Here is a 57,671-nt window from a genome sequence, read left to right as displayed (position 1 = left end):
TAATTTCTAACAAAATTGAAATAACTATTCTAGACTAACTCTACCATCCACGTCCATAGTAATACCACGACCATCATCCAATGTAATTTCAAGTGGATAGGTTTCACTTAATCTTTGAGAAAAGTACCATCTTCTATCCGGTGATACTAAGACAATAAATGATTCATCTTTTCCAAGAAAATTAACTGATTCTATATTAACATCGGTTCCATAATGCAGTGGGATGCCGAAATCTTGTAATCGATCCCCCGCGTCTGCGATAAATGGTGTTACCATACCGACTTCACTTACATTTAAAAACGAAGCATTAGTTAAGTCTCCAAATAAATCCTGTTTCCTACGTCCGATTAATTCAACGATATTTCCTGCCGGATCTTCAAAATACATTGAATCTGCATCAAACCCTGGAAAGTATACTTCATCACGGGTTTCGTCCCGGTTTAAATTCAATCTATCCTTCATCCAAAACTTCAACATAGAAAACTGATTACCCGGTATATTTATAGCATAATGATAAAAAGCAGCCTGCTCTGTACTTTTAAAAGTAATGGCAGACTCTCCTACTTTCATTGTAAATTGTTCATCACTTGATTCTGTAATATCTAGTTCCATAACGCCTCCATAAAAGCGTTTTAATGATTTTAATTTATTTGTGTAAAGTATAACTGATTTGAACACGATTCCACCCCACATAATTTAGAGTTATAATATCTTTTGTATTTTATTATAACATTCAAAGCATACTTTTTCTTTTAATGAACATTTTAATGATTTTGGATTTATTCCACTTCTAGATGTTATCACCTACCTAATCATTATCTTCGATTATTAAGCTTATAATATACCTCTGGAACATTAACAAATATCAAGTATTAAAAAAGGTTTCAAAACAATTTATTGTTGTTTTGAAACCTTTTTTAGCCTATTAAACTTTAGTTATTCGAATATTACTGACCATTAAGTACGTCAAGATAATCATTAGCAACAAAAAGAATCCTGGTGTCACAAATGGATAGATAAAGTAACTTAAGGTCAGCACTACTCCCGCAACCGTGATTGGAACACCATAAAATTCACCATCAAACTCTTGCACATTATAACGTGCTAGTCGAACAGCACCTGCTAAAATATACAAAACAGTGAACAAAGCACCAAATAAATGAACCTCTGTAAATGCTGCGCTATAAATTAACAATGCGGGCGCAATACCAAACGAAACGAGGTCACATAATGAGTCTAGTTCTTTACCAAAATCAGACTCAGTATGAAGATATCTAGCTACCATCCCATCAAAACGATCAAATAAAGCTGCTAAAAAGATAAAAACCATAGCTGAATGCGTAAAACCTTTTGTAACAAGAATAATTGAAATAATACCGAAACTAAGATTTGTTAATGTAATCATATTCGCCAATTGCGCCTTCAACCTAGTATAATAAACATCTCTAGATAAAAACATTCTATCACTCCTAATTAAATCTATTCGAAATATATAAATGAGGAAATGGAGCTTACTTAAATGAAGAAAAAACTATTTCGCTATTTTGTTGAACTAACTGGTAATCCTATATCGTCAGCGCTATTAAAGTCATTTTCAAGTTCCAGATTAAGCTACCCACTGATTCGTTCCTTCTCAAAATTATATCACATTAATGAGGAAGAAATGGCTTATCCAATTGAACAGTATAAAAGTTTACAAGCTTTCTTCACAAGATCTCTAAAGGAAAGTACTCGTTTTATTAATCCATCCCTAAATATACTTGTCTCACCAGTAGATGGTATTGTAAGCGGGGTAGGTATTGTTGATAGCAAGCAAACTATAAAAATTAAAAATCGCTTTTATAGTATAGATAAGATCTTCGGTGATGAAAAGAAATCAGCACCTTATAAAGATGGATATTATTTTCTATTATACCTCTCGCCTAGTCATTATCACCACTTCCATTATCCAATTAATGGAACTTTGTTTTCTAGATATGCATTAGGTGGTGTTTCTTATCCAGTAAATGATTTAGGATTGAGCCTGGGCAATAGCCCCTTTACTACAAATCACCGGTTAATTTCCGAACTTGAAACGTCTTTTGGTAAAGTAGCTATAGTTAAAGTCGGTGCACTTAATGTGAACAGTATTCAGATCAGTAACACATCTAAAAGCTGTGTAAAAGGTGAAGATTTTGGTTATTTTTCATTCGGCTCAACAGTAGTCCTTTTTATTGAAAAAAATTCAAGCTTTATGCCAACAGTTCCTAATAATTGCGAAGTGAAAATGGGTCAATCTATTGGGGAATGGTTATGAATCTAACTTTTTCATCATTCAATCAATTTCATAATAGTGTTTTATTGCTGCACCACCACAACATATAGTCGAGTTAGAACGTTCTCGAACAATATGTTGTTCGTTGTAGCAAGTTAAGGTCATTATGAAATTGATTCCATTGCATAATTAAATTTAAAAGAGGGATTTTAATGTTACAGTTCGAAGATTTTATACTCCATTATGGATACATAGCCGTCTTTACATGTTTAGCACTTGGTATTTTCGGTTTGCCTATGCCGGACGAAATTGTTGTTGCCTTCATTGGCTATTTTGCATCCATTGGTCTTCTGAACTTCCTAACTGCTATTATTATCACTATTTTAGGAGTAATGGCTGGTACAATATTCACATTTACTATTGGAAGAAAGTTTGGAAAACCACTTATAGATAAATACGGTAAATGGATTAGCTTGACACCTAAACGATTATTACGAGTGGAAAAGTGGTTTAATCTCTATGGTTCGTGGGCTGTAATACTTGGCTATTTCATACCAGGTATGCGTCACCTAGTCTGCTACTTTTCTGGTATGAGTGGAATGGACGTTAGAAAGTATTTAACTTTCGCTACAATAGGTACTTGTGCTTCATCAATTATTTTTATAACTATTGGTTATTTCTTAAAGTTTCCTTTATGAATAAATATTTAGTTTTCTATCTTTTTCCAAGCGTAAAGAACATTATAGACTTGTTTTTTAATATATAAAAGAAAGGATTGAGTATTTAACTATGATTAACGAAACAAATAATATCTCTTCAGTATTTCTTTTATTACTTGAAAACTTTTATGTCTCCATTATAGATCGTGAAGGAAAAATCACCTACGTAAATCAGAAATTTTGTGACATCACAAAATACAGCGCTGAAGAATTAATCGGAAATACATATGGTTTACTTAATCCTTCTTATGAAGAAGAAATTACACTACTCCAAGTAGAGAAAGATGTTAACTTAAATAATATTTCACAGCATAGAATAAATAGTTTTGCAAAAGATGGTACGTCCTTTTGGATAATGGCTACTATCATGCCCATTCAGGATACAGATGGTAAAATTAGTAGTTTTATTTCATTCGACATAGATATTACTAATGAAGAAATTACTAATGAGAAATACCGTAAAGTGATGGATGATTTAGAGAATATACAAAACGCTCTTGACCAATCTAATGTTGTTGTCGTCACAGACCGTAATGGTGTTATTACTAATGCGAATGACAAGTTCATCCAGTCTTCAAAGTATTCATTAAATGAACTTATAGGACAACCAAACCAAATATTCCATTCTAGTTTTCATCCCAAATCCTTTTTTGAGGATATGCGGAAAACACTAAGAGCTGAACAAATATGGCATGGCGACATACAAAACATTGCAAAAGATGGTACTATTTATTGGCTTGCGACTACTATAGTGCCGATTCTCGATGGAACCAATACACTATGCCAATATATTGCTATTGGAATGGATATCACTGAAAAAAAAGAAACCGAACAAGCTCTCGAAATTGCTCAAAAAAACGACTTCCAACAAACTGTAAAAAACCTTCAAAATGCGATTTTTAAATACAAAAGTGATGAAGACGGGAAATTAGTATTCACATTAATGGAAGGAAAAATGGCTGAAAAACTAGGGATTACAGTAGAGAAAATTAATGAAGGTACAATAGAACATACATATTTGCCTAAAGAGGTTTACTATTTTATACAAATTTTTAATAAAGCATTAAAAGGAAATACTTCACAATTCGAACTTTCCATATTCGATTATACATTCCTTATTTATTTATCCCCCATCTTTGAAAATAAAAAAGTAATAGAAGTAGTCGGGACTGCAATGGATATTACAAAAAGAATCGAAACCGAAAAGCTCATTGAACATATGGCGTATTATGATTATTTAACCGATTTACCAAATAGAAGACTTTTTCAAAAGAAAGTAATGAATGAAATTATATCATCAAAACTAATAAACTATAGGTTTGCTGTTTTATTTATCGATTTAAATCGATTTAAAAATGTAAATGATTTGATGGGCCATTCTGTTGGTGATGAGTTGTTAATCAAAGTTGGGAAGCGTCTTAGTAAATATGTTAATGATGGGGACGTCTTGGCGCGACATGGTGGAGACGAATTTGTAATTATGCTTTCCGGTGTAACTCCATCAGAAACAGAGGTAATCGCCAGACAAATAATAAAAGATTTAATGGAGCCAATTAATTTACAAAATGTCGATATCAATATTCATTTAAGCATTGGTATTAGTATATTCCCCGATGACGGAATTGATTATGAGACTTTAATTAGAAATGCGGACGCAGCCATGTATCTGGCAAAACAAAATAAAAGTAATGATTTTCAGTTTTATACAGAAGAACTACAAAGCCAAGTTATCAAAAAAGTTAAAATTGAAAATGAGCTCCGCAAAGCACTTGATGACAAACAATTCTCTATACATTATCAACCCCAAATAGACTTGAAAACAGAAAATTTAATAGGCTTAGAAGCGCTTATTAGATGGCATCATCCAACAGAAGGGTTAGTGCCTCCTAGCGATTTTATCCCGATTGCCGAAGAAAACGGCTTAATCATTCCAATTGGTGACTGGGTACTTAAAACAGCATGTGCACAGTGTAAAAAGTGGCAAAACCAAGGATTTCCTCTTTTCAAAATTAGCGTTAATGTATCTTTTCATCAATTTATACAACATCAGTTTGTCGATCAAGTGATTGAAACACTAGTCGATACAGGGTTAGAACCTAAATACCTTAACCTTGAAATAACTGAGAGTATGACTTCAGATGTTGATAATTGCCAGAAGACACTTATTAAACTTAGAGAAGTTGGCATTAATGTTAGTATCGATGATTTCGGGACGGGCTATTCCTCACTTAGTTATTTAAGTAAGTTTCCAATTACCCACTTGAAAATAGATCAAATATTTATACAAGATCTAAGTCCAAGTAATCGGGCGATAGTGAAAATAATCATTAGTTTAGCTAAAAATTTAAATCTAGCCGTTATTGCTGAAGGCGTGGAAACGGAAGAGCAACTTACATTTTTAAAAGATCTAGATTGTGATGCTGTCCAAGGTTATTACTACTCTAAACCACTTCCCTCTGAACAAATCGAATTAAAATTAAAATCCTCATATTTTAAGTCTGATATATATGGATGATTAAACCAAAAAGGGTAACCACCAAAAATATTGGTAGTTACCCTTTTTATCACCCTATAAGACATGAACTTAAAGTTCGGAAGCTCCTGAAATTTCAATTAAGGTATCAAATAAAACTTTAGTTCCTTTCGCACAATCCTCTTCTGAACTCCATTCAGCAGGATTATGACTAACCCCATTTTTTGAACGAATGAAAATCATACCAAATGGACATAATTTATCAAACTGCATACCGTCGTGTCCAGCTCCACTCGGAAGTGTAAATGGATTTAAATTATTTTTACTGCAAGCTTCTTTAATAATCTGTTGAATATTTTCAGAACAAATAGCTGGTTTAATCCGTTGTGTTGTTTCAATTTCAAGTTTAACACCGCGCTCATTACAAATACGCTCTGCATTCGCTCTAATATTTTTTTCAACAATATCACGAGTCGACTCGTCAACATCGCGCAAATCAAGTGTGAATACAGCTTGTGAAGGAATAACATTTACACCGCCAGGTTCAACAGAAAACTGGCCTACAGTTGCAACCGTATCAGGGTATTTCATTGCTTCTTCTTCTATATTACTCAAGATAAGTGCCGCAGCAGTTAAAGGATCTTTCCGGATTCCCATAGGCGTAGCACCTGCATGTCCTGATTCCCCAGTTATAATCCACTTTGTCCAAAAAGGACCGGCTATACCAGTGACAATTCCAACTGAAAGATCATTATTTTCCAAGACTCGTCCTTGTTCAATATGAAGTTCTAAATAAGCCAACACATCTTCAGGATTTTTTTTAGCCTCTGAAATATTCTTCGGATTAAGTCCAGCTTCTTTCATCGCTGTAGCAATTGAAATACCTTTACTATCACTACTTAGAAGCTCCTCCTCTTTAAGTTCTCCCGCAATTGCACGACTACCAGTCATACCAAAATGAAAACGACTACCTTCTTCATCCGTAAAGGCAATCACCTCAATTGGATGGATGTGCTTCATGTTTTGTTCATTCATTGCTTGTACTGCTTCAATCCCTGCTAATACTCCAAGTGCACCGTCAAATTTTCCGCCATGTGGAACTGTATCAATATGTGAACCGATCATTACAATAGGAGCGTTAGAATCCTCTCCCTCTTTTCTACCGATTAAATTCCCAACCGCATCTTCTCTGACATTCATACCCGCTTCTTTCATATATGAAGACACTAAGTCTTTCGCAAGGCGTTCTTCTGTCGTAAATGAAAAGCGTGTAACCCCACCACTTTGTTGTTTACCAATTTCGCCTAGTTCCATTAACCTCGTCCACAACCGCTCTTTATTAATCAAATAAATTCCTCCTTTATAAAATCTAACTTGTCCCTACCAATTATACTGTACATATGTAAACTGTTTTACAACTTTTTTCAACTATTAGTTCTATAAATTCAAGTATTATTAATAGTTAACTTTTATATCGAGAACTTAAATTTAACGCTACAATATGGTAGTATGTATATTATAAAACGATTTACAAAGGATGAGTAAACTTTGGATTATGACGTATTATTATTTGATTTAGATGACACATTAATGGATTTTGCTAAAACAGAGAAGCAGGCACTTATTAATTCATTTCAAACGGTTGGTTTACCAAATGGGCTAAACGATTATAGTGAAAATTACAGAGCCATAAGTAAAGTTTTATGGGATGACTTGGAGCACGGGCGTACAACATTATCGGAGCTAAAAGTAGAAAGATTTAAACGCCTATTTGTCGAGTATGAGCTTGATATCGATGCTGAAACTTTTGGCAACGCCTATATAGAAAACCTTGGGAGAGAAATACATATGATTGACGGCGTTGAAGAGATGATTGCGCGCGTTTCTAATTATAGACTCGCTGTATTAACGAATGGGTTTAGTGTAACTCAACATGCTAGAATTGCAGGTTCTACTCTTCGGAATTCCTTTGAAGAAATAATTACTTCTGAGGAGACAGGATCTCAAAAGCCACAGCCAGAAATTTTTAATTATACTTTTAAAAAACTACGAATTACAGATAAATCTCGTGTCCTAATGATTGGCGATTCGCTTTCCTCTGATATTCTGGGGGGAAACCATTTCGGGATTGATACTTGTTGGTTTAATCCACACAAAAAACCAAACACAACACCTAGTATTCCGACATACGAAATTCATTCGTGGGCTGAGTTTTGCAAACAGCCTACAGTTTTGTCCAAATAAGAAGGTACTGGGATTTGTAGTGTCATTATACTAATCCCAGTACCTTTATCGTTTTATTTATATTCCAATATGCTCATAATAAATGAATTATTACTATAATTCTTATCATAATAGTCCAAAAAGGCATTTTAGATGTTATTTCCATAGCGTTTGTTTGATAACTAATTCCGTTCCTAAATCGACAAAATTTCTCTGATATCTGATTCTGATAACGAAGAAAGCATTGTTTCACCTGTTTGAATAACTTGATCGATTAATTCCTTTTTACTTTGCTGCAATTCATTAATCTTTTCTTCAATCGTTCCTTCTGCAATCAATTTAATAACTTGTACAACATTTTTCTGTCCCATTCTGTGCGCACGACCGATTGCTTGTTCTTCAATTGCAGGATTCCACCACAAATCATAGAGTATCACAGTGTCTGCGCCGGTTAAGTTCAATCCAGTTCCCCCTGCTTTTAATGAAATTAAAAAGATAGACTCTGATCCATTATTAAACTCATCCACAAGTTTAACTCTTTCTTTAGAAGGCGTTTGACCATCTAGATAGAAACAACTTTGGTCTGATTCCACAATTTTTTGTTGTATGATTTTCAGCATACTGGAAAACTGTGAAAATATTAACATTTTCCGTCCATTTTCCTGCCCATTTTTTATTATTTCCAGAAGTTCCTCCAGTTTCCCGGATTTCCCTTCATAGTTTTCAATAAATAAAGATGGATGGCAGCATAATTGTCTTAATCTTGTTAGACCCGCTAAAATCTTAATTCTACCTTTTCCTAATCCTTCTGATTCAAGCGATTCTTTCGTTTCTGAACGTATCCTTTCTAAATAAGCAAGGTACAACTCTTTCTGATCTTTATTTAATTCGGAATAATGCACTGTCTCAATTTTATCTGGTAATTCTTTTAATACATCTTTCTTTAGCCTTCTCAATATAAATGGCTTAACAAGTCGAGCAATTGTTTCAGTTTTCATATTACGGAAAGTTTTCTGATCTTGTAAAAACCCGGGCATTATTGCTTGAAAAATTGCCCAAAGTTCGTCTAATGAATTCTCAATCGGCGTTCCAGATAGTGCAAAACGTTTAGTTGCATTTATCGATCTAGCTGCCTGCGAAATCTTAGATGCATAGTTTTTAATTGCTTGAGCCTCATCCAATATCATCGTATGGAATTCTTGCTCACCATACCACTCCAGATCCTGTCTTAACGTATGGTAGGAAGTGATATAGACATCGGGGGTATTTGTTTGTTCATGAACAAACTTTCTTTCTTGGATTGTCCCCGTTGCAATTTCGGCATGGATAGTTGGTGCAAATTTAGTAAATTCATTTTTCCAATTGTAGACAAGTGATGCTGGGCATACGATGAGAAATGGCGTATCCGGTCCACTTTCCATCTCGGACTGGATATAAGCAATACATTGTACCGTTTTTCCAAGCCCCATATCATCCGCTAGAATACCACCAAGTCGATAATTAGCCAAAGATTTTAACCAGTTAAATCCAGTCAATTGGTAATCTCTTAAATTTGCTTGAAGCGTTGTAGGGACTTGAAATTCTTCTTCCTCAGGTGACTTTATTGCATCAATAAATTGACGAAAATTTTTACCAAACTTTCTAGTATCCTTACTCAATTCAGTTAAGCGTTCTTCAATTTGTATACCACGATAAAGAGGCATTTTCATTTTTCCATCTATCATTTCTACTGATTTACTATTTAATTCATCATAAAGACCCGCCACGTCTTGAAGTTGGTCGTCCATCAAGGATAAGAAAGCACCATCTGGTAAGCGCACATATCTTTTCTTTTCCAATACAGATTGTAGAATATGAGAAATCTTATTTTGGTCAATTCCATCCACTGAAAAATCGACATCAAGTAGGTTTCCGTTTGATTCAATATTAACCGTAACTTTAGCAGTTGAAGCAGTCGGAAGAATAAGAGATTTAATTGACGGCGTTAAAAATATATCCGCTTGCCCTTCTAATTGCTGTAACGTTCTATAAAGGAATTCAAATATCTCCTCTTCAACATCTAAATAAAATTGGTCGCCATCAACTCTTAAATTAGAGCTTTCGAAAGCATTCATAACTTCTAGTTCTTTTTGAGTATCTCTAATAAGGATTGTTTGTTCCTTATCATCATTTTCTAGTTGCTGTCCTACTGGATTAATAACAATTGAATCATAATGATACTCTAATTTTACATCAATACGTTCTCCGTTACCTTCTACAAACACTTTTATATCTAATGAAGGTTGAATAATAATTTTAGAAACTTTTTCTGAAACCTCAACTTTTCCAATTCGCTTAATTTTCGGCATAGCTTGTGAAACAAAGCTACCGACTTGTTCAGCGGAGATTGGAATAACAGCACTTTTAAATACGCCGATAAAATGCGAGAAAGGTTCGAAAGTTTGTTGCTGCTCTGGCGTTAATTTATAAAGGATTCCGTCCAGTGCATACCAACCGTAAGTTTTATAATAAACGCCTTCTGTATGTCCTTTTAACTGTAGTTGGTACTCATCGGACTTTCCTTTCTCTAATATGAAGGAAAAAGGTAAATCTTCTTGGGATATTTCAAGTTGCTTATAAGTTGAATATTCTTGCTCAAAAACACAATTTCGTGCTTGTAATTTATTAAGTAAATCATCAGCTGCATATAAAGGAATTAGGATTCCTTTACCTTTTTTCACATCGTTATAATAGTTAGATTGAGAATTATAGACAGATTCCGTTCGATAAATCTCTATTAACTTTTTAATAATTTCTAAATCCTCATCCATAAATACTTGTTCATTATGTGTGTATGTAAAATTCTTTCCAAACTCTAATGAAACGCGATTTATGACACAATCCAAAAAGTTTCTTATATCCTTTACAATATATAATCGTTTAGTACCAATTTTCATTTGAAGTTCAAAGATATCATTTATACTATAATAACTTGTATTTCTTTGCGTTTTAAAAAGATACTCTACATTCAATACAATCTTTTCCCTTATCGATACACTCGTGTTCTGGGTTGCATTATTGCCCAATAAAGCGATGATATCTTCTGCTTGCCGATACCTAGCATTTTTAGTTCCTTCATCGTTAGTAACAGATTTTGATATCTCAGGATCATTTGCAATTGCCAAAAGAACGGCACATACATGTTTACAGTTTCCGCTGTTATCAAATGCAATGCAAGTACAACTAGCCACGATTCGTTTCCCTGTCACTTCCATTTCTACATCATAAATATCATTTCCAATAACAGTTGCATGAACACTATTTTCGATTAAATCATAGGTTAAATCATTAACATGACCTCTTTTATAATAATTTTCACCTCTTTTAAAAACAGCTTCAGAATACAAATCTTTAATTATTTTTTTATTCAAATTATGCATTGATTATTCCCCCATACTTTAAAACTTAATCTTTATAAGGATCATATTCATTAGCGCCTGCCATACAAACACCAATTGGTTTTAATGTATGCAAAACATCTATTGTATCTTCATGCGCCTCTAATACGGTTTGTAATTTACGGTAAACAAACGGACTCTCATCTGTACCTGCCCCGCGTAATTCTACGCCGTACTTCTTCACAGCATCATCCATTGCATCTTGTGAAATTTCTCCACCCAAACGTTTTTTCGTTTTCCAATTCATTTTCCCAGCAGCCTGAGTTCTACTCATAATTCGTCCTGCTCCGTGTACGGTACTGTGAAAGGCTTCTTCATTTGCTCGTCCATCTCTACCTTGAACAATGACTGAAATGTCTCCCATACTTCCGCCAATAAAACCAAGTTGACCTGGTGCAGAAGGTGTTGCCCCCTTACGAACAACAATCGTATCTTTACCATTATGATTTTCTTTCCATGCATAATTATGATGATTATGCACATCAAATAATGATTCTGCACCGAGAATTTTTAACACTTCATCAATGACGTAATCTCTACCTGCATATGCATATCTTCCTGCTAATTTCATCGCTCTATAATACATATCACCAAGTTCTGAATGTATGTCAATCAACGTTGGCGGCTGTTCCATACTTTCTCCTGGTGCACGATCTGAAAATCCTCGGTTATTTGCTAAGTTTAGAAAGCCGCTTGCCGTCTTATGTCCAAATCCACGACTACCAAAGTGATTCGCAATCCATACATCATCCGTATTTTCTTCCACGAAGATGTCGACATAATGATTTCCTCCTCCGACTGTTCCAAGCTGATCAAGTGCCAACTTTTTCAATCGATCATTTTCTTGCTTACCTATATAACTAAAAACGTCCCAATCCGAATCATCAAAAAGTTCATGATCAACACGCACTTTATTTTTTCTTCCAACACCAAATGAAATCTGTTCAGCGATTTCATTCATAATCCTAGGTAAATCATGCTTAATGTCTTTGTATTTGAGATTTGTTCGAGCGGCTTTATTGCCACAAGCAATATCATAACCTACACCGGATGGTGAAATTTGACCATCATACACAACGACCCCACCAACAGGCTGACTATATCCGTAATGACCATCGGCACACAGTACACCACCAACGACATTCCCCTTTTTCAAGCAATTATGAAACTGATTAATCGTATTTTCTTCATGCTCACCGTAAATTTTAATAAACATGCTTATTTCTCCTCTCGACTTAAACCTTTATTAAAAAACCATTTACTTTCTGGTCTATCACGGGGTGTGATATTCATTATAAAATATCCAATAATGAGAACTAAGATGACAAGTGAGTAAAGTAATGTATTTAGTGGTTGGTTATGATCAACTATAATGAGTCTAATCATCGCCGTAATCCCAATATAAATAAAATACCTAAGCGGAAAATGATAATCTTCTTTAAAGTATTTAACTATCATTGTAATAAATTCAAAATATAAAAAGAAGATGAGGATATTTGCGAAGAAAAGTTCATAATCACTTGTCCCTTTTACAAATAAAATCTGGATAAAAATGATTAGTTCTTTAATGAGTAAGAAGGATAAAATAGCTGCTAGTAATACGAGTGAAAGGTTCAAAAAACCTTGGAGAACCTTTGGAAAGAAAAGTAACATTTGTGCATAATACTTTTTAGCTCTAATATCGAATCGCTCCCCTAGTTTATAATTTTTCTAACACTTTTAAATCAATTTCATAATCGGGTAATCAACCTAGAATCTAAAAAATGTTAATTTATGCTTTAGGCGGACACTATCCTTAGGTAATTTTGATAAACCTACCGATGTCACCGCCTTCCGCTTCAAATCAACGAAAATAACACTATTATTTAACACTTCCCTTAAGAAGTATTTTTAATCAACATAAGTAATCAGTTTTGATTAATTGATTTATCCTTATACTTGTATTTTCTTTTTAGGTTTTCGAATTGGGTAAGATTTACTAACAAATTCTATTTCTTCAACACCATGCTCTTGATTAACAAAAACAGCCATAACGAACATAACATTTGCAAGTAAATGAGCATAGTGAAATAAAATTTCAGGAACTTCCCGCTCAAGGCTTACTTTATGAAGCGCACGGACGGATTTCTTTGCTTCACTTCTACAAACATGAAGCACACATGCTGCAGTTGTCCCTTGGGGCAATACAAACGTTTCAATTTTTTCACCTAATTGATCCACATAAAAATCATAAAAATCACTCAATCTACTCAAATCATCTTCTGTAATCGCCAATTTCCCACGGACAGACCCATTCAAATGGTAAACAAGTGGTTGCAACTCAGTTAAGTGCTCATGCACAACTCGGACATCTTTCGTTAGGGAAAGTGCCTCCCCAATTCTAGTGGTTAATGAATCTGTACGTATTTCAAAATCAACAGTACAAGCTGATTCCCGCATAAATGGATAACATATATAACGCATATCTTTTTTCATATTCTTCCTCCTGATATTAACTAAAAGTTACTTTTACCAATATTATTAACTTAGGTTAAGTTTATCACACAGACTCTAAAATGTTAGCAATTTATATTTCTCGGCAGTGAATAACTGAATATAATTCGCTAAACTTTTATGTTCTACTCCTGTTATTATCTTAGTTTAAATTTTAGATTCTAATCAAACAAGCCCATATTTCTTTTACCGATTCGGAATTATACATTGTTATCTAGTTCAACCCAAATATGATAAGATTATTATCATAATAATCAAACAAGTTTTCTTTTACACAATCTTCATCAAAAATAACATTTGGGTCTTGAATATAAAGCAAAGATTAAATACTATTAGAATACGACAAGAGAATTTGCTCCTGAATGATGGTTTTGGTCGACTTTTATTCTACAGGGAATTTCACTTGTTTTCTCTATATATATAAAGGGAATTTATCTTACCCAGACCCTACAGCTGCTTGAAGTGGAAAGCGTCCGCTTGGAACGGAAACCAGCGGGTAGTGGGATTACCTTATCCAATATATTTATAAAAAATGACGTTAGTGAAAATCCTCCTCATCTCCCTTTAAAGGGATGGGGATTTTCTTTCACCAACGTCATTTATTGTACAACCAAAACTTTCAATATTTTTTTGGTGAAACCAATAAATTATTCTGAAATAGAAGACACCCACTTTACGGAATATGTAAAGTGGATGTCTCATTAAAATGGGATATAAATTTATTTCCCGGTTATTTCCCTTCATTATATAAAGGTAATACATCAAATTCATTTACTTACCGTCTAATCCCTTCCCCATCCCTTTCATGAAATGAAGTCCGAATTTAATTGCACGGTTAATATCTGGGTCACTAAGTGATTTCATTAAAGTAAGCGGGCCAATCTTCTCATTATTTCCATCATGTAAATCTGCCTCATCAAGCCCTCTTTTAACACTTTCAATAAGTTTAGTTGTCATTTCAGGATCTATAGAGGACAGAACACCAGCAGCACCCATCGCATGGTTAATTAAATTTGTTACAGGTTCACGAGATACTTGGTCGACTGCAATCTTCGCAATACCCTCTTTTGCTTTCACCATTGCTTTTATTGCATCAAAAACGCCAATATCGTCTAAATCACCTGTAACTTCTAAAATTTTACTAAAAGCCTGCTCTTGCTCGACTAATAATTTCTGTAGCTCAGCCATCTTATTTTGATGGATTTCTTCAGCTGTTAATTCTATCTTTTTAATTGAAGTAATTGGTATCGCCATCTTACATCACCTTTCTTTATTTGTCGTTAAGTGAACATAGCCTGGTCGTGCCCATTTCCGTTCAACTTCAACGCCGTTTTGAGGATGACGTTTTTTATTTCGGTGGTTTGTTTTCGGCAATGGATTTTCGCCATCTTTTTCGAGTACCTCCATGCGAACTTTTGCCTGTTTATAAGCAGGTGTATTTGTACGCTGGTCAACGGCAGGTCCTGTTAAAAAGTTTATTGCTGATTCTTTATCGGTTGAATTCATCGGTAGAAATAATTCATTTCCTTTTACACGATCCGTTACAAGTGCCGGTAACCTTAATCTACCATACGGAGAAACTAGTCTTACAAGCGAACCTGATAATACGCCACGTTCTTTAGCTAATTCTGGTGAGACCTCAACAAAAACCTCTGGAACTTTGGATTGAATACCCGCTGATTTATTTGTCATATTTCCTTCATGGAAATGCTCCAACATACGCCCATTATTAATATGGAGATCGTATTCATCAGGGAATTTAACTGGTTCTACCCAATCTGATAATGCAAATCGTGCTTTTTTATCCGGGAAATTAAACCCGTCTACATATAATAATGGTGTACTTGAACCGTCAAAGTTACCCCATAAGAAACTACCCCAGTCTTTCAGCACAGTGTAATTCGCTTGGCTAAATAATGGTGATAGGCTAGCCATTTCGTCGAAAATATCACTTGGATGACTATAATTCCAATTTTGTCCTAGTCGGTTAGCAACTTCCTGAATGATCCACCAATCCGGTTTTGAATTCCCCTTTTCAGGTAGTGCTTGATATAAGCGCTGGACGCGTCTTTCTGTATTCGTGAATGTACCGTCTTTTTCAAGAGAAGGTACAGCAGGTAAAATTACATCCGCATATTGAGCCGTTCTAGAGAAGAAAATATCTTGAACAACTAGAAAATCCAACTTAGATAACACGTCGTGAACATAATTCGCGTTTGAATCAACAAGCGCCATATCTTCACCGACAATATACATTCCTTTCATTACTCCATCATCAATTGAATGGAGCATTTGGATATTATCAAGCCCTGGTTTTCCATCAATACTAACACCATATGCTTTTTCAAATTTCTTACGTGCAGCATCATCCGTTACATGCTGATATCCCGGTAACCATCCCGGAAGTGAGCCCATATCACAGGCACCTTGCACATTATTATGCCCACGAAGCGGATAAGCACCTGCACCTGGTCGACGATAATTTCCTGTTGCCAGTAACAAGTTAGAAATCGCTGCAGATGTATCTGAACCACCTGTATTTTGCGTAACACCCATTCCCCAAAGAATACAAGTGCCGTCTGCATCACGGATCATTTCTGCTGTTCCAATTAACATCTCTTTAGTAATACCAGTTATTTTCGAAGCATAGTCAAGTGTATACTTTTCTAATACTTCTTTAAATTCATCAAATGAATGTACGTTTTCTTTGATAAACGCCTCATCATGCCATCCTTGATCAATCATATATTTCGTAACAGCCATAAGCCATACTTGGTCTGTACCTTGTTGTGGACGCATAAATATGTCAGAACGCTCTGCCATTTCATGTTTTCTTAAGTCTGCAACAATCAGCTTTTGGCCATGCAATTTATTTGCACGTTTCACGCGTGTAGCAAGTACTGGATGCCCTTCAGCTGGATTTGCACCGACAATAATGACAAGTCCTGCTTCTGCAATATCTTTAATTGTTCCAGCATCCCCACCCATTCCAACTGTACGGAACAAACCATCAGTCGCTGGTGATTGGCAGTAACGTGAACAGTTATCCACGTTATTCGTTTCAAACACTTGGCGTGCCATCTTCTGAATAACATAGTTTTCCTCATTCGTTATTTTCGATGATGATATAACTCCCACGCCATCTTTACCATGATCTTTTTTAATTTGACCTAGCTTAGCTGCTACTAAATCAAGCGCCTCTTCCCAAGTTGCTTCGACAAAAGAATCTCCTTTTCGAATAAGGGGTGACGTAATCCGTTCTTCACTATTTACGAAATCCCAACCAAACTTTCCTTTCACACATGTGGATATTGCATTTACAGGTGCTTCAGATACAGGTTGAACTTTTAAAATCTTACGATCCTTCGTCCATACTTCAAATGAACAGCCTACGCCACAAAACGTACAAACTGCCTTTGTTTTCTTTGTCCGTGTATCACGCATTTCGGCTTCTACATCTGAAACGGCCATAATACCGCTGTATCCAGGCTCTACGTCTTTAATTAATTCAATCATTGGTGATAGAATTTCTTCTTTTAATCCAGTCATGAAGCCAGCTTCACCAAGCATCGATTTTTCCATCAATGCATTACATGGGCAAACTGTAATACAATGACCACAGCCTACACAAGATGAGTCATTAATTTTCGCTCCGCCATCCCAAAGAACAATTGGACGATCCCTCTCCCAATCTATCGAAAGCGTTTCGTTCACTTGAAGGTTTTGACATACTTCAACGCATTGTCCACATGCAATACACTGATCTGGATCGTATCGATAAAACGGATGTGTGAAATCGATACCACTTGTCTCGGTTTTCGGCTTATACGGGTATTTCTGGTGCTCAATTTCCATCATGTCGACCGTGTTATGAATCTTACAATTGCCATTATTGTTATCACATACTGTACAGTAGAGTAAGTGATTTTCTAATATCCGGTCCATTGCCTCCGTCTGCGCTTCTTTTGCTTTGGGTGATGCCAAAGAGATGTTCATTCCAGAAACAGCCTTTGTTGAACAAGAACGCAATAATTTTCCATCCACTTCAACAATACATGTATCGCATGTTTCAATTGGATCTACTTCTGGCATATAACATATCTGTGGATGCTCTAATTCATTTTGATTGATGACCTGAAGAATCGTTGCGCCTTCTTTAAAGTCATAAATCGTTTCATTAATTTTAATAGACATATAAGCGCCTCCTTTTTTAATATAAAAAAACCACCATGAAAAAACAAACCATCCCATTGGGCTTAGTCGTTTCATGGTGGAATAGTTTTTTAACAGAGCTTGCTAAATTACCAATCCAATTTTAATATAAGTAATAATAGTATAATTGCATCTCAATACAATCAAACCATCCTATTCTATTATTATAGTCTACAACCTTAGAATTAACAATAAATTTCAAAACTATTTAAATATTCTGCTCTCACCCTTAGGAGGAATAACAATGTCAAAAAAGATTCATGATTTTAATGACATCATTAGGAAATTACGAAAAGATTTATTTGGTAAAGGACCTGAACGAATTCATACAGTTTTTGTGGAAAATATGGCTATTACTACGCTTTATGGCAATCTAACACCAACTGAAAAGTTCATAGCTAGCACGCAAGAAGGTAAAGAAATCATACATTCAGCAAGAACATGTATGATACAAGATGTCTATAGCAAAGAATTACCTGTCGGACTAGAAGAACTCGTTGGCGCTAAATTTCTACATTTGTTTTCAGATATAAAAATAGATGAAGATATTGCTGTGTCCGTCTTTCTATTTGATCAACATATAAAATTATAAAGGAGGATAAACCGATGGAACTTATTAAGCGACGAAAAGTTATCAAGTATTCAGCTAATGGTTTCAAACAGACAGAAGATATAGTCGTTGTAGAACACCCAGTTACAATTAAAATAAATGGCGAAGAATTTATGACTATCGTTTGTTCGCCTGAATATATCGAGGATATGGCTGTTGGGTTTTTAGCATCTGAAAGGGTCATTCTAAAATATGAGGACATTAAAGATATTTGGGTGCAAGAAGAATTGGGTTTCGTCAATATAAAAACGACTAAACTAAATTCTTTTTATGAAAAATTACAAAGTAAACGTTATATCACTTCCTGCTGCGGCATGAGTCGCCAAGGATTTGTTTTCGCTAACGACGCATTAACAGCAAAGAGAATGACAGAAATGAATGTGCAACTAACGCCAGATGAATGCTTTAGTTTGATGAGAAAAATGGAGAATGCAGCAGAAATATTTCGTGTTACTGGTGGCGTTCATAATGCAGCTTTATGTGATAACAACGGTATAATACTGTCAAGAACAGATATTGGACGCCATAATGCACTTGATAAAATATACGGATATTGTTTAAAGCATGATATTTCAGTGAGGGATAAAGTAATTGTTTTTAGCGGTCGACTTTCATCAGAAATCCTATTGAAAGTTGCAAAAATTGGTTGCGAAATCATACTTACAAAGTCTGCGCCTACTGAACTTGCACTAGAACTTGCGGAAGAACTAGGAATTACAACAGTCGGTTTTATACGTGGCGAGACCTTTAATTTGTATACTCATCCAGAAAGAATTATTCCTGTATAACGAATTAACCTTTCAGAACATTTTAAATTATGTTCGTGACAAATATAACTTTTGATGATAGCATAACTCAAAAGTGGAAAGGGTTATCTTGCTTATTGATTTTATATATTTTAATAACTAAATAAGTGACGCCTTTTCTATTAAAAAAAGGAGGAGATGACAATTAAAAAAACTAAAAACAGATGGCTAATTGCAGCATCTGCAGTCGGTATTCACATTTCAATCGGTTCAGTTTATGCTTGGAGTAATTTTACCAACCCTTTAATAGAACAATTTGGGTGGTCTACAAGTCAGGTGCAGCTTACTTTTAGTATCGCAATCTTATTTTTGGGCCTATCCGCTGCATTTTTAGGGCATTTTGTAGAAAAGCACGGTCCTAGAAAGTCAGGACTTCTTGCCGCCATCTTTTTCGGAACAGGTGTCATAGGTTCTGGATTTGCTGTAGGAGTTTCCTCATTACCTTTACTTTATTTATTTTACGGGGCTATCGGTGGTATCGGCCTTGGGTTAGGTTACATTACACCCGTTTCCACACTTGTAAAATGGTTCCCTGATAGACGTGGACTTGCAACTGGACTTGCAATTATGGGATTCGGTTTTGCTGCAGCTATTAGTAGCCCGATCATGGAAATACTCATTACATCAGTTGGACTTCAAAAGACCTTTTTCATTCTCGGCGCTTCCTATTTAACTATAATGATTTTATCCTCACTTTATCTTGAAAAACCAGAAGAAGGTTGGGCTCCAGCTGGTTTTAAAGAGAAGATTAAATCAGGTAAAGTGGAAGAAAAAATTGATTTAGCACAACTGACCGCAAATGAATCTGTAAAAACAAAACGTTTTTATTATTTATGGCTTATGTTGTTTATAAATGTTACCTGTGGTATTGCTATATTATCCGCCGCAAAACCGCTTGCAATTGATAGTATTGGTATGACAACTGTCCAAGCAGCCGCACTAGTCGGTGTTTTAGGCATTTTTAATGGTGCAGGTAGACTTGGTTGGGCTGCTATATCAGACTATATTGGCAGGCCAAATACCTATACCACCTTTTTTGTAATCCAACTTGCATTATTCGCACTATTGCCATTCACTACTAATGCAATTATTTTCCAAGTAGCATTAGCAATTATTTACACCTGCTATGGTGGTGGATTTGCTGCAATACCTGCCTATATCGCGGATATCTTTGGAACAAAACAACTCGGTGCTATACACGGCTATATATTAACAGCGTGGTCAGCAGCAGGTGTAGCCGGACCTATGTTTGCCGCTTGGATGAAGGATACTACTGGAAGTTACGAGAGTAGTTTACTATTCTTCGCTGGCCTTTTTGTTATAGCGTTTATCATTTCTATCTTAATAAGAGTTGATATTAAACAAGTTAAAAAGAGAAATGAAGAACTCTTACAATCATCTAATTCAGCATTACAACCATTAAACAAGATTGCCAATTAAACAGTAGATTGTTTTACAAAGATAGTAATTAAACACGAAGAAGCTCATTTATTTAAATAAGCTTCTTCGTCGTTTTAAGAAAAATAGTTACCAGGTTTTTAGAAACCGCTCAGTGTAATTTCGTCCTATTGCTATAAGTTTATCTTTCTTTTCATCATCAATATCAAACTGTGTTGCACTATAATTATCTACTGGAATAAAAACAATATTTTTTTCATGCTTCCGAGATATATACTGTTTGTCATGGGCATCTTTCATTGTCGAAAATAATGCTTCAAATAAATTTAACGCATTTGTAATTTTATGTGCTGGTATTTCATCTAGCTCCCTACTCAGTTTTAATCCGAGTACAGGCCGCTCTTTTTCGCCATTACTGTTTTCAAATATCCATATCGGAAAATTACTTAATACGCCACCGTCTACAACAATATTATCCCCTCCACCAATCTTTAGTCGGACTGGTTCAAAGAAATAAGGTATCCCACAACTCATACGTAATGCGCGCGCAACCGAAAAGTTTTCTGGAATTAACCCGTAACTTTCTAAGTCGTCAGGCAATACAATCATTTTTCCATTCGTTAAATCTGAAGCAACAAGTTTTAAACTGCCTTGTGGTAAATCTCCAAAAGTATAGACGTTTTTAGCAGCTAATTTTTCCATAAACCAGTTTTCTAAAGTCGTTCCTTGATATAGGCCAAGCCGCCAATAAAGACGTGCCCACTTCATAAATGGAAACGGAATAATCATTGTGCGTGGATCAAGAAGCTCCTTGAAGTCCAGCTCAGCTAGCATAACTTCAATTTCTTTCCCTGTGTAACCTGCCGCAATAAAGCAAGCAAGAACTGCTCCTGCACTTGTTCCAGCTAAACGTTTAAACTTATATCCATTCTCCTCTAAAACTTGATAGGCACCGACCAATGCAAAACCCTTTATACCCCCTCCAGAAAAAACACCGTCTATTAACACATTTCCCCTCCCCTTTTATACTCTAAGCTGTAAGTTGAAAGTTTAGAACTTACAAAATTAAAATGAACCCTGGGAAAACTTTCCCGGGGCTCATTCGATTTCGTCCTACTTTTTAATCTGTAGATTAATCACACTTATAATTAATTATTTTTCAATGATAATTCTAATTCTTTTTCCTTTTTACTTTTCCAATTTACTAGGAATATACCTAAGAAGATTAATAAACCACCGAGCATTGTGTACCATTTTAATCTTTCATCTAATATAAACCAGCCGGAAAGCACGCCAAAGAATGGCGCTAAAAAGAGAAATGCACTTGTTCGTTCTGGATTTCCTTGTTGTAAAAGAAAAAACCAAATTGAAAATTGTATAATAGAGGCCGGAATAGCAAGCCACAACAAAATTAGAATTGAACTAGTGTTTACAATAAAAAAAGTTTCTTCCATAAGAAAACTCCAAATAAAAAGGATTATCCCACCAAAAAGCATTTGATAAGCAGTCATCACCCATGTATCAAATTTATAGCCATGCGTCTTGATTAACAAAGTTGCTGTAGCCCATGAAATTGCTGATAAAAACCCTATTAATGTACCTAGTCTAAAATCAATAGTACCGCCCATTGTAATAAAAACACCAATGAATCCTATAATCACACCAAACCATTGTTGTGCATGATAGCAAAGCTTTAAAAAAAATGTGCCAAAAATAACAACAAGTAATGGATTCATAAAAGTTAAAATAGACGTTTCTCCTGCAGTAATAGTCCGCAAGGCAATAAAAATAAAGCCCATCACCAAAGCCGTTTGAAATAACCCAATTAATACTAACCATAACCATTCAATCGCTTTAGTAGGATGTTTTCTCTTAAGCATTTTTACAATTATAGCCATAATTATCCCGGCAATTGAAAACCGTAATGCAACCAATAAAAGAGGTGAAGAATAAGCTAAACCAACCTTACCAATTGCGAAAGCAGAACCCATCAATCCAGTCGTTATAACAACTAATAAAAAGAATAGTAGCTTATTCATCAATTCCCCACCTAACGAGTTTCATATTTTTCAAAACTCTTTTTTCCACACTGGTGAAAAAAACTTTACCCCACGTCTATTCATTGGTAATAGCTTCATATCGGCTAATAAATGACTTGTGTAACCAATTATTCCAATTATAAATAGTCCTTCAATATTCAAAGCAGCTTCTGCATAATACATAATCACTGCATAAAAACCAATCCCCAATAAAGAGTGTGTATACGATCGATGCGGTAAAAATGATGCCAATAGTATGTAAAAACCTAACAGTATAACCCATATTGTTGTATCCATTGCAAATCCACCAATAATTACACCAACTCCTGTTAATGAGAGCATCCTTCGTTGCGTAACAATTATTGAAAAGCCCAACATTCCAAAACCAATCAACATACGTTGAAGAAGCCGGGTATCAAAATTACCGTTCATATAAGATTGATAAATTGTATACATAATAACAATGAGTCCCATTAAAAACATAGGTGTTTTAATCATTTTTTTAGAAAGTGTTATCTTATTGCTAGCTAAACCGTTTGTGTCTAAATCGGGTATCAATCCTGAAATACCGCCAACCACTGCAAACAAAGCAATTGTAAGTGGCTCAGCCTCCGTGATCACGCCATACCCTGCTCCGACTGCTACCCCAATCGTTAAATGTGCAGTCCCTTTCATTTATACCATTTCCTGTCTGTTATTTAATATTGGTGACTAGAACTGAAATAACTAAATCTCAGATTTTAGAATTCGAAAAATAATGATACTAAAAAAAGTGTACCATAAGTTAAAATGGATAAGTAAAGTTATTATTAATTATTAAATTGACTCACCCTAATAGTCAATAAAAAAAAAGTAACAACTGTCTATTTAAATTAACAGTTGTTACTTTATATATGACTTATTTAAAGCTTCTATTTAAAAAAGCTTTCGTTCTATCAAATTGAGGATTTAAAAACAATTGTTCAGGATGCCCTGATTCTACAACTTCTCCGCCATCCATAAAAATGACTCGATTAGCTACTTCTTTAGCAAATTCCATTTCATGCGTTACGACAATCATCGTCATATGCTCTTCTGCCAAGTTTTTCATTACCTCTAATACTTCACCAGTTAATTCAGGATCCAAGGCAGATGTAGGTTCATCGAACAATAATATATCGGGATTCATCATCAAGGCACGAGCAATCGCTACTCGCTGTTTTTGCCCACCGGACAATGTTGAAGGATATACATTTGCTTTATCGGAAATACCAACTTTAGCTAGTAACTCTGCACTTCTTTTTTTGATTGCATCGGCTGGCTCTCTCTTTGTCAATCTTGGAGCAAGTTCTAAATTATCTTGCACTGTTAGATGAGGAAATAAATCAAATTGTTGAAAGACCATCCCCATCTTGGCAGTAATTCTTTTGATTTCTTTTGGTTTTGAATAAACGCCATTTTCAACTAAATAATCCCCTGCTACGCGAATACTACCACCATTTATTTCCTCTAAGTAAACTAAACTACGGAGCATAGTACTTTTACCAGAGCCTGAAGGACCAATCACCGCAACTACGTCATTTTTTTCTACATCAAATGTAATTTGTTTAAGTACTTCTAATGGTCCAAATGATTTTTTCAACTTGTCAATTTCAATGATCGCCATATTCTTCACCTCTTTTTATTCAAATTTAAACCGTCTTTCAAGCCATTTAAAGAATAATGTTAACGACAATGTAATCATCAAGTAGATAACACCCGCAACAACGAAAGGAAATACTGTAAAGTCTCTGTTTACTGCTGTTTGTGCAAAGTGAAGTAACTCTGGAACCGCCACTGCGTAAAGAAGCGCAGTATCCTTAACAAGCGTAACTGACTCATTCGCAACGGCCGGTAAAGCGTTACGAAACATTTGTGGTAAAATAACGCGGGTCGTTGTCTGCCATTTATTTATACCGAGCACCTGAGAAGCTTCATATTGTCCTTTATCGATTGATAAAAGCCCTCCACGAAAGATTTCCGCAAAATAAGCCGCATAGTTAAAAATAAAACCTAAACAAGCAGCCGTAAATCGGTCTAATACTAAGTATTCGCCAACTACCGGAAGTAACGGAAGTCCAAATACTATAAATAACAACTGAAGCAATAACGGCGTACCACGTAGTAAATAAATATAGCTATGCGCAAACAAAGATATGGGTTTAAATCGACTTCTTACCGCTAATGTTAATAAAAAACCAAGTGGAATGGATGCTAAGATGGCGATAATAAAAAGGAAAACTGTTATTTGAGCCCCTTCCAACATCGGCTTCAGTATGGACATAAAATAATCTAATGACATGAAAGGATCCTCCCAAAAACAAAACAGGATTTCTCAAGGATATCCTGTTTCGCCTTCTATTTATTCTTACTTATTTTAATACTTTATTTACCCCAAACCATTTTACAGAAATTTCTTCAGCTGTACCATCTTCATTCATTTTATCGAGAGCTGCTTGTAATTTCTCAAGTAATTCTTCATTACCTTTTTTCACACCAATACCATATTCCTCTGGTGCAAGTTCGTCACCTATAACTTTAAATGTATTTTCTTCTTGTGACATATAATAATCAATGACAACTTCATCAATGACAACTGCATCTACACGACCAATTTTCAGGTCAGTTAACGCTAAAACGTTATCAGCATACTCTGAAATTGATTTAATTTTAGATTCAATCGGGTTTGCAGCAAGTGCATCAGATGCCGATGAAAGTGCTTGTAGGCCCACAATTTTACCGTCTAGGTCATCAAGTTTTTCAATTGTAGAATCAGCTTTCGTCGCAACAACTTGCGCATTAGCTAAATAAGGTTTTGTGAAAAGTACTTTTTCTTTACGTTCATCAGTAATAGTATAACCATTCCATATAAGATCAATTCTTCCACTACTTAGTTCTGTTTCTTTTGCTTTCCAATCAATTGGTTGGAATTTAGCAGTCATGCCCATATGTTCTGCAGCAGCTTTAGCATATTCAATGTCAAATCCAGTCAATTCATTCTTATCATCACGGAATCCCATAGGTGCAAATTTATCATCTACCCCAATAATAAGTTCCTTCTTATCTGTAGAACCATTATCTTTTTCCTCAGATTTAGAGTTTGAGCATCCTGCAAGTAATAAGAATACAGCGACAGAAGCTAAAAACAGCATTGTTAATCGTTTCATTCGTAATAAACCCCTCTCAATTTATCTTTTATGCACTTCATCACTTTAGCACGCTAACATATTATAAGATACCATATTTCTAAATAAAATAAAACTATTAAATAGGTTCATGACTAAAAACTTTAAATTAATATCATAATTGAGTCAATTTCATAATTACCTTAACTTGCTACAACGAACAACATATTGTTCGAGAACGTTCTAACTCGACTATATGTTGTGGTGGTGTAGCAATAAAACACTATTATGAAATTGGTTGAATTTAGAAACAATTACAGTCTCTTTAATTAAATACACTTTTAAATGGATGGCAGCATTAACATAATGAAGGTATAGTCGGGGTACATGCGGAGATTATTAATACTAGACATATTCTATTTAGCGACAAATTCCCCATACATTAAATAATTCTAAATGGTTGATTCAACTTTTTTAATGCAGATAAAACGCTTAATGCGGCTAAGAAGCTAGTCTTCGGATTCATAGGTAGTGGTTCATTGTTTACGTTAAAATAAAAACTACCAAATGAGCCACTAACTTTGAGTTCATGATTATTTTCGGTTGCATGAGGATCTGCAATAACCTTTACCATCGTTTTCTTAGAGCCAATTCCGGCAAGCGCTAAAACAATAGAAACGTTCATATTACTTGGGAACTTTTCAATTGCCCCCTTAGCATTACCACTATAAAGGATTTTCGGTGCGCGAAGATCAAATTCTCCAAGTGATTGGGCTGGTTTTGTCGTTTTTATCTCAACTGACTCGATTGTATCTAATGATGCTGCAGCTTGAATGCCGTCTAATCCAGCTATTGCCCCAGACGGGATAACTATTTCAGTATTATGCTCTTTTGCTAGTTGGCATATACGTTGAAAAAATTCTTCACTTGCAAATGCACCTACAGATATTGGCAAAAACTTTTTATTCCTTCTTAATATATCTTCTGCATACTGATTGACAACTTTAATATTTGCCGTTTCAACTACAACATCGATATCAGAATCTATAAACTCACCGAAATTTGAATATACATCTATTTCGTATTTTTCCTTATATAGTTGAAAACTTGGATTATACTTTTTTCGTTCATCAAGTACCGAAACGATTCTCAATTCTGAATCGAATTGTTCTATATTAATATTCTTAATTAAAAATTCACCAATCGTCCCACAACCTATTAAACCAATATTAACTTTAATTACCTCCATTAGAAAAAATCCAAGTCCCAACACAAGTCTCCCCTGCGTCAAAACTTGGATTTCTTTTTAATTATTCGCTAAGTTCAGCTTTCCACTCATCTTTAATTTCAATACCAGTCTTAGCTGCCATATCAGCATTTACTACAAATTTTAACTCTTTTGGAACTTGTACAGGTAGATCTTCAGGCTTGCTTTCACCTTTCAAGATTTTAGCCGCCATTATACCAGATTGATAACCGATATCAAAATAATTAAAGCCATATGCTGCTAATCCCCCACGTTTTACTGAGTCTAGCTCTCCTACCATCATTGGTAGTTTATTATCTACTGCCACAGAAATCACTGATTCAAGTGCCGATACAACTGTATTGTCTTTAATGATATAAAGAGAATCGACCTTACCAATTAATGATTCCGTTGCTTGCTTAACATCTGCGGAAGTTGCTACTGATGCTTCCTCAATTGTTATACCCATCTCTTTCGCTATTTCATTTACTTTATCTACTTGTACACGTGCATTTTGTTCACCTGAGTTAAAGACAACACCAATACTTTTAGCTCCTAATTGTTCTTTTAAGAATGTCATTGTTTGTGGAATTACATCGGGATGTAAATCAATTGTACCTGTTACATTCCCACCTGGACTTTCAAGTGATTGCACTAATTCAGCACTAATAGGTTCAGTTACTGATGTAAAGATTATTGGAATCTCCTGTGTTGCACTTGCTACAGCTTGTGCACTTGGTGTTGAGTTTGCAAAAATTAAATCAACACCTGAACTCACAAGGTTAGTTGCGATTGTCGTGTTTGCACTATTATCATTTTGAGCATTTTGAATGTCATATTCTACATCAAGACCTTCGTCTTCTAATGCTTTTTGAAACCCTTCAAATGCTGCATTTAATGATGGATGTTCAACAATTTGCGTAACTCCAACTTTAAATGTCTTTGCATCTTCTTTTTCAACTTCCTTTGTACCCTCAGCTGCATTCTCTTTCTCGGTTGGCTCTGTTGAAGCATCTTCTTTTTCTTTTGCTCCACACGCTGCAAGAAGTAGCATAATACTTAATAGCGCTACGGCATATTTCAACCACTTCATTCTCATCTCTTCTCCCCCTCTTAATAAAATCGCCAACTATCTATTTAGATTGTTCTGGCAATAAATCATTTTTAATCATACATTGTCAGACAAATTTAGTCAATAATATTTAGGTATCTCCATAATGTAACAAATCAACTTACAAATATTACAATATATGTAAGTTATGTTGAATTTATTTAACTATAGACTATAACGGAAGATAGGAAGAAGTTAGTTGCGAGAAGAGTTAAACACCATTTTATCAAATAAATTCTGATGAAGTATAAAAAAAATTAATAATGACATTACATAATGGTGGAAAATGATGAATAAGAAGTTTCAATTTAACAGTATGAAGAAACTGAGTTTATTATCGAAGAACAAGTACAATTATTTATTTCAAACACGCAAATCGCTAATTCTATGGCGAATGGTCTTCGAGTTGCTAATAGTTATTTATTAACCAGGAATGCTGACTATAAAGAGGCATTCAATGAATTTGCAGTACATGGAGAATATTATTCAAATCATATGCAAGAAGATCTATTCTATACAGAAATCGATACATCAAGTGTGGATGCTGCAGCGGAATGGCGTCAAGGCATAATAAATGATGTTTTTAACGAGTTTGTTAAAGGGAATAAAGAGCTCGCCTTGGCCAATATAACTAAATTAGATGCAATTGGAGAAGTTGCTGCTAGTTCAAACAATCTTACAAGACTAGCTGACGAACTAAATATGTTAGTCCGTGAGTTTACAATATAATTAAATTAAAATAAAATAACTGCCAAATTCAATCGCAATTTATAATTGCTAATGAATTTGGCAGCTTTTTATTGTAATTCGTATAACATTTTTTCAAATTCGGTTAAGGTATCTACCCCTAAATAACTAACCCCAGATTCCCCATCTATATCTTCCTCAAATGGATCTGCACCTGCATCGTATAATAAAGCAGCCATTTCATAATTTTCATTTGAAAATGCTGCAGTTAGAGTAGTTGAATATGAATCCTGAACATTTGCATTTGCCCCCACTGCCAATAAGAGCTCAGCAACTTCAATCTCATTATTGTAAATTGCATAATGGAGAGCTGTCGTTGACTCCTCATCACTTTGATGAACATCAGCATTTTCATTTAGTAATTTTTTCACTTCGGATATATCTCCATTTGCCGCTGCTGTCATTAGTGGTGTTAAATCATCGAGAATTATTTCTTCTTCAAAAAATTCTTCTTCTGCTAAAGTTTTATCTGATGGGAAAATAGAGCTTAAAAATGTCATCCCTAAGGTAAGTAATATTATCATTCCGACATATAAAACTAATAAAACTGCCCCTGTTATCGATGCCCCTATAGCAATCTTTTTAGTGTTTGGTTGAAAGTTCGGCGTTCCTTCAACACGCATAAAATGACCTATAGCTTGAATTCTCTTTGGCAAATTGGGATGTGTTGAACAAATTTCGGCAAACCATACAGCTACGTTCGATTCACTACTAATTTGTTCCAAGTATGCAACCTCATCTATTTCTTGATAAAGTCTTTTACCAATACCCAATATCGTTAATGCGTTTTTTGCAGCATGACCATCTTCTGTATAATAAGCTGCCTTTCTATCACAAGTATATTCACACGCACGGCTGTAAGCCTGTGATAGGAAAGGAATAAAGTTGGATGGCGCTATAAGAATACTTTTCCATACATGCCTTCTCTTAATATGGGCTAATTCATGGGCAATAATAAAATCTAATTCCTTCTCCCCTTTTTGTCTAGCTAATTCAAATACTTCAGAATAAATAACAACCATATCTCTCCCTAAAAACCTTGTTGCAAAAGCATTGAATGCTCCATCTGATTGAATTACATATACATCGGGTACTTTATTAAGTGACATTTTTTTAGATAGTTCTAGTACGCGAGTATAAACATCTGGAAATTGCTTTTCACTAACTCGGATACCATTTCCTCTAATATTTCCTATCATTATAGCATTTGTAATTAAAATGATTCCAAGAAATACTAAAACAATCGCTATACCTATTAAACTTACCATAGCAATTAAATAGATAAATATACTAAAAATAATACTTATAATAAAATATGGTGTTTCTTTACTAGATATTAAAGAATGTGAATTCAATTTCATACCTCTCCTTATAAAATAGTAATTATTTTCCAACCAACAATAAATAATAAGGACAATAAAGGATATAGTCAATAGGTATTCATACGTTAAATTTTCACTAGATGCTTTTGAACTAAATGTCAAAAATATCCGAATTTTGTCATTTTATGTGATATCCTTTTGTTAAGCTATGATTGGAGGAGTTTACAAATGAAAATCACAATTGTCGGAGCAGGTAATGGTGGAATTATTGGCGCTTTAGATTTAACAAAACGTGGTCACGAAGTAACTTTATTACAACCACCAGGTGCTTTAAATGATACTTCTAAATTAGAAAAGGCAAAAGGAGCAACTTTGAATGGTGAATTTATTACAATACATTCTTTTACACACGATGTAAAAGAAGCACTTATGCACGCAGAAGTGGTGATGTTAACCATCCCTTCATTAATCCTTGAAAATGTTGCAGAAATAATTGCACCTTTTTTACAACCGGAGCAAATCGTTCTAATAAACGGCGCAAGCGCAATGAATGCTTATCGTTTTCAAAAAGTATTAAATGATTTACAAATAACGACAAATATTTACCCATGTGAAACGATGTCGCTAACTTATGCTGCCCGCTATCACGAAGAAACGAATGTTGGTGAACTCATATTAACGCATCAATATAATTTATTCAGTGCTTATCCATCGAAATACACAAATGAATTGATTGATCGTTTAAAACCAATGTATGACACTTTAATTCCTGCAAAAAACACGATTGAAACAACGTTAAATAACGGAAATCCCGAATCGCATCCAGCTCCTGCTATTCTCAATGCTGGACGAATTGATTATGCGGGTGATTCTTTTTATTTATATAAGGAAGGTATTACTGAGCATACGATTCATGCTATAGAAGCAATTGATCTTGAACGTCAAGAAATTTGTAAAGTATTGGGATTCGAAGTGCTAGGTAAATCTGCACGTTCAGAACGCAGTGCTTATTTCGAGAAAGATAAAACGTTGCTGCAACAATATAATGAGAGTCCAGTTTTGAAAGATTTGTTAGGGCCTACCTCTTTAACAAATCGTTATATTACAGAGGATGTCTCCAATGGATTGGTTTTATGGTCAAGTATTGGTAATACCGTCGGAATAAAAACTCCTGTCATTGATGCCATTATTTTATTAACGAATGTTCTTTTGAAAAAAGACTTTTATACGGATGGCGTAACGTTAGAACATCTTGGAATTGATGTTACTAATGCTGATGAATTAAACAAACTTATGTAAATAATGAAAGGAGCAGACATGAAAAAACGTAAATCAATTAAAGTCCCGCATACTTTTGTATTGATCTTCTGTATTATCATATTTGTAACGTTATTGTCTTATGTCGTGCCGGCAGGTCAATTTGAACGTATTGAAAATGATAATGGAGCTATGATTGTTAAAGAAGACTCATTTAAATATGTTGAATCATCACCCATTTCTCCAGTAAGAATGATAAAGGCTATTCCAGAAGGTATGACATCCGCTGCTTCCATTATCTTTTTAATATTCATTATTGGTGGAGCATTTTCAATGATTAATAATACCGGAGCTATAAAAGCTGGAATCTCAAGTCTAGTTAAGAGGTTACAAAACAAGGAGTTAATTTTAATTCCTACAACAATGCTCGTATTCTCCCTTGGTGGCGCCACATTTGGTATGGCTGAGTCCACCCTTGTTTTTATTCCAATAGGCATTGTATTAGCGAGAAGTTTAGGAATGGATGCATTAACCGGGATGGCTATTGTAGCGCTTGGAGCATGTGCAGGTTTCGCAGGCGGCGCATTTAATATTTTCACAGTTGGTGTAGCCCAAGATATTGCAGGATTGCCACAGTTTTCAGGGTTCGGTTATCGACTCATTGTACAAGTTATATTTGTTGCCATTGCCGCAATTTATGTAATTCGATATGGCCGCAAAGTTAAGAAAGACCCTAAAGCTAGTTTAGTTTATGATTTGGAACAACAAGAAATTAATGAAGGCGCTTTGGAGTTTGAAGAATTTAACATTCGTCATAAATTAGTTTTATTTGTTTTATTAATTGGTTTTGGATTTATCATTTATGGTGTTTTAAATGGTTGGAGTACTGGAACTGATTTAGCCGCAATTTTTTTAACTATGGGGATTGTCTCTGGATTTATTGGTGGTAACTCAGCCGGAAAAATAGCAGATGATTTTATTGATGGAGCGAAAGGTGTTTTATTTGGCGCATTAATTGTAGGATTAGCTAAAGCGATTGTTATTGTATTAGAAGATGGCATGATTATAGATACAATCATTTATGGAACTTCAAGCTTTTTAGTTGTATTACCTAATTATTTAGGTGCAGTTGGAATGTATTATGTACAGTTTGTATTAAATTTCTTTATCCCTTCAGGTAGTGGACAAGCTGCGGCTTCCATTCCTTTAATGGCACCTTTGGGTGACTTAGTAGGCATTTCCAGACAGACTGTTGTGTTGGCGTTCCAACTGGGAGATGGCATGTCTAACTATTTATTTCCAACTTCTGCGATTTTAATGGCTGGTTTAAGTATTGCTAATATTCCTTATGAAAAATGGCTAAAGTGGGTTTTGCCATTAATGGGATTATGGGTTTTGGCTGCGAGTATTTTAATGATTATTGCTGTACTAATAGACTATGGTCCGTTTTAAATTACCAAGTCTTCAAATGACATCAAATCATTTGAGGGCTTATTAATTAATTAAATTATAAAAATACCGGATCGATTTTTAAGAGTTATGAAAACTAACGAAACTTTTTGTTGTTCTATTTCCTTCTGTTTGTTATAATTACTTAGATATATTGTCTCAGTAGCTCAGGGGATAGAGCAACAGCCTCCTAAGCTGTGGGTCGCAGGTTCGATTCCTGCCTGGGACGTAAAAATAAAAAGAATGACACCTCATTTTGAGGTGTCATTCTTTTTATTTTGATTAATAATCAAGATTAACTTAATGAAGATAAAATCCAAAACCTATTATAAAGTATGCTACATGCGCTGTATAATAAATAATTGTTTCTGACATACTAAAACCTGCTATATGCCAGAGAATATGCTCTAATGTTCATTTACGAATCAAGTTCAGTTGCTAATTTATCATTTTCTTTCTTTACTGCATCTTGCTTAACAATTTTTTCCTCTTTCACTTCTGCTACCACACCAAATTGATCCTGATACATGATTTTCGCCACTTTCGGAGCAGCCCAGAATGTTGGAAACATTAGTAGTGAAACAGGTATCGCTGTGACAACAATAAAGGACTGAATCGCTTCGATTCCACCTTCACTAATCATCAACAGAACAACAGCTACCGTCCCCATTATGACTGCCCAAAAGACTCGCATTACTTTAGGTGGGTGCCCATCCCCTGTTATTGCGACAGAGATTGTATACGCCATAGAGTCAGCTGTCGTAACTACGAATAAAATAGTTACTAATAAGAAGAGTGGTGCAATGATTGAATTTAGCGGTAGTTGTTGTGTAATTGCCATCATCGCAGCTGGCATGCCAGATGTATTCAAGGCATCTGATATGACTCCCGGCTGTCCCAACTCATAAAATATCCCTGTGCCACCAACGACAGTAAACCAAAACGCAGTGACAATCGGAGCTGTAATGGACACTGCCAAAACCAACTCACGGATAGTACGTCCGCGGCTAATCGTGGAGATAAAGATCGCCATCATTGGACCATATCCGAGAAACCATCCCCAGAAAAAGATTGTCCAAGAACCAAGCCAAGCAGAATCTCCACGGAACGTGCTCATTGCGATGAATTCCCGAAGATGAACGCCACTTGCAGAAATGAAGGTATCGATAATAAACCCTCCTGGTCCTAACAATAAAATAGCAACCATTAAAATCAGCGTAATGATGACATTTAAATTACTAAGAAATTGTATGCCTTTACGCAAACCCGTAACAGCTGAAATAATAGCAATGGCAACGACACCTATGATAATAAGAACTTGTGTCATCAAGTTGTTCGGCACACCATACAAGGCTTCCATACCGTATGCGGCTTGTAGTCCTAGAAAACCAATTGGACCAATCGTCCCTGCTGCTACTGCAATGATTGAGAACGCATCTATAATAGTTCCTAGTGCATTTTTCTGCATAATTTTTTCACCCAGTATCGGGTAAAGTAGCGTACGAGGTTTCAATGGCATGCCTTTTTGATAATGCGCATACATCAACACAATCGTTCCTAACGTCCCGAGAATAGACCATGCAAGAAAGCCCCAATGTAAAAAGGATTGTGCGAACGCAGGAATAATCGCTTCTTTAGAACCTGATTCTATGCCTGCAAAAATCGGAGGACTATCAAGAAAATGATACATCGGTTCAGCAGCAGCCCAAAAAACGCCTCCACCGGCTAGCAATGTAGTCATGATCATAGCAAGCCATTTAAAATAACCTACTTCAGGTTTCTCTACAGCACCTAGTCTAACCTTGCCATATTTTGAGAACGCTAAGAAAAGTGCAATGAAAAAAGTACCCAATAGTAAGATTTGCCAAAATGCACCGAAGTATTTCACAGCAAAAGCAAAAGATTGGTTCACTATATTCGATACGAAATCGACGTTAATGAACGAAGCAACTACAAATGCTACAAGTAACCCACCACTAATGAACAATACAGGTCGATCCGTTTTAGATTCATATTTATTCACGTGAAACCTCCCTTAATAAAGATTAAATCTAAATACCTCTTTTACCTATCACATCGTATGAAACGGAATCTGATTTTTATATAATACCCCGTAAACACGATTATGTATCTCCTACAATCTAAGAGGCCTCAATCTTTATTAATAATTTATATTCAAACATCTACACTATAGTAGAAAAAATCCAATCCCCATAATTAGGTAGGCAGCAAGTAGAATCAGTCCTTCAAACCAATTTGACTCACCATCATTACATAAATTAATAACAAGGATAGATGCAGTAACCATAGCGACTAATTCTGGAATCGTAAATACCAGAGCCATCTGTTGCGGCATAAAAATAGAAACTAGAACTAGTAGCGGAGCAACGAACATAGCAACCTGTAATGTGGAACCAACTGCTATTTCTACAGATACGTCCATCTTATTTTTAACAGCCATCGTTACGGCAGATACATGCTCTGCTGCGTTTCCAACGATAGCGACGATGATAACACCTATAAACAACTCTGTCCACCCGAACTTCTCCCCTAGCATTTCAAATGTATGAACAAGTTGTTCAGAAACGAAAGCAACTGCTACCGTCGCCAATAACAAAATCAATATAGATTTCTTCTTTGTCCATTCAGGGATTTCTTCTACTTCCTGTTTCTTATCTGAAGATGTAAACACGCCGCGGTGTGTAACAAGTTTAAAAAATAATCCGGATAGATAAAGTACAATTAAAACGACGGAAATACCGATACTTAAATTGAATGTTTTTTGTGTATCCATAGATGCAGAAAATACTTCTGGAATTACAAAAGCCACTATGATCGCAAAAATGAGCAATCCAGAATTATACTGCGCATCATGGATACTAAAATTCTGACGTTTATGTTTAATGCCTCCCGCAAAAAAGGAAAGGCCTAGAACAAGTAGTAAATTCCCAAGCACTGAACCTGTAAGTGATGCTAATACGATACCGACAAGACCCGCTTTTAAAGCAAATATAGATATAAGTAACTCAACCGCATTACCGAAAGTAGCATTCAGTAATCCGCCAACTCTGGGCCCACTAACAATCGCCAGACTTTCTGTCGCCCGACCAATATATCCTGATAGTGCAATGATACTTATACAACTTAATACGAACATTGTCATGTCCGACCAATTAAAAATCGCTCCTGCTACAACTAATGGAACACCAGTGAAAACAAGTACTCCGAATAAACGATTCATCAAGAACACCTCGCTAACTGTAATTTCTTTTCATCCTATCTTTCCCTTTTAGAACAATAACAAACGTAAAATCATACTAAACTAAAAAATCAATTTATTTATAATAATGAATTTTAAAAGGCCTCTGCCGAATTCGCAAAGGCCAAATTTTTATTTATAATTTAAATCGTTGCACCAGTCGGTTTAATTCTTCAGCTAGTTTCGCTAAATCATTTGAACTATTAGCTACTTCTTCCATTGCACTACTTGCTTCTTCAGACGATGCAGATGTTTCTTCAACTCCTGCTGCCGACTCTTCGGAAATTGCGGCAATCTCTTGAATAGAACCACTCATTTCCTGGCTATTTGCAGCCATTTCAGATAAATTATTTGAAACAATGCCAATTCTGTCTGCCATTTCAACGACAGCTAAACTAATATTTTTGAATGTTTGACCTGTTGATTCAATTTGATTTGTACCTTGTTCTACTTCTTTATATCCCTCAAGCAAAGAGGATGCCACAAGGCTTGATTCACTTTGAATTCTGTCGACGATTTCTGTGATATTTGTAACAGATACAGAGGATTGTTCGGCAAGCTTTCTTACCTCATCCGCAACTACCGCAAAACCTTTTCCATGTTCTCCAGCACGGGCAGCCTCGATGGCAGCATTTAGTGCTAATAGATTGGTTTGTCCTGCGATATCTTGAATAACAGAAACAAGTTCAGATATTTCTTGAGCATGTTTATCTAACCCTTCAACTTTACGAACAGCTTCATGCACTATATGATCAATTACAACCATTTGCTCAGTAGATGATTTCATTAATCCGCTACCTTCGTTTGTCAATTCAAGTACAGCATTTGAAGAATTTTGGATATAGTCTCCGTTTTCATTAGCATCAATCACTTTTGTGACAAACGACTCCATCATTAAGGAAATGCTACTAGCGTTATTAGCCTGAGACTCCGTGCCTGTTGCTAAATCCTCCATCGTAATCGAAATTTGTTCTGTACTGGCTTTAACTTCATTTGCAGATTGGGTAAGTTCTTCACTTTGACTTGAAACAGTTTCTGATACGGTATTAATTTCAGTTAACAAATTACGTGTATTATCACTCATTTCATTTGTTGCTGCAACGAGTTCTCCTACCTCATCTCTTAACTTCGTTTCTAGCGCTTCGTTACTTAAATCACCTGTCGCTATTAATCCCATTCGATTCATAACAACACGTAGTGGTTTTGAAATTGAATTAGACGTGAAGAATGCGATGATCATGCTTAGTAAAGTAATTACTAGTACGAGAATAACCACAAAAATCAAGGTATTTTTTCCGCTATCCAATATTTTTTGCTGACTGCTTATAATATCTTCTTGCCTATTTACCGCTAAAGCTTCATAGCTAGCCATAACTTCACGAGCAATTACCGTCGCTTCCAAAAGATTCTTCATTGCTAATTCTTCATTACCTTTTTCATACACTTCAAAAACTTCACTTACAATATAATCATTCCACTCAAGTGCTTTCTTCCTATTACTTTTAAATTCATCAGTAGCTCCAATTGATTCTACGATATCTGCATTTACTTTTGCTATCTCAACGTTTTCTAAAAAAAGATCTTTATAACCGCTTTCTCCAGTAATTATATAACCGCGTGAAGTTCCTACTCTGTTAGCCATTGAAAGGGCTAATTGCTCATTTGCAATTAAACTTGGCAAATCACTTTTAATTACAACTTCTGTGTTTTTATTTATATCACTTATAATTAATACAATGAAAGCACCTAGTACTACAATTAATAAGACTACAATAGAAAATCCAAACATCATTTTTCCTTTAATACTTTTAAAATTCAACAAACCGCTCATCCTGACACCTCTTCATTTTTTTTTAACATAATCACTTTTCAATTTATCCTAATATGTAAATTACGTTTTTTTCCTCCTTAAAGATTCATTGCATTCATAACAGTACTATATCAATAGTAATTTTCCTTATGACTCAATAAAGTAGTCTTACTTGACCTTTATCGTCATATTCACCTAATTCTTTAGCATAAAAAATTATTATATAGGAAAAACTTTAATCATCGAAGTAAGCCCAATTAATGAAAAAAAAGAAGCTGCCTATATCGTTATTAGGCAGGCTCCACAATAATTTATTTCTAGCTTATTATTTACATTTTCAAATCTATCTTTGGTTAATACCCGTATGACAGCCATGTGACTTTACCCACTTGATAATGGCATTGATTGGATCTTCTAGCTCAATACCCGTCTGAGTTAGCTCATAAGTCACTTTTCTAGTCATAGAATCAGAAACGAGTTTAATGACAATTCCATGCGTTTCCAGTTCCCGTAATCTTGCTGTTAATAACCTGTCAGATATTTCCGGAATACTCTCTAATAATTCATGATAACGCTTTGGTCCATTCAATAATTGATAAATGATGATACCCATCCATCGTTTACCTATAAATTCAATTGTTGCATGGAAGCTATCACAAATTGTAAGACCATTTTCCAATAGTGCTGGTTGAATTAAGTTGTCTTTTTTCTCCATAGCTATAACCTCATTTGTTTGATACTTAAATATTAACATAAAAATTCTTGACAAACAAACTTACTAATAGTAACCTGTAAACAAACTTACTAATAGTAAGCTTATTAACAAACTAGAAACATCAAGGGGAGTCCAATTATGGAAACAAAATATGGTCAATTATCAGAAATCATACACGAACGTAAATCCGTTAGAAAGTTCGATTCTTCGTATAACATTTCGAAAGAAGAGATTGCAGAGATGTTAGTCGAAGCAACAGAAGCACCTTCATCAAGTAACCTACAACCTTGGAGATTTATGATTATCCAAGATCAAGATATCAAGAAAAAAATTAAAGAATTCTCATTTAATCAACAACAAATGGAAACTGCTTCAGCTATTATTGCAGTAATTGGCGATACAGAAATGTATCATAATATCGATGAAATTTACCAATCCAACTTTGAGGCAGGCAATATTGATGCAGCTAGTTTGGAAATTCAAACGAATAATGCTAAATCCTCGTATCCGTTTGCACCGAAAGAAGCTTTATTAAATATCGCCGCTTTTGATGCTGGCTTAGTCTCTATGCAACTGATGCTAATCGCTAAAGCAAAGGGTTATGACACAGTTCCAATGGGTGGTTTTGATAAACAACAGTTTGCGGAAGCATTCGAGTTGGAAGATCGGTATGTGCCATTAGTTCTCATTGCATTAGGAAAAGCTGCAGCACCTGCTTACAATTCAACAAGATTACCATTAGAAAAAATCGCCACATTTATTTAATAATAAATAACGAAAAGCCCATCAATAAATTGATGGGCTTTTCGTTATTTTATTTCGATACTTCTATATAGATACATGAGTGTCAGTTAGTCGAATTTAGCAATATGGTTTTTTCCAAAAAAGAATGTAACTGCAACCATAGTAGCGATAGTAAGTACCGTCACTAAGCCCATAATAACACCTTCAACATCAACACCAACTTTAACAATACTCAAAATTCCGCCTAATACAATCCCAGTCACCAAAGCCATAATAACTATTTTCAACAAAACATTTCACCCTTTCTATTTTTTTATCTTTTATGTGGTTGTTACATTTCATTATGAATAAAACGATTGAGAACATTTCTCAACTTAATAATAACTCAGATGAGAATCTTTATCAACATAAAACTTTATATTTTTAATACTTTTTTTACATTCTGTGACAGACATTAATGATAACCTGTATAATTAGCTCTAGAATAAATTGTTTCTATATATGCTTAATTCGGAAGGTGTGTAAGGTAATGCAAGTACAAGATTTGATAGATATGCCGGCATTCAAGAATTTTACTGTGCTTGCTGGTGAAAAAGGACTTAGTAAAACCGTGAATACGGTTACCGTAATGGATGCACCTGATTTACATACATGGATAAATGGCGGTGAGTTCATACTCACATCCGGTTTTATCATTAAAGAAAACCCCGAATTATTTAAGAATATAATCATCGAGGTTGAACAAGCTGGAGCTGCAGCTATAGGTATTAAATTAACTAGATTTATTCATGAACTCCCAGAAGAAGTTGTAAACATCGCTAATCACCTAAATATACCCATTATCTCACTACCCCATAACTTTGCTTTTACTGATGTTATTCATCCCGTTTTATCAGAAATAATAAATGATCAAGCAAAAAGATTACTATTCTCGCAAAAAGTTCACCAGTCTTTCACAAAACTTGTAATTGATGGCGGTGGAGTTGACCAGATCATTCAAACACTTGGAAGCATCTTGGAATTAAATATAGCTTATTATGATACTTACTTTGAAAAAACATACAGAAGCGATTACCAATCTATAATTACTAACACGATAGTAAATGAAAACTTAAGTGATATCTTGGCTAAATGTTATAGTTATGCAGTAAAAATTGATAATAAAAACTATGGCTATATCATTTTGGAGAAGGATTTCCAGCACGAGCAATCTTTTGACTATATTAAAATTGCAATCGAGCACGCAACAACCGTTATTAAACTTAATATTCAAAAGCATATTTCGAACATTCAAATCGAAGAAAGATATCGTGATGAGTTTGTACAAGATTTAATATTAAATAATATTAATTCCTTAGAGGAAATTCAAAATCGAGCCCAATTATATGGATGGAATATAGAAGGAAATACGATAGTAATTGTTGTTGATATTGATAACTTTAAAGAAAAATACTTAAAATTAAATACTGAAATCGATAATTATACTTTGGAAGAAACAAAGAACCATATTTTTAAAGATGCAAAAAACAAAGTAAATGAATTCTTCAGAGATACAATTTACACGAACTTCAGCGACAGTATTATTTTTATCATTAAACCTGGTTCGTTAGATGCTTATGAATTTAAAGAGACTCTTAATAAACTTGGACTCCAAATTCGAAATCTCATGAATAAAAAGTATAAATATACTATTACCATAGGTATTGGACAAGTAAAGAACTCCCCTACCGATATTTACTTAAGTTATTCAGAGGCCAAAAAAGCGATAAAACTTTCTCGGATGGTATATAAACAAAACCAAACTTCTTTTTATGATGATTTAGGCGTGATTAAACTTTTTGAAAATGCGACACCAGAAATTATGAAAGAATATTGGATTACATACTTGGAAAAATTACTTGAACATGACAAAATCACTAAATCACAACTAGTCCCCACATTAGACTCTTTGGCGAAAAATGATTGGAATTTAAAAGTGACAGCTAATGAGTTGTTTATCCATTACAATACAATGAAGTATCGATTCCAAAAAATATGCGAGGTGCTCGGGAAGGATTTCAAACAAGCAGAGGATAAATTAAACGTCTCTATTGCTTTAAAACTACTTAAAATATCGACTTGATAAAAATTCTTTTTTGTACTATTTTCGTTGAATAAAAGAGTAGCTCTATTGGTCATACTATGATTCAAATCAATTGATTTATAGTATAGGAGTGTGGAAAACATGTTATTGTCGCAAATATGGGATAGTTATAAGTTTGATAAAAAAATTGAGGGATATTCTCCTCTCACCTTGAAAATGTATGGTTATCAATGTGATCTAATCATTCGTTATTTCGGTGATATAAGTTTAAATATACTCACAACAAATGAGCTAAAAAAATACTTAAGCGAATCAGGTGAACATTTAAAACCTTCAAGCTTGGGGCATCGTATACGCTTCATTAGATCATTGTTTAAATGGTCACATGAGGAAGGACATATCTTAACAAATCCAGCAGCCAAGTTAAAAGAGCCTAAGTTGGGTAAGCGGATTCCAAAATTCCTAACAAAGCATGAAATTGAACTCCTTAGGGAAGGTTGTCAAACGAATATGGAAAAAGCTTTGTTTGAATTCTTTTATTCCACTGGCTGTCGCATTGGGGAAGTTGCGAAGTTAAATAGAGATGATATTAATTTCGTGGAAAACTCTGTAATCGTGCTTGGGAAAGGGGATAAGGAAAGAGAAGTTTATTTTAACATCCGCTGTGCGATTTGGTTAAAACGATATTTAGATGAACGTGAGGATGACGAATCCTGCTTATTTGTTACAGTGCGTAACCCTAAACGACGGATGAGTGTTGATACTTTGAGATATATCATAAAGCGAATTTCAAATCGTACTGGACTTAGAAAGACAATCCACCCACATCAATTACGACATAGTTATGCGACTCACCTCGTAAACAACGGAGCCCCCCTTGAAATAATTCAAAGCCTACTTGGTCATGAAAAGAGTGAAACAACAAGGATTTATGCTCATCTCAGTGGGAAATTAAGATATGATCTTTATAGTAGGTATTTTTAGCATAATCAACAATGCAGATTATGCTCATCATTTAAACGATTTAACAAATAATTGACTAATAAATTCTGGGGGAATTATATGAGAAGTCAAGATATTAAAATTAATGAATGTTATACTTGTTTTAAGTAGTCACTGTTTTCAGTAAAGTTATTATGCCGCAAACGGGCCATTAACTTGAATACAGTTGTGCAAGAATTGGCGGTTTTTATTGAAAAGGAAGAAATTTTAAATGAAAAGGTGGGCGTAAAAATGACTTTTACTACAGAAGAAAAACAATTTGCAGACGCATTGAAATCCATTGCACGAAATTTGGAGATAAATGAATACATTCAACAATCAAACGAACTTTATCCATTGTTTCAGAAGTCAGCTAAAAGATTTGTAACAGGTGAAACAAAAGAAGATGGATTGGCTATCGCTAAACAGCTTATACATAGAGGGTATCGTGTTTCTTTAGAATTTATTGGGGAAAACACGGCTGACAAGGAAAAATGTATCCAAGCTAAAGACGAATTTTTATCCTTAATAAAAGAATGTGGAAATCAAGGTTTAAACTCTCGTATTTCCTTTGACTTATCGCATATAGGTTTGTCTGTTAATCCCGAACTTGCCTATCAAAACCTTTTGGAAATGGCTGAAGAAGCAAAAAGTTATAATTTGTCGCTGATGATTAGTATGGAAGAGTCGGGTAAAACTGATCAAATACTTTCAATTTATAAAAGAATTGGAGCCGAATATTCGAACGTTGGGATTACACTTCAGGCCCAATTATATAGAACACTTAACGACCTTAAGGAACTACTTGAATATCCTGGGGCAATCCGTATTGTTAAAGGAGCATTTCAAGAGCCTTCGGATATTTGTATCCCTCGTTCCAAAGAGTTAAATGAACGTTATCTTGAATTAGTGGATTTGTGCGTGGAGGCAGAACATCCGGTTTCAATTGCTTCGCATGATGAAGCTATATATAAGCAAGTTACTGAACATGGTTATTTAAAAAATCCATATGTAGAAGCAGAAATGTTATACGGAATTCGTCCCAATCTTTGTAAAAAACTTAAAGATGACGGACTTCCTGTTAGTGTTTATCTAACATATGGAAGTGAGTGGTATTTATATCTCACCCATAGAATAGCTGAATACCCACCGAATATTTATGCTGCCATTACAGATATGATCAAGGGTGCAGAATCCCCTATCCAACGTAAGCGTCAAATAGCGCCCACCTGTCTTTCAGGGGGCGCATATTATATGCTTTATTTAGTTTTATTGGGAACGTGGCAATCTGCTGGTAGGGTCTCCGACCATGGAAGCAGTTGATCTAGTGCCTTTGGCTCCTTCAAATCTATTAAAGGAAGCTGTTCAAATACGTAGGTTAAATAAATCAGTGGATTCAACTGATTTTCTTTAGCAGTTTCCACAATGCTATAGGCGATTGCGCTTGCTTTTGCACCTTTCATAGATTGAGAGAATAACCAGTTCTTGCGCCCAATCACGAAAGGTTTGATAGCACGTTCAGCTCGGTTATTATCTATTTCCAAACGCCCATCCTGTAAAAACATTGTAAGGCGTATCCATTGGTTTCTGCAATACTTGATGGCTTGTCCCAACGCACTTTTCGGTGCAACACGTGAGCTTTGCGTTTGTAGCCAGGTTGAAAAAGCATCCAGTACAGGCTGACTGCGTTCAAGTCGTTCTTTATAGCGTTCTTCAGGGGTGTGATCCTTTAGTGCGCGTTCAATCGCGAATAATTGGTTGCAGAAACGAAGCCCTTCTTCTGCCGCGCAAGGTGTTTCCTTGTTTTTTGCTTCTGCTGGCAAGGCCGTTAGGGCCTCATCGAATTTTCGACGCGAATGTGCCCAACACCCTACCAATTTCACCTTCGGTAAATCATTATACCCTTGGTATCCATCGACATGCAGAAATCCCTCAAAGCCTAAAAGGAAAGCTTTAGGATGTTTGGCTGCCCTTGTTTGTTGGTAATCATACAACACAGCGGCCGATGCATCATGCCCCGTCCGATACAACCACATATAGGACTTGGATGTCGCTGGACGTCCAGGTTCGGACAGGACTTGAAGTGTCGTTTCATCCGCATGAAGAACATCCTGCATTAATAAATAGGTGCGGATATGTTCATAAAGATGGATTAGCCAATGAGTTGCCCCGTACATCATCCAGTTCGCTAAAGTCTGACGCGATAAAGGAACACCTAAACGTTCCAATTGTTTTTCTTGTCGATAAAGAGGCATACCTTCGACGTATTTTTGATTCATAATATAAGCCATCGCCGATGGCGATGCTAAACTTCCCGGATACATAGGTGCTGGCATCTTCGCTGTGACAATCGGTGTTTCGGTGCCTTCCCGTTCACAATTCCGGCAACTGTAGACATGGCGTACATGTTTAACGACCTTCACTTGAGCTGGAATGACTTTCAACTCGCGACGTACTTCTGTACTCATTTCATGTATTTGTTCACCGCAACACAAACAAGCCTGTTCCTCATCTGGTAAACGATAGTGAATCGTTTCAGTTGGCAGATTTTCAAGCATTGCTTCGATTTGGCCAGTACGTTTTTTACGACGATAGGTAATCGATTCAAGCGTTGGTTCCTCCACCTTTTCATTCGCTGTGACTTCAGCTTCGTTGAAAAGAGAGAGTGCGAGTTGATCCGGATTGCTTTTTTCACTAGAAGCGCCAAATTTCCGTTGTTGGCTGAGGCGAAATTGTTCTTCTAACCAGTTGAGTTTAGCCTGTAGCGCTTCATTTTGCTTTTCTAGCTCCGCATTTTTCGCTGTAAGTTCTTCAATTGTAGATGAGGTGACCGATGTTGTTTTTTCCATAGTAAAAGAAATTCGACAAGACTCGCCGAATTCCTTTTTTAAATGATGACTTTTGCAGAAACTTTTTTGTGGGCTTGTTTTTGTTCATAAGGCAAGCCATCCAGTAGCCAATTTAATTGTCGATGGCTAATAGATAGTGGTTGTGTGGTTGAACCATTTGGCCACTGGAACAGACCGTTTTCCAACCTTCTGTAGTAAAGCCAAAAACCGTTATGATCCCAATGAAGAATTTTCAGTTTATCGCGGTTCCTATTACAAAAAACAAATAAACTAGGGGAAAACGGATCAAGCTGAAAGCTTTCCTGTACAATGACTGCTAAACCATCAATCGATTTGCGTAAATCAGTATGGCCACAGGCCAAATAAACATGGTTGATTTGCGTTTTACTTAACATTTGTTTGAAGCACCTGAAGAACTTCACCCAAAAGTATAGGATTGAAACCCTCTTCAATTTGAATGGAAATAGCGCCGATTGTAAGTAATAGTGATGTAGTGGAATTACTTTCCTGAATGACTTTATCGAAAGAGATCCATTGAGGAGCTGAATCTGCAGTATCCGTTTGGGGCCAATCCTTTTTGAGCCATGCATACATACTTTGGTAACTGATGTTGTTTTCAGCACACCAGGTCTTGACGCTAGATTCACCACTTGCTTTAAATACATTAATTCGTGCTTGCCACATTTCTCGGCGTGCGTCTCTTGTCATGTAAAAACCTCCTAACTTTTGATCGTAAGGTGATTATCACATATTACGAAAATGGTTAGAAGGTGGGGTGTATTTGACGCTTACTATCCAACTGTATTAAACAATCGGGCGCGATTGTTGCATAAATTTTATGCCATTAACGGGCCATTTTAATAAAGATTAAATATTTAACTTTCATAAATTTTGAATGTGGGGGGGAACTATGGAATCCAAGCTAATTATCATACGAGGAAACTCTGGGAGTGGAAAAACAACGACTGCAAAAAGGCTTCAGAATTATTTGGGGCGTGGAACATTATTGGTTTCTCAAGATGTTGTTCGGCGTGAAATGTTGAGAGTTCAAGATAGAGAAGGGAATCTTTCAATTGATTTGATTCGTCAAATCGCAGCATACGGTAAAGACAAATGTGAATTTATTATCGTGGAAGGAATTTTATATAAAAAACGTTATGGCGAAATGCTGAATAATTTAATACAGTTCTATGATTATAAGGCATATTCATATTACTTTGATTTATCTTTTGAGGAAACAGTCGCACGTCATAACTCGAGAGAAAAAAAGATGGAATTTGGAGAGGATTCTTTACGTGCCTGGTGGAATCCAAATGATTATCTTGATGTGGATGGAGAAATGATATTAACCAATGATATGTCACAAGACGATGTGTTGAAACTGATTTTAAATCAACTGCAAGCGTAAATTGATTATGAAATTTTAATTTGTTTGTTCCAGAATCGTGCCCTTTTTTCACAAAGTGGACTTATTATTTAGTAAAGTATCTTTTTAGTTTTAGAGACAAATTATCTTTCAAAGGAGAAAAGTATGAAGAAGAAAACCATAGTGCTATCATTGTTACTTTTGATTGCGGTGTTTTTTTTATATCGTTTGATAATCTATAATCCTTTTCTTGAAAATACTGTCCTAAAATATTGATGTGATTAATAAAGAACAAAATATAACAACTGGGGAACAATGGATAGTACTTTCAAATGATAAGAAAATCTATATAGAAGATTTTAGTATATGGGCATTAATAGAAGCAAACCGGAACTATACTATTAGATATGATTTAAGGAAAAAGTCTGGAACGTATAAATTAGATGCAATTGTACATGGAGATTATAATGGTTCATTTTAGAACTTATCGTTAAAACGGATATAATATGTTGGGAACTCAGAAATATGTATTGGATTATCGAGTGCGATTGTAGGATTTAAATTACTATATTTATACGCACTTAGTTGATTGGAGTGCAAGACGGCGACTCTGAGAGGATCAGCGGGACAGGTGAAACAACCAACGGGAGCGAAGCGAACGGGTTGGTCCACCGCCCGCCCTCCAGAACGCGTCCGTATGGAACGGAAATCAACGTGTTAGATATTCTACACATGGGCGCGTTTGCTGCATTAGAAATTATTTTTAGGCCCTTCAAAGACCACAAATTCATATGCGAATTTGTGGTCTTTAGCTCTTATATCATACTAACTTTATACTAACGAACAAAACCCGTTATTATAATCAAATATTGGTCAAACGCATTGTTGTACGCAATAATAACTCTGCAACAATCCTTCTATATCTGAAAGCCATGTTGACATTGTTAAAAGAGCATATTCAATCGTTGCTAGTATGTTCGTTTGAGTTACATCGAATTCATTTAAATCATTTACAGTTTGATTACGTTTTCTTCCTGCTTGTATAACACCTTCATGTACTTCACTGTCATCCAAATGCGGGAGCCTAACAATATCTGCGACTTGTCTCATAATATCATTCGCGTCTGTCGTAAGATCACTTGTTATTTCTGAAATCCTTGTGAATCCTTCTTCAACATCGCCCTCCAAAAATCCTTCACGAATAAACCCATTTGTATCAGGTTCTAGGGTATCTAGTTCTAATCCTATTTGGGTAAGTGTTCCTTCAAAATAGTAAAAGGTGCCAGCGTATAGCTAACTAAATTTCACTTTCTCTAACTTCAAAAATTCATCAAACCTTTTTATTAAATTCTCTTTCGTAGTTGGGACTTCTTGAGGCATATAATTAATAAAACTAATCATATCTTCCGGATAGTGATGATTTTCAAAAAACTCCGCAATTTTGTTTAATAATTCGCTATCTTCATTAAAAACTTCTCTTATTTTTGACAAATAAACAAATCTTAGTTTTCTATTTTCATCTTCTATTGTTGTGCATTCTTCATCTAAATGAGGAAAATAATTAGTTTTTATTTCTAACATCACCTTATCTAGATCCTTTATAGATACTCCCCATGCAATTTCATTGACAAACACGCTTTCATCACCAATTCCCATCAATTCTACCGCATAGTCAGAAATAATATCTTTACTAAAATAATTTTCTTTCACACCTACGTAAATAGTTTTCCAGTCATATTTAATCTGTCTCTTTTGTAAATCTTTTAAATTCATATTATACACCTCTTATTTTTGGGGAATCTGATTCGGCGTTCCTGTAATAACACCATTTTCAATGAACCTCCTATGACTCAAATCACCATTCGGTTCAATATTCCATTCAAAAATACCTTTCATACCATTATTACTTCCTTCTACTTGGAAAAACTTTCTATTAACGAGATTTTCCCCCACTAGCGGCAACTCATTAGCAAACCTAGAATAATTATCAACAATATCAGAAAAACCATGTTCCTTTGATACATGAGGGAACTCTTTTTCTATAAACGGCGTCCCTTTTTCATCTCTTCCCCAAACTGGTTTTACTTCATCAACCTTTTCCCACTTCCAACTCGTTTTCCATCTATAACAGGACCGCCAAGTTCTTCAATAACTTTAGGATTAGCTTTGTTGATTTCCACAGATTTATCGGAAACCGTATTTTTAACAGAACCTGGTTTCGTTTGCGCAATATTTTTTAGTGCCCCGCCCCCTGCAGCCGTTGTCATAAGCCCAAAACTGTTCATCCAATGCTCTTTTGATAATAAATCTTCTGGTGCCAAAGCCTCCTTAACCATTCCAGCAAAACCTACTGTTATATAGTTTGTGAAATCAAAAACTGAGTCATTCCACTTAGTTGCTCTGTCTTTAGCACCTGAATAGATACCATCTGAAACGCCGATAGTTATATAATTAACGAAATCATAGGGTGAATCAAATGCTTTATCCCATCTTGTACTTAACCCATCATAAGCATCAACGCCTATCTCTTTGAAGCTATTCCATGATTTTGAAAATAAATTAGTAGAGGCTTCCTTTGTATGGGTTCCATATTCCCCAGTAGTATATTGCCTAATCAAATAATCAATTGGTGTTGCTGTAGTCGTCATTCCTGAAAATCCGTAGTTGCTAACCCCATAAAAGTTAGATAAATCATTTACATATATTTGCCCGTCTATCACTTTATAACGACCTGCAATGTGAGCATCTAATTTCGTTGCTAGTCGTTCATCTATACCATTAATGCCGGATATTCCCTCCATCGCATCCATGCGTTGAGTTAAATCAGTCAAAAGGTTATTTTCAGCTGCTAAAATCGCCCATCTGTCCATCGGGAAATTAATATTCGTTACGCCGTCAGTGACCAATCCTTCCATATCCGAAAGCCATGTCGACATTGTTAGAAGAGCATTTTCAAATGTTGCTAGTCTGTTCGTTTGAGTTGCATCGAATTCATTTAAATCATTTACAGTTTGATTCCGTTTTCTTCGTGCATGGTGAACCCCTTCATGTACTTCACTGTCATCCAAATGCGGAAGTCCGACGATATCTGCGACTTGCCTCATAATATCATTCGCGTCTGTCGTAAGATCACTTGTTATTTCTGAAATCCTTGTGAATCCTTCTTCAACATCGCCCTCCAAAAATCCTTCACGAATAAACCCATTTGTATCAGGTTCTAAGTAATCTAGCGCTAATTCCATTTGGGTAAGAGTTCCATAGTAAAAGGTGGATAGTCAACACTAATTCAAACAAAACTATTAAGGGATATTGCTTTATAAGCAACTGGACTTAAGTAGCCTAATGTACCGTGTGAACGGATATTGTTGTACCAATTGACGTAATCAAAAAGTTCAAGCGACAGTTGATCAAGCGTTTGATAGTGCGCGCTGTTAATCAATTCTGTTTTTAAAATCTTAAATGTAGCTTCTGCCACCGCATTATCATAAGGGTTTCCCTTTTGGCTAAGAGATCTCGTAATTTTATAATCACTTAATAGCTCATCGATGCCAACGTTTTTAAATTCTGAACCACGGTCTGTATGAAACAAGTTCACAGTTCCTAGTGGGTATTTAACTGAATCGAACGCACGTTGAACTAGGGCTGCGTCTTTTTGTGCGCCGACGCTCCACCCGACAATTTCACGATTATATAAATCAATTAAAAAACAAACATAATTCCAACGACGTCCAACTTTTACATACGTTAAGTCGCTAACTAACACGGACATTTCTTTATCCACTTCAAATTCTCGGTTTAACACATTTCGAATAGATTCTTCATTAGGGCTTGTCGCCATTGGCTTATACGATGGTTTAGCATACTTCGATTCGAGGCCTAGCGCGCTCATTAAACGGCCAATTCGACGTCTGGAGACCGGAAATAATGCTTCCTCTTTATCTAATTCAATCTTTATTTTTCGAGTTCCGTAGACTTTGCGATTGTCATTAAAAACATTTGTGATTTTTTCTTTTAATACGCATTCTTCTGCTAATTTTTCTTGTTCTTTTTGAGCAGCTATTTCAGTTTCATAATAGAAAGTACTACGTGCAATTTGAAGGACTTTACACATTGCTGATACCGAATATTTGTGGCGATTCTTTTGAATAACCTCTATTTTCGTCCCATGATCAGCGCGGCTTGCTTTAAAATATCAACTTCCATTTCAAGTTGCTTGTTTCGCTTGCGGAGTTCAATTACTTCTTGTTCTTCTAGAGATCTGTTGTCTTTCTCTTTGAAAGAACCAGACGCTCTAAATTGTTTAATCCATCTATCCAATGCAGACGGCGTTAATTCGTATTCTTCAGTAATTGCTTGTCGGCTTTTCCCATTTTCGTAGAGTGCAACGACTTGTTTTTTAAAATCTGTTGAAAACGTTCTTCTTTTTGTGGACATAGTAGATCTCCTCACTTCTTTTGTATAATTCTACATGCCCTTAATTTAATTGTCCAACTAAGTGTAACCTATTCAAAAACCTTGAAGGCATATTAGCCAATCAAGGTTCAATTTTTTCTATTTCGTAACACTTTATTTAAATGCTTCTTCTAATATATTCTTTTCATGTTCTAATATGCCACTTACTATAATGCCACAAACCATTTTATTTATATCTAATGCAAATCCCACATTATCATTTTGTACAATTGACACAGTATCATTTTCCGAAAATGAAATTACAACCTTATCAATCCCTATATATACATTCAATTTACTATTTTCATCTATATACGTCTTATCGGCATATTCTTCAACTTGAAAATTAGGTATGCCTTTAATCAAAGTTATATTTTTCATATCTAAGTTCAAACTTTCCAACTCGTGTATGTTTTCACTCAAAACTAGTGTAATAGAACGGATATTTCCAGTATATTTTCCTATTCCTATTTCAATTAAAGATTTCTTGAAATCCCCAGTTCGCCAATAGATCGTTGGTTCCTTTGATATATTCCAAGTACCGAATTCTATATTAATCGGTGTATAAACATCATATTCAATATTTATAGACTGACTTTCTTTATATTCTGTTACTTTTAACATAATCATGTCTCCTTCTAAGGTCTATATACAGCGTGCTTAATTACCAGTAGTAATCCGTCTCCACGAGGTTTACTAAATATTAACTCCCATTTGCTTACGTTCATAATTTCTTCATATTTGACACCTTCATTAATAGCTTTCTTTACGGAGCTTTCGAAACTTGACAATAAAGTTTGACTATTTATCGGCATACCATGTGTAGTCGCATCTCTTGTTATATACTCTACCATATGTTTTGTTCCATTTGGATGAATCCAAAATTTTTCACCATCTACTGCTAATTCAAATGATTTTGGTATTTTTGTACCTTTATAAACTGGTTGAGTAATTTTTATATTTCCCCACACTGTACCATCATCTAAAACATTACCCGCGCCCTTAGATTTCTCCCCAACCGTAGATACCTTCATGTTAGAAAGATTTCCTTTATATTTGACAGGTTTATTTCCCGTGAAGAGGGGGAGCAATCCTTTTTTGAATCCTTTTTTGATGATTCCCTGCGGACTGACATAATCTACGAACGCAAGAGGCGTGCCTTCAAAAAAGCAATCGAGTTCACGGACACCGCCATCATCGAATTCTTCTTCTACCGCTTTTACCACTTCGTATTGAATCGGTTTTCTTGTCCCTAGTTGGTATTCTTTGATGATGAGGCCGTTTTCATAGAGGTGGAATTTCAACAGATTGTAGTTTCCATAGGCTCCACGTATAAATGATAGTTTAGATATGTACACAAATGCTTGAATAAATATGTACAAACTTAATTGTAATCCTCATAATTATTATGAGGTGATTGGAATGTATCTACAGTTAGATATTCAAACAGAAATAGAGATAAAGAGTCTTTGTGATTTATCCAAACTAAAAACACTAATGGAGAACTTAAAAATGAAAATAAACAAAAGCCAGTTAGCTAGAGAATTAGGTGCAGATCGTCGCACGATTGATAAGTATTTAAATGGTTTTACACCCAAGCAAACGAGAAAGAAAGAATCTAAAATCGATAAAAATTATGAAGATATCGCGGAGTTGTTATCCACAGAATCCAAACAAGTTTTTTATTACAAAAGAGTTTTATGGCAGTACTTAAAAGATAACCATAATCTACAATGTTCACAATCTAATTTTGGTGCTTATATTAATCGAAAGCCAGAATTCAAGGCGTACTTCGATGATGGTAAACGTACAACATCAAGTGCATCATCCGGTATTCGTTACGAGACGAAGCCTGGTGAACAAGCACAGCTAGACTGGAAAGAGAGCATCCGTTATGAAATGAAAGATGGTGAAATCATATATGTTAACGTAGCAGTGTTACTACTTTCTTATTCAAGATTTAGAGCGTTTCATTTAAGTATTTCAAAATCACAGGCTGTCTTATTATCATTTATGACAGAAGCATTTGAAGTTTTTGGAGGCGTACCGAAAGTGATTGTGACAGACAATATGAAAACTGTAATGGACGATGCTAGAACAGACTATTTCAAAGGTGTTGTAAATAACAAGTTTACTCAATTTGCACAGGATTTTGGTTTTAAAGTCCAACCTTGTGTTGCTGGGAGACCTAGAACAAAAGGAAAAGTAGAAGCGCCCATGAAACTGTTAGATGAGATTCATGCTTACCAGGGGAAGTTCAATTATGAAGAATTGCACGAATTCGTGCAAAAGCTATGTACACGCATTAATCAAAGTGTCAATCAGGGAACGAATAAGATTCCACTTTTTGCGCACAAACAAGAAAAGAACCTCTTACTCCCCCTACCACAGGACAAAGTAAAAGATTCTTACAAAATCAAACATACACTTGTAAAAGTCAATGCCTCAAACATGATTTCCTACAAGTCAAACCAGTACTCAGTTCCAGCCAAGTATCAGGGAAAGACGGTCGGGTTACAAGTATATGATGATCATTTATATATCTACTATACCATGGATTTAATTGTGCAGCATAAGATAACTACAGCAAAACTAAATTATAAAGAAATACATTACAAAGATACACTCGCCAAAGCAATTCCGTATTATCCGGATATCGATAAATTAGCTAAACAAAACCTGGAAGCAATTGGTGAGGTGTATAGAAATGAATAATAGTTATCAGCAACTAATCCAAAACTTGGAGTACTTAAAAATGAAACAAATGACACACCATTTAGGAGAAGTCGTCGACTTCAGCATTAAAAATGAATTGTCATTTATCGATACTTTAGTCAAACTTACAAATTACGAGATTGATGTGAAAGAACAAAATATGATTCACGCAATGGTTAAGGTAGGTGCGTTTCCTCACCGAAAAGAGGTCGCAGAATTTGATTTTGAATTTCAACCAAGTATTAATAAGCAGCAAATTCAAGATTTCACTTCATTACGCTTCCTCGAGGCACAAGAGAATATTGTGTTTTTAGGCCCTAGTGGGGTTGGAAAAACTCACTTGGCAACATCCATAGGTATTGCGGCCGCAAAGAAACGTACTAGTACCTACTTTATAAAGTGTCATGACTTAATTCAGAACTTGAAGCGTGCAAAGATAGAGAATCGCTTAGAAGTCCGTTTAAAGCATTATACGAAATATAGACTATTGATTATTGACGAGATTGGTTACCTACCAATCGAAGCTGAGGATGCGAAGATGTTCTTCCAGCTCATTGATATGCGGTATGAAAAAAGAAGTACGATTTTAACGACGAATATAAATTTTAAAGCATGGGATGAGGTTTTCCAGGACACCAAATTGGCTAATGCCATACTAGATCGTGTTCTTCATCACGCAACAGTCGTTAGTATCGTGGGACCATCCTACAGAATAAAGGATCACCTCAAAAAGGAAGAGGAGTGATTTCTGTACATCTTTAAACAAGCGAAAGTGTACATACTTAGGTTGACATTTATACTCCACGCTCGATTGTCTCATTTCTCTTGCTTTCAAGTGTACGAAAGGCTCCTGCTGTGTTTTCTTTGCCGATTAGATGATCCTGATTACTGCACATTAGACCTACCTCTACCCCGGTAGTCTGTTGGTCGATGGCTGTTTGCAATCTGCTGTTCAGTGTAATTGCAGCCCACTGAGTAGACTCAAAATGAATATCAGTAAGCCCCTCCTGAAACAATCCTTCAATATCTGAAAGCCATGTTGACATAGTCAAAAGAGCATATTCAATCGTTGCTAGTATGTTCGTTTGAGTTACATTGAACTCATTTAAATCATTTACTGTTTGATCACGTTTCCTTCCTGCTTGTATAACACCTTCTTGTACTTCACTGTCATCTAAATGTGGGAGCCCAACAATATCTGCGACTTGACTCATAATATCATTTGCTTCTGTCGTTAGACTACTTGTTATTTCTGCAATCTTTGTAAGTCCCTCTTCAACATCGTCCTCCAGAAATCCTTCACGGATAAATCCATTCGCATCAGGTTCCAAGGCGTCTAGTGCTAAATTCATTTTGGTAAGAGTTCCTTCAAAATCAATTTTTAAAATATTGAAAAATTGCAAGAGAGGTAAATGGCAATCCTGATAAAATCTACGAATTGCATCGCCTCCTTGTCCTTTCAATGATTCATCCATTGCGACGAGCTGCTTAACAGTTGTTTCAATTGCGTTCATTTCGTTTTCAAGACGACCAAGCATGGCTATATTCCGCCGTAATACATCATGAAACGGGCTTACGTCCAATACTTTCATTATATCATCACCTTCTTGAATTCAATATCGACAAATGCGCCGAATTCATTTCCAGAATACTGATACTGTCACCAATTCTTAGTTCTAAACCAACTTCATTACCTTAATCAATCACGCCTCGGCGTGATTGCGTCCAGATTTTGAATTGAGCTTGCTTAATAAACTCCCTTCAAAATCTGTGACATCCGCCGGAGGCTTTATCTTTATTCAACAGGAGTTTGATCATCCACTGAAAAAGAAGTAAAATTGCATTACTCTCACCATCTATAGAGGTGGGAGTATTCTGCTGAATGAAGATAAATAACATTATGAATCTAGTATGTAAAAGAAACCCAAAATAAGGATAAGTAGGTTATAGTCCTATCATCCTAGAATTTATTATAATAATAGATTCCCATTTATTAAACGAGTCATTTCTTTGGATTTTCAGCTTTAACACCACACTTAAGTAACATACTAATCTCCTGAACCCATCAAAATCAGCACTTTATAATCAATTTAGATAAATGACTTCCACTTTCCATATTTTGATTTAATGTATCTAACTTCTCTTGCTTCTTTATTATTAACAACATTCACATATTACTTGAATAACATCATGCTAAACGCCGTGATCTCCACAAAAAAAGAGCTAAAACCTTTGCGGTTTAAAGCTCTTTTTATCACTCTATTTTTTATTAATGAACAAAACTTGATACTAGTTCCGATATTGGACTATTAACTGTGTATATTGCTTAAACGCATTGTTGTACGTAATAATAATTCAGCACCCATTGAGATATCTTCTTTCGATGAATATTCAAGCGGATTGTGGCTGATGCCATCTTTACTGCGCACAAAAATCATTCCGTATTTGCATACTTCAGCCATTATGATTGCGTCATGGAAAGGACCACTCATCAATTCTGGTACTTCAGTATCCATAACAGCACTTTCTTCACGCATGATTTGTATAATTCCTTCATCACAATATTTAGGTTCAACATTGGATTCTTCGGTAATTACAAAATCTAACCCATGTTCATAGGAAATTTCTTTAACACAGTTTCTTAATTCTAGTTCGTACTGATTACGACGTTCTAGGTTAATATCACGTAAATCGATCGTAAACGAAACCTTATCAGGAATGATACTTCTTGCATTTGGGAATACTTCAATATTTCCTACTGTACCAACAGTCGATGCATCAGGATCTTGATTCACAATATCATTGAAAGTACTGATTATTTTAGAAGCACCAACCAATGCATCTCTGCGTAAATTCATCGGAACCGAACCTACATGACCTGAAAAACCAGTGAGCTCTATTTTCAACCAAAGAGGACCAGCTATTCCCGTTACGATACCGATTGCTGCATCTTTCACTTCTAAGACTGGCCCTTGTTCGATGTGTAATTCTAAATAGGATGCAATCGAGCCTTCGGTATACATAGACTCCGAAAGTTTAGTAGGATCACAACCACACTCAATTAATGCATCTCTTCTAGTCATTCCATCTTTATCTTCTCGATCTAACTCATCCTCATCCAATTGACCAACAATTCCACGGCTGCCGAAAAGTCCTTTATTAAACCTAAAGCCCTCTTCATCACAAAATGCGACGACTTCTATCGGCATTTCAGGTACTAAATCATTTTCAATAAAAGTTTGTAAAACTTCTAATCCTGCTAAGACACCAATCGTCCCATCATATTTCCCTCCGTATGGCTGAGAGTCTATATGTGAACCAATCATTAGCACGGGTGCGTTTGGATTTTTTCCTTCAAGGCGTCCTATCAGGTTTCCGAAATGATCTACTTTCGTGTTTAATCCAGCTTTATCCATCCATTGTTTTACTAGCTGTAAACCATCCATATATTCTTTTGATAAAGCTAGTCTACAAACACCAGTTTCTCCAAATTTTCCAATCTCAGCAAGACGTTCAATATTGTCATTTAATCTAATTTCATTAATTTTAAAATGTTTTTCAATCATACTGAACCACCACCTATAATTAATTAGCTGAAGAAGATGTATTCTCTTTTTTCTCTTTAGTTTTTTCAATAAAAAGAATAAGGCTTACTGTAATTATAACGCAAGTAATGATTTTTATCAGGCTCGGGATTGGAGAGAATAGTACACCCATTCCGATTACAAGAGCCAAAATGCCATATACAGGCGTTTTAA

At 35.3% G+C, this 57,671-nt stretch carries 51 protein-coding genes, 1 tRNA gene and 2 pseudogenes (1 of these 54 only partly in view); 18 read left to right on the top strand and 36 right to left on the bottom strand.

What is annotated here, in order from left to right:
- Positions 1 to 24 precede the first annotated feature (24 nt).
- Positions 25 to 678: a hypothetical protein gene (locus tag AC3RV6_RS06100; protein WP_489748564.1), complete on the bottom strand. Its 654-nt coding sequence runs from the start codon at positions 676 to 678 to the stop codon at positions 25 to 27.
- A 247-nt stretch (positions 679 to 925) separates the two neighbouring features.
- Positions 926 to 1,459 (bottom strand): CDP-diacylglycerol--serine O-phosphatidyltransferase, encoded by a 534-nt coding sequence (gene pssA, locus AC3RV6_RS06095; protein ID WP_489748563.1) that lies wholly within the window; start codon positions 1,457 to 1,459, stop codon positions 926 to 928.
- A gap of 60 nt (positions 1,460 to 1,519) precedes the next feature.
- Here pssA and asd point away from each other — a divergent pair, with 60 nt between their 5' ends.
- From asd to AC3RV6_RS06080, 3 genes are all read left to right on the top strand, one after another.
- Positions 1,520 to 2,296 carry an archaetidylserine decarboxylase gene (gene asd / locus AC3RV6_RS06090; protein ID WP_489748562.1) on the top strand — a complete coding sequence of 259 codons (777 nt, stop codon included), beginning with the start codon at positions 1,520 to 1,522 and terminating at the stop codon, positions 2,294 to 2,296.
- Between the two features lie 170 nt (positions 2,297 to 2,466).
- A complete protein-coding gene (locus AC3RV6_RS06085; RefSeq protein ID WP_489748561.1) occupies positions 2,467 to 2,952 on the top strand; it encodes a DedA family protein in 486 nt (161 codons plus the stop codon).
- 91 nt (positions 2,953 to 3,043) lie between these two features.
- Entirely contained in the window at positions 3,044 to 5,488 is a 2,445-nt protein-coding gene (locus tag AC3RV6_RS06080; protein WP_489748560.1) for an EAL domain-containing protein, read from the top strand.
- Between the two features lie 69 nt (positions 5,489 to 5,557).
- Here the strand turns inward: AC3RV6_RS06080 and AC3RV6_RS06075 are convergent, their stop codons facing one another.
- On the bottom strand, positions 5,558 to 6,793 hold the full coding sequence (locus tag AC3RV6_RS06075) for a Zn-dependent hydrolase (protein ID WP_489748559.1): 1,236 nt from the start codon (positions 6,791 to 6,793) through the stop codon (positions 5,558 to 5,560).
- 201 nt (positions 6,794 to 6,994) lie between these two features.
- On the opposite strand from AC3RV6_RS06075, the gene AC3RV6_RS06070 reads away from it, so the two are divergent.
- A complete protein-coding gene (locus AC3RV6_RS06070; RefSeq protein ID WP_489748558.1) occupies positions 6,995 to 7,690 on the top strand; it encodes a YjjG family noncanonical pyrimidine nucleotidase in 696 nt (231 codons plus the stop codon).
- A 173-nt stretch (positions 7,691 to 7,863) separates the two neighbouring features.
- Here AC3RV6_RS06070 and AC3RV6_RS06065 read toward each other — a convergent pair whose 3' ends face one another.
- The 6 genes from AC3RV6_RS06065 to fdhF all read right to left on the bottom strand — a co-directional run bounded on the left by AC3RV6_RS06065 (position 7,864) and on the right by fdhF (position 17,793).
- Complete coding sequence (locus AC3RV6_RS06065; RefSeq protein ID WP_489748557.1) at positions 7,864 to 11,088, bottom strand: SNF2 helicase associated domain-containing protein; 3,225 nt, start codon at positions 11,086 to 11,088, stop codon at positions 7,864 to 7,866.
- Positions 11,089 to 11,113: 25 nt separating this feature from the next.
- Positions 11,114 to 12,322 (bottom strand): RtcB family protein, encoded by a 1,209-nt coding sequence (locus AC3RV6_RS06060; RefSeq protein ID WP_489748556.1) that lies wholly within the window; start codon positions 12,320 to 12,322, stop codon positions 11,114 to 11,116.
- Positions 12,323 to 12,324: 2 nt separating this feature from the next.
- Positions 12,325 to 12,759 (bottom strand): phosphate-starvation-inducible protein PsiE, encoded by a 435-nt coding sequence (psiE, locus tag AC3RV6_RS06055; protein ID WP_489748555.1) that lies wholly within the window; start codon positions 12,757 to 12,759, stop codon positions 12,325 to 12,327.
- 279 nt (positions 12,760 to 13,038) lie between these two features.
- Positions 13,039 to 13,581, bottom strand: coding sequence for a hypothetical protein (locus tag AC3RV6_RS06050; RefSeq protein ID WP_489748554.1), 543 nt, complete (start codon positions 13,579 to 13,581; stop codon positions 13,039 to 13,041).
- Between the two features lie 789 nt (positions 13,582 to 14,370).
- On the bottom strand, positions 14,371 to 14,853 hold the full coding sequence (locus AC3RV6_RS06045; RefSeq protein ID WP_489748553.1) for a helical membrane plugin domain-containing protein: 483 nt from the start codon (positions 14,851 to 14,853) through the stop codon (positions 14,371 to 14,373).
- 6 nt (positions 14,854 to 14,859) lie between these two features.
- Positions 14,860 to 17,793: a formate dehydrogenase subunit alpha gene (gene fdhF, locus AC3RV6_RS06040; protein WP_489748552.1), complete on the bottom strand. Its 2,934-nt coding sequence runs from the start codon at positions 17,791 to 17,793 to the stop codon at positions 14,860 to 14,862.
- A gap of 262 nt (positions 17,794 to 18,055) precedes the next feature.
- Here fdhF and AC3RV6_RS06035 point away from each other — a divergent pair, with 262 nt between their 5' ends.
- From AC3RV6_RS06035 to AC3RV6_RS06025, 3 genes are all read left to right on the top strand, one after another.
- Entirely contained in the window at positions 18,056 to 18,403 is a 348-nt protein-coding gene (locus AC3RV6_RS06035; RefSeq protein WP_489748551.1) for a Na-translocating system protein MpsC family protein, read from the top strand.
- A 14-nt stretch (positions 18,404 to 18,417) separates the two neighbouring features.
- The gene (gene fdhD / locus AC3RV6_RS06030; protein ID WP_489748550.1) at positions 18,418 to 19,209 is read left to right on the top strand and encodes a formate dehydrogenase accessory sulfurtransferase FdhD; all 792 of its coding nucleotides are present in this window, start codon (positions 18,418 to 18,420) and stop codon (positions 19,207 to 19,209) included.
- 156 nt (positions 19,210 to 19,365) lie between these two features.
- Entirely contained in the window at positions 19,366 to 20,667 is a 1,302-nt protein-coding gene (locus tag AC3RV6_RS06025; RefSeq protein WP_489748549.1) for an L-lactate MFS transporter, read from the top strand.
- An 87-nt stretch (positions 20,668 to 20,754) separates the two neighbouring features.
- Here the strand turns inward: AC3RV6_RS06025 and AC3RV6_RS06020 are convergent, their stop codons facing one another.
- From AC3RV6_RS06020 to AC3RV6_RS05985, 8 genes are all read right to left on the bottom strand, one after another.
- Complete coding sequence (locus AC3RV6_RS06020; RefSeq protein WP_489748548.1) at positions 20,755 to 21,633, bottom strand: patatin-like phospholipase family protein; 879 nt, start codon at positions 21,631 to 21,633, stop codon at positions 20,755 to 20,757.
- A gap of 140 nt (positions 21,634 to 21,773) precedes the next feature.
- Positions 21,774 to 22,664 (bottom strand): DMT family transporter, encoded by an 891-nt coding sequence (locus tag AC3RV6_RS06015; RefSeq protein WP_489748547.1) that lies wholly within the window; start codon positions 22,662 to 22,664, stop codon positions 21,774 to 21,776.
- Positions 22,665 to 22,694: 30 nt separating this feature from the next.
- Positions 22,695 to 23,339, bottom strand: a complete 645-nt coding sequence (locus AC3RV6_RS06010; protein WP_489748546.1) for a metal-dependent hydrolase — start codon at positions 23,337 to 23,339, stop codon at positions 22,695 to 22,697.
- Positions 23,340 to 23,562: 223 nt separating this feature from the next.
- Positions 23,563 to 24,309 carry an amino acid ABC transporter ATP-binding protein gene (locus tag AC3RV6_RS06005; RefSeq protein WP_489748545.1) on the bottom strand — a complete coding sequence of 249 codons (747 nt, stop codon included), beginning with the start codon at positions 24,307 to 24,309 and terminating at the stop codon, positions 23,563 to 23,565.
- Between the two features lie 15 nt (positions 24,310 to 24,324).
- Positions 24,325 to 24,984 (bottom strand): amino acid ABC transporter permease, encoded by a 660-nt coding sequence (locus AC3RV6_RS06000; protein WP_489748544.1) that lies wholly within the window; start codon positions 24,982 to 24,984, stop codon positions 24,325 to 24,327.
- A 70-nt stretch (positions 24,985 to 25,054) separates the two neighbouring features.
- Positions 25,055 to 25,849: an amino acid ABC transporter substrate-binding protein gene (locus AC3RV6_RS05995; protein ID WP_489748543.1), complete on the bottom strand. Its 795-nt coding sequence runs from the start codon at positions 25,847 to 25,849 to the stop codon at positions 25,055 to 25,057.
- A gap of 400 nt (positions 25,850 to 26,249) precedes the next feature.
- Positions 26,250 to 27,077 carry an aspartate dehydrogenase gene (nadX, locus tag AC3RV6_RS05990; protein ID WP_489748542.1) on the bottom strand — a complete coding sequence of 276 codons (828 nt, stop codon included), beginning with the start codon at positions 27,075 to 27,077 and terminating at the stop codon, positions 26,250 to 26,252.
- A gap of 40 nt (positions 27,078 to 27,117) precedes the next feature.
- Positions 27,118 to 28,152: an ABC transporter substrate-binding protein gene (locus tag AC3RV6_RS05985; RefSeq protein ID WP_489748541.1), complete on the bottom strand. Its 1,035-nt coding sequence runs from the start codon at positions 28,150 to 28,152 to the stop codon at positions 27,118 to 27,120.
- A gap of 399 nt (positions 28,153 to 28,551) precedes the next feature.
- Here AC3RV6_RS05985 and AC3RV6_RS05980 point away from each other — a divergent pair, with 399 nt between their 5' ends.
- Complete coding sequence (locus tag AC3RV6_RS05980; RefSeq protein ID WP_489748540.1) at positions 28,552 to 28,893, top strand: hypothetical protein; 342 nt, start codon at positions 28,552 to 28,554, stop codon at positions 28,891 to 28,893.
- 68 nt (positions 28,894 to 28,961) lie between these two features.
- Here the strand turns inward: AC3RV6_RS05980 and AC3RV6_RS05975 are convergent, their stop codons facing one another.
- Positions 28,962 to 30,266: a M48 family metallopeptidase gene (locus AC3RV6_RS05975; RefSeq protein ID WP_489748539.1), complete on the bottom strand. Its 1,305-nt coding sequence runs from the start codon at positions 30,264 to 30,266 to the stop codon at positions 28,962 to 28,964.
- 195 nt (positions 30,267 to 30,461) lie between these two features.
- On the opposite strand from AC3RV6_RS05975, the gene AC3RV6_RS05970 reads away from it, so the two are divergent.
- From AC3RV6_RS05970 to AC3RV6_RS05960, 3 genes are all read left to right on the top strand, one after another.
- Positions 30,462 to 31,532, top strand: coding sequence for an NAD/NADP octopine/nopaline dehydrogenase family protein (locus AC3RV6_RS05970; RefSeq protein ID WP_489748538.1), 1,071 nt, complete (start codon positions 30,462 to 30,464; stop codon positions 31,530 to 31,532).
- Between the two features lie 18 nt (positions 31,533 to 31,550).
- Positions 31,551 to 32,942, top strand: a complete 1,392-nt coding sequence (locus AC3RV6_RS05965; RefSeq protein WP_489748537.1) for a YfcC family protein — start codon at positions 31,551 to 31,553, stop codon at positions 32,940 to 32,942.
- Positions 32,943 to 33,095: 153 nt separating this feature from the next.
- A tRNA-Arg gene (locus tag AC3RV6_RS05960) sits at positions 33,096 to 33,168 on the top strand.
- Positions 33,169 to 33,357: 189 nt separating this feature from the next.
- Here AC3RV6_RS05960 and AC3RV6_RS05955 read toward each other — a convergent pair.
- From AC3RV6_RS05955 to AC3RV6_RS05940, 4 genes are all read right to left on the bottom strand, one after another.
- Positions 33,358 to 34,962, bottom strand: coding sequence for a BCCT family transporter (locus AC3RV6_RS05955; protein WP_489748536.1), 1,605 nt, complete (start codon positions 34,960 to 34,962; stop codon positions 33,358 to 33,360).
- Between the two features lie 165 nt (positions 34,963 to 35,127).
- Complete coding sequence (cax, locus tag AC3RV6_RS05950; RefSeq protein ID WP_489748535.1) at positions 35,128 to 36,183, bottom strand: calcium/proton exchanger; 1,056 nt, start codon at positions 36,181 to 36,183, stop codon at positions 35,128 to 35,130.
- Between the two features lie 151 nt (positions 36,184 to 36,334).
- Positions 36,335 to 38,029, bottom strand: a complete 1,695-nt coding sequence (locus tag AC3RV6_RS05945) for a methyl-accepting chemotaxis protein (protein WP_489748534.1) — start codon at positions 38,027 to 38,029, stop codon at positions 36,335 to 36,337.
- Between the two features lie 322 nt (positions 38,030 to 38,351).
- Entirely contained in the window at positions 38,352 to 38,723 is a 372-nt protein-coding gene (locus AC3RV6_RS05940; protein WP_489748533.1) for a winged helix-turn-helix transcriptional regulator, read from the bottom strand.
- A 138-nt stretch (positions 38,724 to 38,861) separates the two neighbouring features.
- On the opposite strand from AC3RV6_RS05940, the gene AC3RV6_RS05935 reads away from it, so the two are divergent.
- Positions 38,862 to 39,488, top strand: a complete 627-nt coding sequence (locus AC3RV6_RS05935) for a nitroreductase family protein (RefSeq protein ID WP_489748532.1) — start codon at positions 38,862 to 38,864, stop codon at positions 39,486 to 39,488.
- A gap of 86 nt (positions 39,489 to 39,574) precedes the next feature.
- Here AC3RV6_RS05935 and AC3RV6_RS05930 read toward each other — a convergent pair whose 3' ends face one another.
- Positions 39,575 to 39,757 (bottom strand): hypothetical protein, encoded by a 183-nt coding sequence (locus AC3RV6_RS05930; protein WP_489748531.1) that lies wholly within the window; start codon positions 39,755 to 39,757, stop codon positions 39,575 to 39,577.
- A 239-nt stretch (positions 39,758 to 39,996) separates the two neighbouring features.
- On the opposite strand from AC3RV6_RS05930, the gene AC3RV6_RS05925 reads away from it, so the two are divergent.
- The 3 genes from AC3RV6_RS05925 (at position 39,997) to AC3RV6_RS05915 (ending at position 43,854) form a co-directional block, all read left to right on the top strand.
- Positions 39,997 to 41,589 carry a PucR family transcriptional regulator gene (locus tag AC3RV6_RS05925; RefSeq protein ID WP_489748530.1) on the top strand — a complete coding sequence of 531 codons (1,593 nt, stop codon included), beginning with the start codon at positions 39,997 to 39,999 and terminating at the stop codon, positions 41,587 to 41,589.
- A 102-nt stretch (positions 41,590 to 41,691) separates the two neighbouring features.
- Positions 41,692 to 42,534, top strand: a complete 843-nt coding sequence (locus tag AC3RV6_RS05920) for a tyrosine-type recombinase/integrase (RefSeq protein ID WP_489748529.1) — start codon at positions 41,692 to 41,694, stop codon at positions 42,532 to 42,534.
- A gap of 249 nt (positions 42,535 to 42,783) precedes the next feature.
- On the top strand, positions 42,784 to 43,854 hold the full coding sequence (locus tag AC3RV6_RS05915; RefSeq protein WP_489748528.1) for a proline dehydrogenase family protein: 1,071 nt from the start codon (positions 42,784 to 42,786) through the stop codon (positions 43,852 to 43,854).
- Here AC3RV6_RS05915 and tnpC read toward each other — a convergent pair.
- Genes tnpC through tnpA form a run of 3 tightly spaced genes read right to left on the bottom strand, consistent with a single transcriptional unit; the run spans position 43,791 to position 46,088 of the window.
- Positions 43,791 to 45,380, bottom strand: coding sequence for an IS66 family transposase (tnpC, locus tag AC3RV6_RS05910; RefSeq protein WP_489746067.1), 1,590 nt, complete (start codon positions 45,378 to 45,380; stop codon positions 43,791 to 43,793). The two genes, AC3RV6_RS05915 and tnpC, sit on opposite strands and share 64 nt — an antisense overlap.
- 38 nt (positions 45,381 to 45,418) lie before the next feature.
- Positions 45,419 to 45,775 carry an IS66 family insertion sequence element accessory protein TnpB gene (gene tnpB, locus AC3RV6_RS05905; RefSeq protein ID WP_489746066.1) on the bottom strand — a complete coding sequence of 119 codons (357 nt, stop codon included), beginning with the start codon at positions 45,773 to 45,775 and terminating at the stop codon, positions 45,419 to 45,421.
- Positions 45,765 to 46,088 carry an IS66 family insertion sequence element accessory protein TnpA gene (gene tnpA / locus AC3RV6_RS05900; RefSeq protein WP_489746065.1) on the bottom strand — a complete coding sequence of 108 codons (324 nt, stop codon included), beginning with the start codon at positions 46,086 to 46,088 and terminating at the stop codon, positions 45,765 to 45,767. Before tnpA ends, tnpB begins: the two co-directional genes overlap by 11 nt.
- A 202-nt stretch (positions 46,089 to 46,290) precedes the next feature.
- On the opposite strand from tnpA, the gene AC3RV6_RS05895 reads away from it, so the two are divergent.
- Complete coding sequence (locus AC3RV6_RS05895) at positions 46,291 to 46,788, top strand: kinase (RefSeq protein WP_489746057.1); 498 nt, start codon at positions 46,291 to 46,293, stop codon at positions 46,786 to 46,788.
- Positions 46,789 to 47,619: 831 nt separating this feature from the next.
- On the opposite strand, the pseudogene AC3RV6_RS05890 reads toward AC3RV6_RS05895, so the two are convergent.
- The 7 genes and pseudogenes from AC3RV6_RS05890 to AC3RV6_RS05860 all read right to left on the bottom strand — a co-directional run.
- A pseudogene (locus AC3RV6_RS05890) lies at positions 47,620 to 48,009 on the bottom strand (T7SS effector LXG polymorphic toxin); the annotation flags it as partial.
- A gap of 30 nt (positions 48,010 to 48,039) precedes the next feature.
- The gene (locus tag AC3RV6_RS05885; protein WP_489748527.1) at positions 48,040 to 48,519 is read right to left on the bottom strand and encodes a DUF2247 family protein; all 480 of its coding nucleotides are present in this window, start codon (positions 48,517 to 48,519) and stop codon (positions 48,040 to 48,042) included.
- A 12-nt stretch (positions 48,520 to 48,531) separates the two neighbouring features.
- The gene (locus tag AC3RV6_RS05880) at positions 48,532 to 48,699 is read right to left on the bottom strand and encodes a hypothetical protein (RefSeq protein ID WP_489748526.1); all 168 of its coding nucleotides are present in this window, start codon (positions 48,697 to 48,699) and stop codon (positions 48,532 to 48,534) included.
- 128 nt (positions 48,700 to 48,827) lie between these two features.
- Positions 48,828 to 49,991: pseudogene (locus tag AC3RV6_RS05875) on the bottom strand (T7SS effector LXG polymorphic toxin); the annotation flags it as partial.
- A 41-nt stretch (positions 49,992 to 50,032) separates the two neighbouring features.
- Positions 50,033 to 51,180, bottom strand: a protein-coding gene (locus AC3RV6_RS05870; protein WP_489748525.1) for an IS3 family transposase whose coding sequence is annotated in 2 segments (ribosomal slippage) — positions 50,033 to 50,934 and positions 50,934 to 51,180 — 1,149 coding nt in all. Because the reading frame shifts where the segments join, the coding sequence is not laid out codon by codon here.
- A gap of 132 nt (positions 51,181 to 51,312) precedes the next feature.
- Positions 51,313 to 51,822: a hypothetical protein gene (locus tag AC3RV6_RS05865; protein ID WP_489748524.1), complete on the bottom strand. Its 510-nt coding sequence runs from the start codon at positions 51,820 to 51,822 to the stop codon at positions 51,313 to 51,315.
- 14 nt (positions 51,823 to 51,836) lie between these two features.
- Complete coding sequence (locus AC3RV6_RS05860) at positions 51,837 to 52,580, bottom strand: hypothetical protein (RefSeq protein WP_489748523.1); 744 nt, start codon at positions 52,578 to 52,580, stop codon at positions 51,837 to 51,839.
- A 40-nt stretch (positions 52,581 to 52,620) separates the two neighbouring features.
- Here AC3RV6_RS05860 and istA point away from each other — a divergent pair, with 40 nt between their 5' ends.
- The gene (istA, locus tag AC3RV6_RS05855) at positions 52,621 to 53,913 is read left to right on the top strand and encodes an IS21 family transposase (RefSeq protein ID WP_489746254.1); all 1,293 of its coding nucleotides are present in this window, start codon (positions 52,621 to 52,623) and stop codon (positions 53,911 to 53,913) included.
- Entirely contained in the window at positions 53,906 to 54,658 is a 753-nt protein-coding gene (gene istB, locus AC3RV6_RS05850) for an IS21-like element helper ATPase IstB (RefSeq protein ID WP_489746253.1), read from the top strand. Before istA ends, istB begins: the two co-directional genes overlap by 8 nt.
- A 49-nt stretch (positions 54,659 to 54,707) precedes the next feature.
- Here the strand turns inward: istB and AC3RV6_RS05845 are convergent, their stop codons facing one another.
- From AC3RV6_RS05845 to AC3RV6_RS05835, 3 genes are all read right to left on the bottom strand, one after another.
- A complete protein-coding gene (locus tag AC3RV6_RS05845; RefSeq protein ID WP_489748522.1) occupies positions 54,708 to 55,505 on the bottom strand; it encodes a ribonuclease YeeF family protein in 798 nt (265 codons plus the stop codon).
- 717 nt (positions 55,506 to 56,222) lie between these two features.
- Positions 56,223 to 57,479, bottom strand: coding sequence for a M20 family metallo-hydrolase (locus tag AC3RV6_RS05840; protein ID WP_489748521.1), 1,257 nt, complete (start codon positions 57,477 to 57,479; stop codon positions 56,223 to 56,225).
- Positions 57,480 to 57,498: 19 nt separating this feature from the next.
- On the bottom strand, positions 57,499 to 57,671 hold the final stretch of the coding sequence (locus AC3RV6_RS05835; RefSeq protein ID WP_489748520.1) for a small-conductance mechanosensitive channel. It continues 538 nt past the right edge of the window; only the last 173 of its 711 coding nucleotides appear in the window; its start codon lies beyond the right edge, outside the window — the gene reads right to left on this strand; the stop codon is at positions 57,499 to 57,501.

It is taken from the genome of Sporosarcina sp. So3-204, from assembly GCF_058068165.1.
Note: the sequence above shows the minus strand (reverse complement) of the source record. Positions and strands in the feature narration are given on the sequence as shown.

Bases quoted from the DNA above. Each gene is read 5' to 3' on its own strand.
- psiE (WP_489748555.1), bottom strand. From the start codon at position 12,759: ATGTTACTTTTCTTTCCAAAGGTTCTCCAAGGTTTTTTGAACCTTTCA.
- AC3RV6_RS06005 (WP_489748545.1), bottom strand. From the start codon at position 24,309: ATGGCGATCATTGAAATTGACAAGTTGAAAAAATCATTTGGACCATTA.
- AC3RV6_RS06050 (WP_489748554.1), bottom strand. From the start codon at position 13,581: ATGAAAAAAGATATGCGTTATATATGTTATCCATTTATGCGGGAATCA.
- AC3RV6_RS06065 (WP_489748557.1), bottom strand. From the start codon at position 11,088: ATGCATAATTTGAATAAAAAAATAATTAAAGATTTGTATTCTGAAGCT.
- AC3RV6_RS05885 (WP_489748527.1), bottom strand. From the start codon at position 48,519: ATGAATTTAAAAGATTTACAAAAGAGACAGATTAAATATGACTGGAAA.
- AC3RV6_RS05935 (WP_489748532.1), top strand. From the start codon at position 38,862: ATGGAAACAAAATATGGTCAATTATCAGAAATCATACACGAACGTAAA.
- AC3RV6_RS06015 (WP_489748547.1), bottom strand. From the start codon at position 22,664: ATGAATAAGCTACTATTCTTTTTATTAGTTGTTATAACGACTGGATTG.
- AC3RV6_RS06025 (WP_489748549.1), top strand. From the start codon at position 19,366: ATGACAATTAAAAAAACTAAAAACAGATGGCTAATTGCAGCATCTGCA.
- istA (WP_489746254.1), top strand. From the start codon at position 52,621: ATGTATCTACAGTTAGATATTCAAACAGAAATAGAGATAAAGAGTCTT.
- AC3RV6_RS06080 (WP_489748560.1), top strand. From the start codon at position 3,044: ATGATTAACGAAACAAATAATATCTCTTCAGTATTTCTTTTATTACTT.
- AC3RV6_RS06000 (WP_489748544.1), bottom strand. From the start codon at position 24,984: ATGTCATTAGATTATTTTATGTCCATACTGAAGCCGATGTTGGAAGGG.
- fdhD (WP_489748550.1), top strand. From the start codon at position 18,418: ATGGAACTTATTAAGCGACGAAAAGTTATCAAGTATTCAGCTAATGGT.
- AC3RV6_RS05865 (WP_489748524.1), bottom strand. From the start codon at position 51,822: ATGTTAAAAGTAACAGAATATAAAGAAAGTCAGTCTATAAATATTGAA.
- AC3RV6_RS06010 (WP_489748546.1), bottom strand. From the start codon at position 23,339: ATGAAAGGGACTGCACATTTAACGATTGGGGTAGCAGTCGGAGCAGGG.
- AC3RV6_RS06060 (WP_489748556.1), bottom strand. From the start codon at position 12,322: ATGTTTATTAAAATTTACGGTGAGCATGAAGAAAATACGATTAATCAG.
- AC3RV6_RS05945 (WP_489748534.1), bottom strand. From the start codon at position 38,029: ATGAGCGGTTTGTTGAATTTTAAAAGTATTAAAGGAAAAATGATGTTT.
- AC3RV6_RS05980 (WP_489748540.1), top strand. From the start codon at position 28,552: ATGGCGAATGGTCTTCGAGTTGCTAATAGTTATTTATTAACCAGGAAT.
- AC3RV6_RS05940 (WP_489748533.1), bottom strand. From the start codon at position 38,723: ATGGAGAAAAAAGACAACTTAATTCAACCAGCACTATTGGAAAATGGT.
- tnpA (WP_489746065.1), bottom strand. From the start codon at position 46,088: ATGACAAGAGACGCACGCCGAGAAATGTGGCAAGCACGAATTAATGTA.
- AC3RV6_RS06045 (WP_489748553.1), bottom strand. From the start codon at position 14,853: ATGGCGATACCAATTACTTCAATTAAAAAGATAGAATTAACAGCTGAA.
- AC3RV6_RS05840 (WP_489748521.1), bottom strand. From the start codon at position 57,479: ATGATTGAAAAACATTTTAAAATTAATGAAATTAGATTAAATGACAAT.
- AC3RV6_RS05970 (WP_489748538.1), top strand. From the start codon at position 30,462: ATGAAAATCACAATTGTCGGAGCAGGTAATGGTGGAATTATTGGCGCT.
- AC3RV6_RS05965 (WP_489748537.1), top strand. From the start codon at position 31,551: ATGAAAAAACGTAAATCAATTAAAGTCCCGCATACTTTTGTATTGATC.
- AC3RV6_RS06085 (WP_489748561.1), top strand. From the start codon at position 2,467: ATGTTACAGTTCGAAGATTTTATACTCCATTATGGATACATAGCCGTC.
- AC3RV6_RS05925 (WP_489748530.1), top strand. From the start codon at position 39,997: ATGCAAGTACAAGATTTGATAGATATGCCGGCATTCAAGAATTTTACT.
- tnpC (WP_489746067.1), bottom strand. From the start codon at position 45,380: ATGGAAAAAACAACATCGGTCACCTCATCTACAATTGAAGAACTTACA.
- fdhF (WP_489748552.1), bottom strand. From the start codon at position 17,793: ATGTCTATTAAAATTAATGAAACGATTTATGACTTTAAAGAAGGCGCA.
- istB (WP_489746253.1), top strand. From the start codon at position 53,906: ATGAATAATAGTTATCAGCAACTAATCCAAAACTTGGAGTACTTAAAA.
- AC3RV6_RS05895 (WP_489746057.1), top strand. From the start codon at position 46,291: ATGGAATCCAAGCTAATTATCATACGAGGAAACTCTGGGAGTGGAAAA.
- asd (WP_489748562.1), top strand. From the start codon at position 1,520: ATGAAGAAAAAACTATTTCGCTATTTTGTTGAACTAACTGGTAATCCT.
- AC3RV6_RS05915 (WP_489748528.1), top strand. From the start codon at position 42,784: ATGACTTTTACTACAGAAGAAAAACAATTTGCAGACGCATTGAAATCC.
- AC3RV6_RS05985 (WP_489748541.1), bottom strand. From the start codon at position 28,152: ATGAGAATGAAGTGGTTGAAATATGCCGTAGCGCTATTAAGTATTATG.
- tnpB (WP_489746066.1), bottom strand. From the start codon at position 45,775: ATGTTAAGTAAAACGCAAATCAACCATGTTTATTTGGCCTGTGGCCAT.
- AC3RV6_RS06035 (WP_489748551.1), top strand. From the start codon at position 18,056: ATGTCAAAAAAGATTCATGATTTTAATGACATCATTAGGAAATTACGA.
- AC3RV6_RS05995 (WP_489748543.1), bottom strand. From the start codon at position 25,849: ATGAAACGATTAACAATGCTGTTTTTAGCTTCTGTCGCTGTATTCTTA.
- AC3RV6_RS05845 (WP_489748522.1), bottom strand. From the start codon at position 55,505: ATGAAAGTATTGGACGTAAGCCCGTTTCATGATGTATTACGGCGGAAT.
- pssA (WP_489748563.1), bottom strand. From the start codon at position 1,459: ATGTTTTTATCTAGAGATGTTTATTATACTAGGTTGAAGGCGCAATTG.
- AC3RV6_RS05920 (WP_489748529.1), top strand. From the start codon at position 41,692: ATGTTATTGTCGCAAATATGGGATAGTTATAAGTTTGATAAAAAAATT.